Source organism: Actinomadura rupiterrae, assembly GCF_024172125.1.
GTDB classification, from domain to species: Bacteria; Actinomycetota; Actinomycetes; order Streptosporangiales; family Streptosporangiaceae; genus Spirillospora; species Spirillospora rupiterrae.
In genome coordinates this window covers 225,654-281,889 of record NZ_JAMZEA010000007.1, presented here as the reverse complement: position 1 = coordinate 281,889, position 56,236 = coordinate 225,654, and the positions used below count along the sequence as shown (strand labels likewise).

52 protein-coding genes, 3 tRNA genes and 1 riboswitch (2 of these 56 only partly in view) are annotated in these 56,236 nt (G+C 71.8%); of the genes, 39 read left to right on the top strand and 16 right to left on the bottom strand.

What is annotated here, in order from left to right:
• The 3 genes from FHU30_RS25695 to FHU30_RS25685 form a co-directional block, all read left to right on the top strand.
• Window positions 1-293: the end of a DUF3152 domain-containing protein gene (locus FHU30_RS25695; RefSeq protein ID WP_253879156.1), read on the top strand. Its footprint begins 481 nt before the window's first position; the window shows 293 of its 774 coding nt (coding positions 482-774); its start codon lies off the left edge, out of view; the stop codon is at window positions 291-293.
• A 103-nt stretch (window positions 294-396) separates the two neighbouring features.
• Window positions 397-1,476: a tRNA 2-thiouridine(34) synthase MnmA gene (mnmA, locus tag FHU30_RS25690; RefSeq protein WP_253879155.1), complete on the top strand. Its 1,080-nt coding sequence runs from the start codon at window positions 397-399 to the stop codon at window positions 1,474-1,476.
• A gap of 197 nt (window positions 1,477-1,673) precedes the next feature.
• Window positions 1,674-2,492 (top strand): LLM class F420-dependent oxidoreductase, encoded by an 819-nt coding sequence (locus FHU30_RS25685; protein WP_253879154.1) that lies wholly within the window; start codon window positions 1,674-1,676, stop codon window positions 2,490-2,492.
• 65 nt (window positions 2,493-2,557) lie between these two features.
• Here the strand turns inward: FHU30_RS25685 and FHU30_RS25680 are convergent, their stop codons facing one another.
• Window positions 2,558-4,645, bottom strand: coding sequence for a right-handed parallel beta-helix repeat-containing protein (locus tag FHU30_RS25680; protein ID WP_253879153.1), 2,088 nt, complete (start codon window positions 4,643-4,645; stop codon window positions 2,558-2,560).
• 126 nt (window positions 4,646-4,771) lie between these two features.
• Between FHU30_RS25680 and FHU30_RS25675 the strand changes: the two genes are divergently transcribed.
• The 3 genes from FHU30_RS25675 to FHU30_RS25665 all read left to right on the top strand — a co-directional run bounded on the left by FHU30_RS25675 (window position 4,772) and on the right by FHU30_RS25665 (window position 10,599).
• Entirely contained in the window at window positions 4,772-5,872 is a 1,101-nt protein-coding gene (locus FHU30_RS25675) for a methionine synthase (protein WP_253879152.1), read from the top strand.
• Between the two features lie 85 nt (window positions 5,873-5,957).
• On the top strand, window positions 5,958-8,234 hold the full coding sequence (gene ligA, locus FHU30_RS25670; protein ID WP_253879151.1) for an NAD-dependent DNA ligase LigA: 2,277 nt from the start codon (window positions 5,958-5,960) through the stop codon (window positions 8,232-8,234).
• Between the two features lie 241 nt (window positions 8,235-8,475).
• A complete protein-coding gene (locus tag FHU30_RS25665; RefSeq protein WP_253879150.1) occupies window positions 8,476-10,599 on the top strand; it encodes a putative bifunctional diguanylate cyclase/phosphodiesterase in 2,124 nt (707 codons plus the stop codon).
• A 57-nt stretch (window positions 10,600-10,656) separates the two neighbouring features.
• Here FHU30_RS25665 and FHU30_RS25660 read toward each other — a convergent pair whose 3' ends face one another.
• Window positions 10,657-10,899, bottom strand: coding sequence for a DUF6458 family protein (locus FHU30_RS25660; RefSeq protein ID WP_253879149.1), 243 nt, complete (start codon window positions 10,897-10,899; stop codon window positions 10,657-10,659).
• Window positions 10,900-11,092: 193 nt separating this feature from the next.
• On the opposite strand from FHU30_RS25660, the gene gatC reads away from it, so the two are divergent.
• The 7 genes from gatC to FHU30_RS25625 all read left to right on the top strand — a co-directional run bounded on the left by gatC (window position 11,093) and on the right by FHU30_RS25625 (window position 17,336).
• Complete coding sequence (gatC, locus tag FHU30_RS25655) at window positions 11,093-11,392, top strand: Asp-tRNA(Asn)/Glu-tRNA(Gln) amidotransferase subunit GatC (RefSeq protein WP_253879148.1); 300 nt, start codon at window positions 11,093-11,095, stop codon at window positions 11,390-11,392.
• A complete protein-coding gene (gene gatA / locus FHU30_RS25650; RefSeq protein WP_372503950.1) occupies window positions 11,389-12,900 on the top strand; it encodes an Asp-tRNA(Asn)/Glu-tRNA(Gln) amidotransferase subunit GatA in 1,512 nt (503 codons plus the stop codon). Before gatC ends, gatA begins: the two co-directional genes overlap by 4 nt.
• Before the next feature lie 14 nt (window positions 12,901-12,914).
• The gene (gene gatB, locus FHU30_RS25645; protein WP_253879146.1) at window positions 12,915-14,399 is read left to right on the top strand and encodes an Asp-tRNA(Asn)/Glu-tRNA(Gln) amidotransferase subunit GatB; all 1,485 of its coding nucleotides are present in this window, start codon (window positions 12,915-12,917) and stop codon (window positions 14,397-14,399) included.
• A gap of 81 nt (window positions 14,400-14,480) precedes the next feature.
• Window positions 14,481-15,221, top strand: a complete 741-nt coding sequence (locus FHU30_RS47230) for a DUF4253 domain-containing protein (RefSeq protein ID WP_253879145.1) — start codon at window positions 14,481-14,483, stop codon at window positions 15,219-15,221.
• Window positions 15,221-15,919 (top strand): DUF4253 domain-containing protein, encoded by a 699-nt coding sequence (locus tag FHU30_RS25635; protein ID WP_253879144.1) that lies wholly within the window; start codon window positions 15,221-15,223, stop codon window positions 15,917-15,919. Before FHU30_RS47230 ends, FHU30_RS25635 begins: the two co-directional genes overlap by 1 nt.
• Window positions 15,910-16,632, top strand: a complete 723-nt coding sequence (locus FHU30_RS25630; RefSeq protein WP_253879143.1) for a DUF4253 domain-containing protein — start codon at window positions 15,910-15,912, stop codon at window positions 16,630-16,632. Before FHU30_RS25635 ends, FHU30_RS25630 begins: the two co-directional genes overlap by 10 nt.
• Window positions 16,633-16,721: 89 nt before the next feature.
• A complete protein-coding gene (locus FHU30_RS25625) occupies window positions 16,722-17,336 on the top strand; it encodes a Uma2 family endonuclease (RefSeq protein ID WP_253879142.1) in 615 nt (204 codons plus the stop codon).
• A 9-nt stretch (window positions 17,337-17,345) separates the two neighbouring features.
• Here the strand turns inward: FHU30_RS25625 and FHU30_RS25620 are convergent, their stop codons facing one another.
• Entirely contained in the window at window positions 17,346-18,467 is a 1,122-nt protein-coding gene (locus FHU30_RS25620) for a PQQ-dependent sugar dehydrogenase (protein WP_253879141.1), read from the bottom strand.
• A 412-nt stretch (window positions 18,468-18,879) separates the two neighbouring features.
• On the opposite strand from FHU30_RS25620, the gene FHU30_RS25615 reads away from it, so the two are divergent.
• The 4 genes from FHU30_RS25615 to ilvC all read left to right on the top strand — a co-directional run bounded on the left by FHU30_RS25615 (window position 18,880) and on the right by ilvC (window position 25,514).
• A complete protein-coding gene (locus FHU30_RS25615) occupies window positions 18,880-21,879 on the top strand; it encodes a putative bifunctional diguanylate cyclase/phosphodiesterase (RefSeq protein WP_253879140.1) in 3,000 nt (999 codons plus the stop codon).
• A gap of 75 nt (window positions 21,880-21,954) precedes the next feature.
• On the top strand, window positions 21,955-23,928 hold the full coding sequence (locus FHU30_RS25610) for an acetolactate synthase large subunit (RefSeq protein WP_308211395.1): 1,974 nt from the start codon (window positions 21,955-21,957) through the stop codon (window positions 23,926-23,928).
• A gap of 5 nt (window positions 23,929-23,933) precedes the next feature.
• Complete coding sequence (gene ilvN, locus FHU30_RS25605; RefSeq protein WP_253879138.1) at window positions 23,934-24,458, top strand: acetolactate synthase small subunit; 525 nt, start codon at window positions 23,934-23,936, stop codon at window positions 24,456-24,458.
• Window positions 24,459-24,482: 24 nt separating this feature from the next.
• Window positions 24,483-25,514 (top strand): ketol-acid reductoisomerase, encoded by a 1,032-nt coding sequence (gene ilvC / locus FHU30_RS25600; RefSeq protein WP_504928370.1) that lies wholly within the window; start codon window positions 24,483-24,485, stop codon window positions 25,512-25,514.
• Between the two features lie 52 nt (window positions 25,515-25,566).
• On the opposite strand, the gene FHU30_RS25595 is transcribed toward ilvC, so the two are convergent.
• Window positions 25,567-26,352 (bottom strand): hypothetical protein, encoded by a 786-nt coding sequence (locus FHU30_RS25595; protein ID WP_253879137.1) that lies wholly within the window; start codon window positions 26,350-26,352, stop codon window positions 25,567-25,569.
• A gap of 409 nt (window positions 26,353-26,761) precedes the next feature.
• Between FHU30_RS25595 and FHU30_RS25590 the strand changes: the two genes are divergently transcribed.
• From FHU30_RS25590 to serA, 4 genes are all read left to right on the top strand, one after another.
• Window positions 26,762-28,297 carry a DUF2079 domain-containing protein gene (locus FHU30_RS25590; protein WP_253879136.1) on the top strand — a complete coding sequence of 512 codons (1,536 nt, stop codon included), beginning with the start codon at window positions 26,762-26,764 and terminating at the stop codon, window positions 28,295-28,297.
• Window positions 28,298-28,668: 371 nt separating this feature from the next.
• Window positions 28,669-29,304, top strand: a complete 636-nt coding sequence (locus tag FHU30_RS25585; RefSeq protein WP_253879135.1) for a thymidylate synthase family protein — start codon at window positions 28,669-28,671, stop codon at window positions 29,302-29,304.
• A gap of 178 nt (window positions 29,305-29,482) precedes the next feature.
• Window positions 29,483-30,910: a M1 family metallopeptidase gene (locus FHU30_RS25580; protein ID WP_253879134.1), complete on the top strand. Its 1,428-nt coding sequence runs from the start codon at window positions 29,483-29,485 to the stop codon at window positions 30,908-30,910.
• A 234-nt stretch (window positions 30,911-31,144) separates the two neighbouring features.
• On the top strand, window positions 31,145-32,734 hold the full coding sequence (gene serA, locus FHU30_RS25575) for a phosphoglycerate dehydrogenase (protein WP_253879133.1): 1,590 nt from the start codon (window positions 31,145-31,147) through the stop codon (window positions 32,732-32,734).
• 620 nt (window positions 32,735-33,354) lie between these two features.
• On the opposite strand, the gene FHU30_RS25570 is transcribed toward serA, so the two are convergent.
• Genes FHU30_RS25570 through FHU30_RS25555 form a run of 4 tightly spaced genes read right to left on the bottom strand, consistent with a single transcriptional unit; the run spans window position 33,355 to window position 37,260 of the window.
• Complete coding sequence (locus tag FHU30_RS25570) at window positions 33,355-34,266, bottom strand: ROK family protein (protein WP_253879132.1); 912 nt, start codon at window positions 34,264-34,266, stop codon at window positions 33,355-33,357.
• Window positions 34,263-35,453, bottom strand: coding sequence for a sugar ABC transporter permease (locus tag FHU30_RS25565; RefSeq protein WP_253879131.1), 1,191 nt, complete (start codon window positions 35,451-35,453; stop codon window positions 34,263-34,265). Before FHU30_RS25565 ends, FHU30_RS25570 begins: the two co-directional genes overlap by 4 nt.
• Window positions 35,450-36,187 (bottom strand): ATP-binding cassette domain-containing protein, encoded by a 738-nt coding sequence (locus tag FHU30_RS25560; protein ID WP_253879130.1) that lies wholly within the window; start codon window positions 36,185-36,187, stop codon window positions 35,450-35,452. Before FHU30_RS25560 ends, FHU30_RS25565 begins: the two co-directional genes overlap by 4 nt.
• Window positions 36,184-37,260 (bottom strand): ABC transporter substrate-binding protein, encoded by a 1,077-nt coding sequence (locus FHU30_RS25555; RefSeq protein WP_253879129.1) that lies wholly within the window; start codon window positions 37,258-37,260, stop codon window positions 36,184-36,186. Before FHU30_RS25555 ends, FHU30_RS25560 begins: the two co-directional genes overlap by 4 nt.
• 188 nt (window positions 37,261-37,448) lie before the next feature.
• On the opposite strand from FHU30_RS25555, the gene FHU30_RS25550 reads away from it, so the two are divergent.
• The 5 genes from FHU30_RS25550 (at window position 37,449) to FHU30_RS25530 (ending at window position 41,152) form a co-directional block, all read left to right on the top strand.
• On the top strand, window positions 37,449-38,612 hold the full coding sequence (locus FHU30_RS25550) for an ROK family transcriptional regulator (protein ID WP_253879128.1): 1,164 nt from the start codon (window positions 37,449-37,451) through the stop codon (window positions 38,610-38,612).
• On the top strand, window positions 38,612-39,283 hold the full coding sequence (locus FHU30_RS25545; protein ID WP_253879127.1) for a (2Fe-2S)-binding protein: 672 nt from the start codon (window positions 38,612-38,614) through the stop codon (window positions 39,281-39,283). The genes FHU30_RS25550 and FHU30_RS25545 overlap by 1 nt, the downstream gene beginning before the upstream one ends.
• A 52-nt stretch (window positions 39,284-39,335) precedes the next feature.
• Window positions 39,336-40,523: a helix-turn-helix domain-containing protein gene (locus FHU30_RS25540; RefSeq protein WP_253879126.1), complete on the top strand. Its 1,188-nt coding sequence runs from the start codon at window positions 39,336-39,338 to the stop codon at window positions 40,521-40,523.
• 81 nt (window positions 40,524-40,604) lie between these two features.
• The gene (locus tag FHU30_RS25535; RefSeq protein WP_253879125.1) at window positions 40,605-40,838 is read left to right on the top strand and encodes a hypothetical protein; all 234 of its coding nucleotides are present in this window, start codon (window positions 40,605-40,607) and stop codon (window positions 40,836-40,838) included.
• Window positions 40,835-41,152: a hypothetical protein gene (locus FHU30_RS25530; protein ID WP_253879124.1), complete on the top strand. Its 318-nt coding sequence runs from the start codon at window positions 40,835-40,837 to the stop codon at window positions 41,150-41,152. The genes FHU30_RS25535 and FHU30_RS25530 overlap by 4 nt, the downstream gene beginning before the upstream one ends.
• Here FHU30_RS25530 and FHU30_RS25525 read toward each other — a convergent pair.
• Window positions 41,097-41,510: a MerR family transcriptional regulator gene (locus tag FHU30_RS25525; protein ID WP_253879123.1), complete on the bottom strand. Its 414-nt coding sequence runs from the start codon at window positions 41,508-41,510 to the stop codon at window positions 41,097-41,099. The two genes, FHU30_RS25530 and FHU30_RS25525, sit on opposite strands and share 56 nt — an antisense overlap.
• 49 nt (window positions 41,511-41,559) lie before the next feature.
• Here FHU30_RS25525 and FHU30_RS25520 point away from each other — a divergent pair, with 49 nt between their 5' ends.
• Window positions 41,560-42,354, top strand: coding sequence for an MBL fold metallo-hydrolase (locus tag FHU30_RS25520; protein ID WP_253879122.1), 795 nt, complete (start codon window positions 41,560-41,562; stop codon window positions 42,352-42,354).
• A 39-nt stretch (window positions 42,355-42,393) separates the two neighbouring features.
• On the opposite strand, the gene FHU30_RS25515 is transcribed toward FHU30_RS25520, so the two are convergent.
• Window positions 42,394-43,131, bottom strand: coding sequence for a CbtA family protein (locus tag FHU30_RS25515; protein ID WP_253879121.1), 738 nt, complete (start codon window positions 43,129-43,131; stop codon window positions 42,394-42,396).
• Window positions 43,131-43,355, bottom strand: a complete 225-nt coding sequence (locus tag FHU30_RS25510) for a CbtB domain-containing protein (RefSeq protein ID WP_253879120.1) — start codon at window positions 43,353-43,355, stop codon at window positions 43,131-43,133. The genes FHU30_RS25515 and FHU30_RS25510 overlap by 1 nt, the downstream gene beginning before the upstream one ends.
• 51 nt (window positions 43,356-43,406) lie before the next feature.
• Window positions 43,407-43,534: riboswitch (cobalamin riboswitch) on the bottom strand.
• A 170-nt stretch (window positions 43,535-43,704) separates the two neighbouring features.
• On the opposite strand from FHU30_RS25510, the gene FHU30_RS25505 reads away from it, so the two are divergent.
• The 11 genes from FHU30_RS25505 (at window position 43,705) to FHU30_RS25455 (ending at window position 52,501) form a co-directional block, all read left to right on the top strand.
• Window positions 43,705-44,760: a 3-isopropylmalate dehydrogenase gene (locus tag FHU30_RS25505; protein ID WP_253879119.1), complete on the top strand. Its 1,056-nt coding sequence runs from the start codon at window positions 43,705-43,707 to the stop codon at window positions 44,758-44,760.
• A gap of 168 nt (window positions 44,761-44,928) precedes the next feature.
• Window positions 44,929-46,032: a branched-chain amino acid aminotransferase gene (locus FHU30_RS25500; protein ID WP_253879118.1), complete on the top strand. Its 1,104-nt coding sequence runs from the start codon at window positions 44,929-44,931 to the stop codon at window positions 46,030-46,032.
• Between the two features lie 286 nt (window positions 46,033-46,318).
• A complete protein-coding gene (cimA, locus tag FHU30_RS25495) occupies window positions 46,319-47,899 on the top strand; it encodes a citramalate synthase (RefSeq protein ID WP_253879117.1) in 1,581 nt (526 codons plus the stop codon).
• Window positions 47,900-47,949: 50 nt separating this feature from the next.
• Window positions 47,950-48,243, top strand: a complete 294-nt coding sequence (locus FHU30_RS25490) for a GNAT family N-acetyltransferase (protein ID WP_253879116.1) — start codon at window positions 47,950-47,952, stop codon at window positions 48,241-48,243.
• A gap of 160 nt (window positions 48,244-48,403) precedes the next feature.
• Window positions 48,404-48,763, top strand: a complete 360-nt coding sequence (locus FHU30_RS25485; RefSeq protein WP_253879115.1) for an SEL1-like repeat protein — start codon at window positions 48,404-48,406, stop codon at window positions 48,761-48,763.
• A 107-nt stretch (window positions 48,764-48,870) separates the two neighbouring features.
• Window positions 48,871-50,349, top strand: a complete 1,479-nt coding sequence (locus FHU30_RS47225; RefSeq protein ID WP_253879114.1) for a cellulose binding domain-containing protein — start codon at window positions 48,871-48,873, stop codon at window positions 50,347-50,349.
• A gap of 27 nt (window positions 50,350-50,376) precedes the next feature.
• Window positions 50,377-51,141, top strand: a complete 765-nt coding sequence (locus tag FHU30_RS25475; protein WP_253879113.1) for a fumarylacetoacetate hydrolase family protein — start codon at window positions 50,377-50,379, stop codon at window positions 51,139-51,141.
• Window positions 51,142-51,227: 86 nt separating this feature from the next.
• Entirely contained in the window at window positions 51,228-51,866 is a 639-nt protein-coding gene (locus FHU30_RS25470) for a DUF2461 domain-containing protein (protein WP_253879112.1), read from the top strand.
• Window positions 51,867-52,083: 217 nt separating this feature from the next.
• Window positions 52,084-52,155 (top strand) — tRNA-Gln (locus FHU30_RS25465).
• Between the two features lie 41 nt (window positions 52,156-52,196).
• Window positions 52,197-52,269: transfer RNA gene (locus tag FHU30_RS25460), tRNA-Glu, on the top strand.
• A 159-nt stretch (window positions 52,270-52,428) separates the two neighbouring features.
• A tRNA-Glu gene (locus FHU30_RS25455) sits at window positions 52,429-52,501 on the top strand.
• A gap of 108 nt (window positions 52,502-52,609) precedes the next feature.
• Here FHU30_RS25455 and FHU30_RS25450 read toward each other — a convergent pair.
• A complete protein-coding gene (locus FHU30_RS25450) occupies window positions 52,610-53,191 on the bottom strand; it encodes a hypothetical protein (protein ID WP_253879111.1) in 582 nt (193 codons plus the stop codon).
• 190 nt (window positions 53,192-53,381) lie between these two features.
• On the opposite strand from FHU30_RS25450, the gene FHU30_RS25445 reads away from it, so the two are divergent.
• Window positions 53,382-53,933: a helix-turn-helix domain-containing protein gene (locus FHU30_RS25445; protein WP_253879110.1), complete on the top strand. Its 552-nt coding sequence runs from the start codon at window positions 53,382-53,384 to the stop codon at window positions 53,931-53,933.
• 21 nt (window positions 53,934-53,954) lie between these two features.
• Here FHU30_RS25445 and FHU30_RS25440 read toward each other — a convergent pair whose 3' ends face one another.
• From FHU30_RS25440 to FHU30_RS25425, 4 genes are all read right to left on the bottom strand, one after another.
• Complete coding sequence (locus tag FHU30_RS25440) at window positions 53,955-54,347, bottom strand: NUDIX hydrolase (protein ID WP_253879109.1); 393 nt, start codon at window positions 54,345-54,347, stop codon at window positions 53,955-53,957.
• 82 nt (window positions 54,348-54,429) lie between these two features.
• Window positions 54,430-55,179 carry an amino acid ABC transporter ATP-binding protein gene (locus FHU30_RS25435; RefSeq protein WP_301323630.1) on the bottom strand — a complete coding sequence of 250 codons (750 nt, stop codon included), beginning with the start codon at window positions 55,177-55,179 and terminating at the stop codon, window positions 54,430-54,432.
• On the bottom strand, window positions 55,179-56,039 hold the full coding sequence (locus tag FHU30_RS25430; protein WP_253879108.1) for an amino acid ABC transporter permease: 861 nt from the start codon (window positions 56,037-56,039) through the stop codon (window positions 55,179-55,181). Before FHU30_RS25430 ends, FHU30_RS25435 begins: the two co-directional genes overlap by 1 nt.
• A 10-nt stretch (window positions 56,040-56,049) precedes the next feature.
• Window positions 56,050-56,236, bottom strand: partial view of an ABC transporter substrate-binding protein gene (locus FHU30_RS25425; RefSeq protein WP_253879107.1) — the end only. 689 nt of this gene lie beyond the right edge of the window; only the last 187 of its 876 coding nucleotides appear in the window; its start codon lies beyond the right edge, outside the window; it ends in the stop codon at window positions 56,050-56,052.

Here is a 56,236-nt window from a genome sequence, read left to right as displayed (position 1 = left end):
CCGACAGGCTGTGCGCGCCGCTGAACACCGGCGGGGAACTGTCCTGCCGGCAGGGCGTCCGGTCGGTGATCAACGCGCGCCGCTGGGGGACCGGCGTCCCCTGGTACAAGGGCGATCTGGCCGCGTACCGGGAGTATGTGATCAATCACGAGGTCGGGCACGCGCTCGGCCACGGCCACGAGCAGTGCCCCGGGCCGGGACGCCGCGCGCCGGTGATGGTCCAGCAGACCAAGTCGCTCTACGGCTGCCGCCCGAACCCCTGGCCGTTCCCCTCCGGATCCGGCGACACCTGATCCCGACGGGACCCTCTGACGCGGCGTGATCCGGCCCGGATCGGCGGTGGTTTCAAGATCTTGAAATAAAGAAGTGGCGGACGGCCCTTACGCTGGAGTGGTTATGACTCTGCGCGTACTGGCCGCCATGTCGGGCGGCGTCGACTCGGCCGTGGCCGCCGCCCGGGCAGCCGAGATGGGGCACGACGTCACCGGCGTCCACATGGCCCTGTCCAGCGACCCCCAGTCCTACCGGACGGGCGCGCGCGGCTGCTGCACCCTGGAGGACTCGCGGGACGCGCGCCGCGCCGCCGACGCGATCGGCATCCCCTTCTACGTCTGGGACCTCGCCGAGCGCTTCCAGAACGACGTGATCGAGGACTTCGTCAGCGAGTACGCGGCCGGCCGCACGCCGAACCCGTGCCTGCGCTGCAACGAGAAGATCAAGTTCCAGGCGCTGCTGGACCGGGCCGTCGCGCTCGGCTTCGACGCGGTCTGCACCGGCCACTACGCCCAGTGGGACGGCACGACCCTGCGCCGCGCCGTGGACGGCGGCAAGGACCAGTCCTACGTGCTGGCCGTCTGCACGCCCGAGCAGCTGTCCCGCGCGATCTTCCCGCTCGGCGACACCACCAAGGCCGACATCCGCGCGGAGGCGGAGCGGCGCGGTATCCAGATCGCCAAGAAGCCCGACAGCCACGACATCTGCTTCATCGCGGACGGCGACACCAAGTCGTTCCTCGCCGACCGGCTCGGCGCGGCCCCCGGCCCCATCGTGGACGTGGACGGCGAGCAACTGGGCGAGCACGAGGGCGCGTACGCGTACACGATCGGGCAGCGCAAGGGGCTGCGGCTGGGCCGTCCCGCCCCGGACGGCAAGCCCCGCTACGTCCTGGACATCTCGCCGGTGACCAACACCGTGACGGTCGGGCCGCGCGAGGCGCTCGACGTGCACGAGATCGTCGCCGAGCGGCCGGTCTGGCTGGGCGAGGCCCCTGCCGGGCCGGTCGGCTGCCAGGTGCAGCTGCGCGCCCACGGCGAGGTCCACGACTGCACGGTCCAGGTGGACGACGAGGACTCCGTCCGGATCCGGCTGGACCGTCCCGCGCGGGGTGTCGCGGCCGGTCAGGCGGCCGTCCTGTACGTGGGCGACCGCGTGCTCGGCTCGGCGACGATCTCCGAAGCGGCCCGCGTCCCGGCCTGACCGAAGCCCCGCCCCCCGCACGACCGGGGCGGCGTCCCCGCGTTCCTGCGCGACGGGCCGCATCTCGGCGTGACGGGAGGCGCGCACCCGGCGTGACCTGCCGCTGCCCGTGCGAACTGCCCTGCATCTTGGGGTGGATTGGCCTGGGTTGTTCCGTATGCTCCCCTCATCACCCCCCGTGTGAGAGGAACGAGTCTGTGAAGTTCGGCGTCTCGACGTTCGTCACCGATGACGGCATCGGCCCGGCCGCGCTCGGCAGGGCGCTGGAGGAGCGCGGGTTCGACGCGCTCTTCCTGGCCGAGCACACGCACATCCCGGTCAAGCGCGAAACGCCCTGGCCCGGCGGCGCCGAGCTGCCGCGCCGGTACTACCGGACCTACGACCCGTTCGTGGCGCTGACCGCCGCCGCCGTCGTCACCGAGCGGCTGACGGTCGCGACGGGCATCGCGCTGATCATCCAGCGCGACCCGATCGTGCTGGCCAAGGAGGTCGCCTCGCTCGACCACGTGTCGAACGGGCGGGCCGTCCTCGGCGTCGGCGCGGGCTGGAACCGCGAGGAGATGCGCAACCACGGCACCGACCCGCGCACGCGCACGAGGCTGCTGCGCGAGCGCGTCCTCGCGCTCAAGGAGCTGTGGACGAAGGACGAGGCGGAGTTCCACGGCGAGTTCGTCGACTTCGACCCGGTGTTCTCCTACCCCAAGCCCGTCCAGGACCCGCACCCGCCCGTCCTGCTCGGCGGTTCCGGGCCGACCACGTTCGACCGGGTCGTGGAGTTCGGCGACGGCTGGATGCCGATCTACGGCCGCGGCACCGAGGACCTGCCGAACCAGATCGCCGAGCTGCGCGAGCGCGCCGGACGGCGGCTGCCGGTGACGCTGTTCGCCGTCCCGCCGAAGCCGGAGGCCGTCGCCGAGATCCAGGCCGCCGGGGCCGACCGCATCCTCTTCGACCTGCCGACGCTGCCCGAGGACGAGACCCTCGCCGCGCTGGACAAGCTCGCCGAACTGTTCTGACCCGTTGGGAGCCCCCGAGAACGCCAGGGGCTCCCAACAAGCGGAGTCAGCGGTTTGCCATGGGATCAGCGCTTGGCCATGAAGGCGGCGGCGTGGTTGTAGAGCTTGTACAGCTTGAACGCCGTCGCATACGCGGGCGTGCACGCGTTGCCGAACACCGTGGTGGCCTGCTCGTCGGTCAGGGTGGCGCCGTCCGCGGTGTGGTCGCCTGAGCCGATGCGGGCGCCGAACACCTGGCGCATGACGTCCAGCATGTGCTGCCGCTGGTTGGGGCCGGCCGTCTTCCACCACAGGCAGTCCACGTGCGAAAGGCTGCCGTCCTCCTCGTTCTCGTTGGCGGCGGCCGTCTTGCCCGGTGCGGACGCCTTCCCGCCGCCCGGCTTGGCGGGAGTCGTGTACCAGGGGCACGGCCCACCGGGCGCGCGCGTGTTCTGCGTGATGCAGGTCAGCAGTTCGACTTCGTTGCCGAGGTTGCCGAATCCGACGCTCAGCCAGGGCGCGCGTCCGTTCAGGCAGTCCGGGAGTCCGGCAGGGGACGAGGTGACTTTCTTGCCCGGCGCGGCCTTGTTCCCCCACCAACAGTTCTGCGTGTTGCCGGGGAAGGCGTCCCACCAGAAGTCCACGCCGTTCGGGGCGGCCGTCCCGCTGGGTGAGACGCCCATGGTGTTCCCATAGAACTTGTTCCGGTAGGACGTCGAGACCGTGAACGGGTTGCAGCCGGGGATGTCGTTGCGGTCGCCGCATACGGCCGCGTCCGGGGACGAGAACAGCATCGGCCCGCGGCGCCAGTTGTCGTAGATGTGGTTCTGCCGGACGACGTTGTCATTGCCGCCCGCGATCCACAGGGCCGTCCCCACAGGGACCGGGACGGTCGGGCTGACGTCCGAGCCGGTCAGGTACGGGTTGAAGTTGTTCGCGTAGAAGTTGTTGTTCTCGACCAGGTCTCCCTGCTGCGGGAAGCCGGGGTGGCCCGCCGCCGTGAAGACGTCCGTCGTGAAGCCGAGCGCGTTGTCGTAGAAGTTGTTGTGATCGACATGCGTGGCGGACCCATCGGTGCCGGAGTAGCCACTCGTGTTGTGGTGCGAGTCGCAGTAGCGGATCTGCTGGCTGTAGCGGAACGTCGGGTACCACTTGGTGTCGCGTCCGGCGGAGGTCTTCGCGCCCGCGCCCGGGTAGAGGCCGGAATCGCCGCTGCCCGCCGCCTCGCAGTTCTGGATGAGTCCGTGGTCCTCAACGAACGTCAGCACGCCGTACTCGCCGGAGTAGAACGCCTTGAACCGGTCGAGCAGGTAGCCGTCCGTTTCAAGGACGTAGATTCCGTGCTCGTTCGCATGGCGGACGTTCACGTTCCGTAGGACGAACCCGTCCGCGCGGTCGGCGCGGATGCCGACGTCCTTGGCGGAGTCGCGCGGGCCGCCGTTGCCGGAGGCGACGCGTCCGGCGTCCACGACGACGTCGTCCGCGCTGACGCCGGAGCCTTCCAGCTGCAGGTTGCATCGCACGCACGAGCCGAGGTTGGGGATGCCGTGCCTGTCCTCAAGCGGCGGGTCCGGGTCCTTACCGGAACCGGGTGTGCGGCCCATGACGGCGATGAGGTTGGCGTCGTTCTGGCATCTGTACTCGCCGAGGTACGAGTACGCCCCGGAAAGCAGCTCGTACTGCTTGCATGCCGGATCGTGCGTGAGCGCCTTGCGGGACGTCGGTTCCGTGTAGACGCCCGGGAGGACGACAACGCGGTCATTGTTCCCGGACGCCGTCACCGCCGGCTGGATCTCGTGGTACGAGCAGCGCGTGAACAGCGCCTTGTTGGTCTTCCACAGCGCATCGGCTTCGGCCTTGCCGAACGTCCTGTGGTCGTGGGGCCGGATGTAGTAGCCGACGCGCAGCGCCTTCGCGATGGACGCGCGCAGGCGCGTGAGCGAATCGGACTGGCAGACCACATGCGTCCGGCTGCTGGGAAGCAGCGCGGACGCCAGCGTGCGCGCGGTCGGTACCTTCCCGCCCGCACACGGGCCGACCGAGCAGTCCGGTCGGGGATCGGGCCAGTAGGAGGGGCGTTCGATGTGCGCCTGGGCGGGGGCGGTCAGCCCGAGCACGACCAGGCAGGTGATCAGCGAGGCCGTCAGCAGGCGGCGCGGGACGGGTCTGCTCACCGACATTCCCTTCGTCCAGCGGCGGGGGGCTCCGAATGCGACAAAAGGGGCGTGCGAAAGTGGTGAGACGGTTTCACGTCCCTGCGGCGCGGTCAAGGGATCACGAACCCGTTAGGCTGCCGTGACATGGCGTTTCCTCCTGACCCCGACCAGGCGTTCTCCCGCGACGGCGCGTTCTCCGGCGACGGGACGTCCTCTGGCGACGGTGCGTCCTCCAGCGGCGGCGGGGCGTTCCCGTGGAAGCCCGGAAGCGCGACCGCGGTCGGCTCCTACCCGGGCGAGGACGTCGCCGCGGTGCTGCACGTCGTGGCCGACACGCTGCCCGACCTGCCGCACCTTCCGGAGCTCCCGGCGCGCGGGGTCGGCGCGGACATGATCGGCCGGACCGCCGGGATGCTGGTGGACCTGCCCGTGCGGGTCGAGCCGTCCGGCTGGCGGCTCGGCGACCGTCCCGGACGCGACAACCGGCGCGCGACCGACCACCTCAAGCGCGACCTGGCCCTCCTGGACGAGCTGTTCCAGGGCTACGAGGGCCCGTTCAAGATCCAGGTCTGCGGCCCGTGGACGCTCGCCGCCTCGATCGAGCTGCCGAACGGCCAGCGCGTGCTGCGCGACCCCGGCGCCGTCCGCGACCTGGTCGAGTCGCTGGGGGAGGGCGTCGCCAAGCACGTCGCGGACGTGCGCCGCGCCGTCCCGGGCGCCGAGATCCTGCTCCAGCTGGACGAGCCGAGCCTGCCCGCCGTCCTCGCCGGTGCCGTCCCGACCGCAAGCGGCCTCTCGCGCGTGCGCGCGGTGGAGGCCCCGCTGGCCGAACAGCGCATCCGCGACGTCTTCGAGGCCGTGGACGGCGTCTTCCCGCTCGTCCACTGCTGCGCGGCCGACGTTCCGTACACGCTGCTGCGCGGCGCGGGGGCCAAGGGCCTCTCGGTCGACATGCGGTACGTCCCCAAAAAGGACGACGACGCCATCGGCGAGGCGATCGACGCGGGCGTCGCGCTGTTCCTAGGCGTCGTCCCCGGCACGGACGCGCCGCTGCCGTCGCTGGAGAAGACCGCCGCGCCCGTCCGGGAGCTGTGGCGGAGGCTCGGATTCCCGGCCGCGCAGAGGGGCGAGCAGGTGGTCGTCACGCCCGCGTGCGGGTTCGCGGGCGCCTCGCCCCGATATGTGCGTGCCGCCCTCCAACGCTGCCAGGAAACGGCGCGTATGCTCCACGAGACCGACGACTAGGAGGCCCGCACCCCGCCCTCGGAGCAGGACGCGACACCCCGTGCGAGGCCCCGGAAATGTCGGTGGGGCGCGCAAGAATGGGGGCATGACCTTGAGCGATGGCGGTTCGGCAGGCGGCGGTTCGGCGGCCAAGGCTTCGGCGGCCAGGGGTTCGGCGGCCAGGGGTTCGGCGGCAGGCGGCTCCGGGAGTGGGTCGGAGAGCGACGTCCCGGCGGACGCGCGGCGGCGGCACGCCACGCTGAGCCAGGAGATCGACGACGCCAACTACCGGTACTACGTGCTCGACCAGCCGACGCTGACCGACGCGCAGTACGACCGGAAGATGCGCGACCTCCAGGCGCTGGAGGGCGAGCACCCCGAGCTGGTCACGCCCGCCTCGCCCACCCAGCGGGTCGGCGCGCCGTTCGTCACCGAGTTCGCGACGGTGGCGCACCTGGAGCCCATGCAGAGCCTCGACAACGCGATGAACGCCGACGAGCTGCTCGAATGGAACGACCGGGTGGTCAGGGAGGTCGGCGAGGGCAAGGCGTCCTACCTCTGCGAGCTCAAGATCGACGGCCTGGCGGTCGCGCTGACCTACCGGAACGGCGTGCTGGAGCGCGGCGCGACCCGCGGCGACGGCCGCACCGGCGAGGACATCACGCTCAACGTCCGCACCATCGGCGCCGTCCCGGACCGGCTGTCCGGCGAGGGCTGGCCCGAGCTGCTGGAGGTGCGCGGCGAGGTCTTCCTGCCGGTCGAGGGGTTCGAGAAGGTCAACGAGGTCCAGGTCGAGCAGGGCAAGGAGCCGTTCGCCAACCCGCGCAACGCCGCCGCCGGCTCGCTCCGCCAGAAGGACCCGCGCGTCACCGCGTCCCGGCCGCTGAGCATGCTCGTGCACGGCTTCGGCGCCTGGGAGGGCGCCGAGCGGCCCACCTCGCAGGCCGGCACTTACGAGCTGATGAAGTCGTGGGGCCTGCCGACCAGCGACCGGTACAAGGTCTTCGAGACGCTCGACGAGGTCCGCGACTACATAGCCCACTACGGCGAGCACCGGCACGACCCCGCCTACGAGATCGACGGCGTGGTGGTGAAGGTCGACCAGTTCGTCCTGCAGCGGCGGCTCGGCTCGACCTCGCGCGCGCCGCGCTGGGCGATCGCGTGGAAGTACCCGCCGGAGGAGGTCAACACCAAGCTCCTCGACATCAAGGTCGGCGTCGGACGCACCGGGCGGGTCACGCCGTACGGCGTGATGGAGCCGGTGAAGGTCGCCGGGTCCACGGTCGAGCGCGCCACCCTGCACAACGCGGGCGAGGTGAAGCGCAAGGGCGTCCTGATCGGCGACACCGTCGTGCTGCGCAAGGCGGGCGACGTGATCCCCGAGATCGTCGCGCCGGTCGTCGGCCTGCGGGACGGCTCGGAGCGCGAGTTCGAGATGCCGACGCACTGCCCGGACTGCGGCACCGAGCTGGCGTACGAGAAGGAGGGCGACGCCGACATCCGCTGCCCGAACGCCCAGTTCTGCCCGGCGCAGCTGCGCGAGCGCGTGTACTACCTGGCCAGCCGCAAGGCGCTCGACATCGACGCGCTCGGCTACGTCGCCGCGACCGCGCTCACCCAGCCGCTGGAGCCCAAGGAGCCGCCGGTCAAGAACGAGGGCGACCTGTTCCACCTGACCGTCGAGCAGCTGCTGCCGATCCGGAGCATGGTCCTCGACCAGGAGACCGGCACCCCCAAGATCGACCCGAAGACCGGCGAGGACAAGGTCGTCACGTTCTTCGCGAACCTGGACGGCGAGCCCAAGAAGACCGTCGAGCTGCTGTTCGACTCGCTGGAGAAGGCCAAGCAGCAGCCGCTGTGGCGCGTCCTGGTCGCGCTGTCGATCCGGCACGTCGGACCGCGCGCCGCGCAGGACCTCGCCCGCGCCCTCCGCTCGATGGACGCGATCCGCGACGCCACCGAGGAGGAGCTTGCCGAGGTCGACGGCATCGGCCCGACCATCGCCGCGGCGATCAAGGCCTGGTTCGAGGTCGACTGGCACCGCGAGATCGTCGAGAAGTGGGCCGCCGCCGGGGTGCGGATGGCCGACGAGGGCGCCGACGAGGGCCCCCGCCCGCTGGACGGCGTGACCGTCGTGATCACCGGCTCGCTGGAGCGCTACAGCCGCGACTCCGCGAAGGAGGCCGTCGAGAAGCTCGGCGGCAAGGTCTCCGGCTCGGTGTCGAAGAAAACGGGCTTCGTCGTCGTGGGCGACAGTCCGGGCTCCAAGTACGACAAAGCCGTCAAACTCGGTGTTCCCGTGCTGGACGAGGACGGATTCGGCGTCCTGCTCGCCGACGGGCCGGATGCGGCCAAGGCCGTAACCGAACGCACGGAGGACTGACCTGCGGTGACATCGGTTCAAGTGACCAGCGGGTAGTTACTTAAGGGTACTTTTCGACTACCTACTGGTAGCATGTCCGTCCGGGGAGGGCATAACGGTACGTACCCATCCGGTTCCGCGAAGTTGCCCGAAAGCCGTACCCTCCCAGCTATCACGGCGGACACCGGGGCCGATCCTCCGGCCCCCGCGCACCTCCCGCCGCGCCGCCAGGGGAAGACCTCCCGGACCCCCCGAGGAAGTGATGAAGGACCCGAACAACACGCGGAACACGTCGCCGCGCCGGGGCTCCCCGCTGTGGATCTTCTTCGCCGCGTGCATCACGCTGGGCGCCGCGGCCGGCGCGGCGGCGCTCGCCGGGCTGGGCCGCCCCGACCTGGACGCGCTGCTCGGCAACCCGGTGTTCTGGATCCTCGGCGCCTTCATCGTGGTCGGCGAGATGCGCCCGATCATCGCCCCCGGCCTCACCGAGACCAGCGGCGCGACGACCTCCACGACGTTCTCCATCGCGGCCCTGCTCTACGCGGGCCTGCCGGTCGCCGCCGTGCTCCAGGCCACCGCCGCCGTGACCTGCGGGATCTTCCGCGGCCGCAGCCCGCACCGGATCGCTTTCAACGCCGCCCAGTACACCCTCAGCCTCGGCGCGTCCTCGCTGGTGCTGAGCGCGTTCGGGATCCACCCGTCGCCGACCTCGCCCTGGGTGCCCGGCGGCCGGGACCTGCCGGTCATCGCGCTCGTCGGGATCGCCTACTTCGTCTGCAACGTCAGCCTCGTCGGGTCGGCGATCGCGCTGCACGAGCGGATCACCCTCGTCCGCGCGCTGCGCTGGGACCTGCCGTACCAGATCCTCGTCCACCTGGCCCTGCTCGGCCTCGCCCCGCTGATGGTCATCGCCATGGACCGGTCCGCGGCGTTCGTCCCGCTGATCGTGCTGCCGTTCATCGCCGTCTACCTGAACGCCTCGGTCTCGGTCCGGCGCGAGCACCAGGCCCTGCACGACGGCCTCACCGGGCTCCCGAACCGCAAGCTGCTGATCACCCGCACCGAGGAGGCGATCGCCCAGCTCGGCGGGCCGTCCGGCGGGTCGCTGCTGCGCCGGAGCCCGGACGACCCGGTGCAGCGCGTCGGCCTGTTCCTGCTGGACCTCGACCGGTTCAAGGAGGTCAACGACACCCTCGGGCACCCCACCGGCGACCGGCTGCTGCAGCTGGTCGCGCACCGCCTCACGCACAGCGTCCGGCCCGGCGACCTGGTGGCGCGGCTCGGCGGCGACGAGTTCGCGGTGCTGCTGCCGACCGTCCGGGACGAGGCCGCCGCGCGTGAGGTCGCCGCACGGCTGCGCGCCGCGCTGAGCGAGCCCGTCCGGCTGGACGGCGTCTCCTTCGACCTGGAGGGCAGCGTCGGCATCGCGCTGTTCCCCGACCACGCGCCCGACTTCGAGCTGCTGCTCCAGCGCGCGGACGTCGCGATGTACCACGCCAAGGGCAGCCGCACCGGGGTAGAGGTCTACTCGTCCGACCGGGACCGCAACTCGCCCGCCCGGCTCGGCCTGCTCGGCGACCTGCGCCGCGCGCTGGACCGCGGCGAGCTGGAGCTGCGCTACCAGCCCAAGATCGCGCTGCGGGACGGCCGGCTGGTCGGCATGGAGGCGCTGCTGCGCTGGCGGCACCCCGAGCGCGGCGTGCTCGGCCCCGAGGAGTTCCTGCCGATCGCCGCGCAGACCTACCTGATGCGCGCGATCACGCACGAGGTCGTCGACATGGCGCTCGCGCAGGCCGAGGCGTGGTGGCGGGAGGGGCTGACCGTCCAGGTCGCGATCAACGTGTCCGGCCGCGACCTGCTCGACGCCAACCTCGCCGAGACCATCGCCGAGGGGCTGGTCGCCCGCGACCTGCCCGCCGCCGCGCTGCAACTGGAGATCACCGAGCGGGTGCTGACCGGCGAGCCCGCGTCCGCCTCCGGCACCGTCGCCGCGCTCACCGACCTCGGCGTCGCGCTCAGCCTGGACGACTTCGGCACCGGCTACTCCTCGCTCGTCCGGCTCAAGCGGCTGCCGATCGAGGAGGTCAAGATCGACTCCTCGTTCGTCCGGCGGCTCACCGGCTCGCCGGACGACGCGGTGATCGTCCGCTCGGTGGTGGAGCTGGTCGGCACGCTCGGCCTGCGCTCGGTCGCCGAGGGTGTCGAGGACGCCCAGACCGCCGCGCTGCTCCGCGAGATGGGCTGCGACGCCGCGCAGGGCTGGCACTTCGCCCACCCGATGGACGCCGTCCGCGCCACCGCCTACCTGCGGCAGGGCATGCACGCCGCCGGGCTGCCCGGCGACGGCGGCGTCTTCATGGAGCCCCCGGCACCGCGCCTCGCCTGACCTCCGGCGCCGAGGCTCGCCTGACCCCCGGCGCCGGTGCCGGCCTGCTCGGACGGCTCAGTAGCGGCGCCTCACATCCGGGTCCTCGTAGTAGCGCTCCTCCCGGACCGCGGGCGGCGGCGGGGGCGGGCCGCGCCGCGCGCTGAGGATCCGGGCGATGCCGATCACCAGTCCCAGCAGGCCGCCGAGCATGAGGATGAAGCCCACGACGCGGATGTCCACGCCGCTGAACCGGTAGTCGACCGCGTAAGCCAGGATGGCGCCGATGATGATCAGGGCGATGCTGCCGCCGATGGTCACCGCGCTCTCCTTCCGTCTCGGGGATTCCCGTTTCCCGTTCCCCGAGGACGGGGTTGAAACGGCCGCCCGGGCAGGTACGCCGCCCGCCCTGGGGCGGGGCGCGGGCGGATGCGGAGGTAAACGAGTCGGGTCAGAGGGGCGCGACCCATAGGATGAGGGGAAATCCTGTCAACCCGTAGGAACGGTTTCCCACATGTCCGCGATCACCCGTGACGAGGTCGCGCACCTCGCCCGGCTGTCCCGGCTGGCGTTGGGCGAGGACGAGCTCGACCACCTCGCCGCCCAGCTCGACCAGATCATCTCCGCGGTCGCGCGGGTGCAGGAGGTCGCGGCGGAGGACATCCCGCCGACCTCGCACGCGCTGCCGCTGACCAACGTCTACCGGGCCGACCAGAACCGGCCCGGCCTGACGCCGGACCAGGCGCTCGACGCCGCCCCCGCGGCCGAGCAGCAGCGCTTCCGGGTACCGCGGATCCTGGACGAGGAGGCGTGACCGTGAGCGAGCTGAACGGGAAGGGCGCCGCCGAGCTCGGCGCGCTGATCGCGTCCGGCGAGACCTCCGCCGAGGAGGTCGCCGCCGCGCACCTGGACCGGATCCACGCGGTGGACGCCGAGGTGCACGCGTTCCTGCACGTGGACCGCGAGCACGTCCTCGCGCAGGCGCGTTCGATCGACGAGCGCCGCGCGGCGGGCGAGGACCTCGGCGCGCTGGCCGGCGTCCCGGTCGCGCACAAGGACGTCTTCGTCACCAAGGACATGCCGACCACGGCCGGGTCCAAGATCCTCGAAGGCTGGCGGCCGCCCTACGACGCGACCGTGACCGCGCGGCTGCGCGCCGCCGGGATGGTCATCCTCGGCAAGACCAACATGGACGAGTTCGCCATGGGGTCGTCCACCGAGAACAGCGCGTTCGGGCCGTCCCGCAACCCGTGGGACCTCACCCGCATCCCCGGCGGGTCGTCCGGCGGGTCGTCGGCGGCGGTCGCGGCCTACGAGGCCCCGCTGTCCACCGGCACCGACACCGGCGGCTCGATCCGGCAGCCCGCCGCGGTCACCGGCATCGTCGGCATGAAGCCGACCTACGGCGGCGCGTCCCGCTACGGGATGATCGCGTTCGCGTCGTCCCTGGACACCCCGGGCCCGTTCGCCCGGAACGTGCTGGACGCCGCGCTGCTCCAGGCCGCGTTCTCCGGCCACGACCCGATGGACTCCACCTCGGTCGACGCGCCCGTCCCGCCGGTCGTGGAGGCCGCCCGCCGCGCCGACGTCGCCGGCCTGCGCGTCGGCGTCGTGAAGGAGTTCGCCGGGGAGGGCTACCAGCAGGGTGTCCTCAACCGGTTCAACGAGACCGTCGAGCTGCTGGAGTCGCTGGGCGCGAAGGTCGTCGAGGTCTCCTGCCCGAACTTCACCTACGCGATGCCCGCGTACTACCTGATCGCGCCGTCGGAGTGCTCGTCCAACCTGGCGCGCTTCGACGCGATGCGGTTCGGCCTGCGCGTCGGCGACGACGGCACCCGCAGCGCCGAGGAGGTCATGGCGCTGACCCGCGCCGAGGGCTTCGGGCCCGAGGTCAAGCGGCGCATCATGCTCGGCACCTACGCCCTGTCGTCGGGCTACTACGACGCCTACTACGGCAAGGCGCAGCAGGTCCGGACGCTGATCAACCGCGACTTCGCGGCGGCGTTCGAGCAGGTGGACGTGCTGGTCTCGCCGACCACCCCGACCACCGCGTTCCCGATCGGCGAGCGCGCCGACGACCCGATGGCGATGTACCTGGCCGACCTGTGCACCATCCCGGCCAACCTGTCCGGCAACCCGGCCATCTCCGTCCCGTGCGGCCTCGCCGACGAGGACGGCCTGCCGGTCGGCGTCCAGATCATGGCGCCGGTGCTGGCGGACGACCGCGTCTACCGGGTGGGCGCGGCCCTGGAGAAGGCCCTCGAAGACCGCTGGGGCGGCCCGCTGCTGGCGAAGGCCCCGAAGCTGGAGGCGGGCGAGTGAGCGTGGAGACGCCGATGAAGTACGACGAGGCGCTGGCGCGCTTCGAGCCGGTGCTGGGCCTGGAGACCCACATCGAGCTGGGCACCGCGTCCAAGATGTTCTGCGGCTGCCGCACCGAGTTCGGCGCCGAGCCGAACACCCAGGTCTGCCCGGTCTGCCTCGGCCTGCCCGGGTCGCTGCCGGTGACCAACCACGCCGCGATCGAGGGCATCATCAAGATCGGCCTCGCGCTGAACTGCGACATCGTGGAGTGGTGCCGGTTCGCCCGGAAGAACTACTTCTATCCGGACATGCCGAAGAACTACCAGATCTCGCAGTACGACGAGCCGCTCTGCGTCGACGGCCACCTGGACGTCGAGGTCGACGGCGAGACGTACCGGATCGAGATCGAGCGCGTCCACATGGAGGAGGACACCGGCAAGTCGCTGCACGTCGGCGGCGAGACCGGGCGCATCCACGGCGCGGACTACTCCCTGGTCGACTACAACCGCGCGGGCATCCCGCTGGTCGAGATCGTCACCAAGCCGATCACCGCGACCGGAGAGAAGGCCCCGCTGGTGGCCCGCGCCTACGCCGCCGAGCTGCGCGACCTGGTCCGCTCGCTCGGCGTCTCGGACGTCAAGATGGAGCAGGGCTCGATGCGCTGCGACGTCAACGTGTCGCTCATGCCGCGCGGCGCGTCCGAGTGGGGCACCCGCACCGAGACCAAGAACGTCAACTCGCTGCGCTCGGTCGAGCGCTCGGTGCGCTCCGAGATCGAGCGCCAGGCGGGCGTCCTCGCCGCGGGCGGGCGGATCACCCAGGAGACCCGCCACTTCCAGGAGGCGACGGGCACCACCACGAGCGGCCGGTCCAAGGAGGAGGCGCAGGACTACCGGTACTTCCCGGAGCCCGACCTCATCCCGATGGCGCCGTCCCGCGAGTGGGTCGAGGAGCTGCGCGCGTCGCTGCCCGAGCTCCCCGCCGCGCGCCGCCGCCGCGTCCAGGGCGAGTGGGGCCTCACCGACCTGGAGCTGCGCGACGTCGTGAACGCCGGCGCGCTCGACCTGATCGAGGACACCATCAAGGCCGGCGCCGACGCGTCCGCGGCCCGCAAGTGGTGGATGAACGAGCTGTCCCGCCGCGCGACCGAGCAGTCCGTCGAGCTGGCGGACCTGCCGATCACGCCCGCGCAGGTCGCCCGCGTCCAGGCGATGGTGGACGCCAAGGAGCTGAACGACAAGCTCGCCCGCAAGGTCTTCGAGGGCGTCCTCGCCGGCGAGGGAACCCCGGACGAGGTCGTCGCCGCCCGCGGCCTCAAGGTCGTCTCCGACGACGGCGCCCTGGAGAAGATCATCGACGAGGTGATCGCCTCCAACGCCGACGCCGCCGACAAGGTCCGCTCCGGCAAGGTCGCCGCCGTAGGCGCCCTCGTCGGCGCCGTCATGAAGGCCAGCCGAGGCCAGGCCGACGCCGGCCGAGCCCGCGAACTCCTCCTCAAGAAGCTCGACCAGGCGTAACGCACCCCCCAAACGGCCGCCGCCCACCCGGGCGGCGGCCGTTTGGAGTTCTGTCACCCGGAACCGCTACCGTCGCGTGCCGTGACCGAACATCCCCCCTTCGCGTCCCTGCCCGACTACCTTCCGGCGGGGCGGCTGATCGAGCCCGATCCCGACTTCCTCGGTGAGGGGCGGAGTCCGAGCCCTGTGCTCTGGATATCTGATGAGCCGCCTGCGGACGCCTTCGAGCTGTGGGAACGCCTTCGGGACGATCATCCGGACACGGGTCTGTTTCCACTGCTGCTCGACTCGTCCGGGGACCGGCCCTGGCAGGTGGGGGAGCTGAACCCCCACTCGCCGACGGAGATCGACGCCATCGACGTCGAGAAGCTCCTGCGCGACTGGTGGGACGACTCCGAACCGTGGCAGGGCCTCGCCGCCGCGTCCGCGCCGGAATGGGACCCGGACGAGGCGAACGCCGAGTCTGTGGACATCATGCTCGACGTCAACGCGCTGCGCGTCGGGCTCGTCCCGGCCGCCAACGGGCCGGACGCTCTCACCGCCGTGGGGTGGGACGGCCCTTGCAACCATGCGTCGACTCCGGAGATCTCGGCCGTCCTGCGCTCCTGGTCCGACCGCTTCGGCGCCCGCATCGCCCGCGTGGGATTCGACACCCTCTCGCTGACGGTCGCCAACCCGCCCAGCACCCCCGAACACGCCAGAGCCGTGGCCGCCGAACACCACGCCTTCTGCCCCGACAACATCAACCAGGGCGAGCACGACTTCGACGCCTACGCCGACCACCTCCAGAACCTCACCGTCTGGCACTTCTGGTGGGACTGATGGAGAACGCGCCCTTCGCGTCCCTGCCGGACGACCTTCCGGACGGCGGCGTCGTCCCCGGCCGTCTCCTGTGGGTCACCGACGAGGAGCAAGAGGAACCCGACCTCCTCTTCACCCGGCTCTACGAGGAGCGCCACGAGACCGGCCTCTACCCGCTGCTCCTGCAACCCGCCGACGGAACTCCCTGGTACGCCTCCCCACAGCAGCCCCGCCCGATCGTCGAACTCGACGTGGAGGCGCTGCTCCGCTCCTGGTGGCCCCAAGACGACATGCCTCCCTGGCCGGGCCTTGCCGAACCGTCCGTTCCGTCCGACCCGGACATGGCGGCGGTCGAATGCGCGGAGCTGCTGTCGATCGGCCTGGACATGGCCGTCGGTCTCGTCCCGGCGTCCCGCGGCGCCGACACCGTGGCCCTCCTCGGCTGGGACGGCCCCGTCCACCAGACGCAGGCCACCGAGGAGATCTCCGCGGTCCTGCGCTCCTGGGAAGACCGCTTCGGCGCCCGCGTCGTGATGCTGGGCGGCGCCACCCTCCATCTCTCCGTCGCCGCCCCGCCCAGCACCCCCGAGCACGCCAGGGCCGTCGCGGCCGAGCACTACGCCTTCTGCCACGACAACATCGACCAGAACGCCGACAGCTTCGACTCCTACGCCGAGTCCCTGACCAACGCCACCCAATGGGAGTTCTGGTGGGATTGACCAGCCCTGCTTTCGCGTCCCTGCCCGGAGACCTCCCGGAAGGGCGGCTCGTCGCGCCCGAGGGCGAGCCGGTCCTCTGGGTGAGCGAGCAGAAGCCCGAGGACGCCGTCCGGATCTGGAGACGCCTCTACGCCGACCGTGCGCGCACCGGGCTGTACCCGCTGCTGCTCGAATCCCTCCGGGGCGACGACGAACGCCCGTGGCTCGCCGGAGAGCTGAAGCCCCGACCCACCAGCGAGATCGACGGCATCGACGTCGAGAAGCAGCTGCGCGAGTGGTGGTCGCTCCCCAGACCCGGTTGGAGCGGCCTCGCCCCGCCGAGCCTCCCGCACGCGAACCCGGACGACACGGTCGCCGAGATCGTCCTGGACACCGACTTCTACGGCGCCGTCCGCATCGGACTCGTTCCCGCCGCTCGTGGCGCCGACGCCCTCACCGCCATGGGCTGGACGGGCGCCTGCAACAACGCGGAGACACCGCCGATCTCGGCCGTCCTGCGCTCCTGGGAGGACCGCTTCGGCGCCCACCTGGTCGCGGTCGGCTTCGACACCATCACGCTCGCCATCGCGGCCCCGCCGACGACCGCCGAGCAGGCCGAGGCCCTGGCGATCGAGCACGAGGCCTTCGTCTGGGACGAGCAGCACGACATGAGCGACGAAGAGTACGCCGAGCACCTCCAGGAAGCCCGAACCTGGGAGTTCTGGTGGGACTGACCATCACGCGATGCGTTGGGCCTGTGGCGTTGGGCGTTAGGCTTTGCGCTGGTAGCGACCACTGCGATGACTGGGGGCCGCGGACGGCGATGCCGGATGACCACTGGCTGCGCGACCTGCGGCCCCAACCGAGGCGAATGACGGCCGAGGAGTACGAGGCGCTCCCGGAGGAGATCGCCAAGACCATCGAGGTCGTGGACGGTTACGTCGTCTTCTGCGAGGCACCGACGCGCGAGCACCAGCGGGTGGTGCGGCGCCTGGCCACCCTCATCGAACGGTTCGCGCGGGACGCGATGAAGCGCGGGCACCCTTGCGTGGAGGTCGACTTCGACATCGACCTGCGCATCCATGACGTGCCGCTGCAGAATCGGCGTCCGGACGTGGTGCTGTACCGGTGCCTCGAACGTGGGGACGACGTTCTCCTGCGACCCGAGGACGCTCTGCTTCTCGTCGAGGTCGTATCGCCCGGGTCCGAGACGCAGGACACCGTCGACAAGTTCGGCGAGTACGCGAAGGCGGGCATCCAGCACTACTGGATCGTGCGCACGGGCGGCACAGGCGTGTCAGTGATCGAGCGCTATCAGCTCGACCGGGCGGCGGGGCTGTACAAGCACGTGGGCACCTTCATGAAGGAGGCGGGCGGCGAGCCTCGGGTGGGCGAGCCGTTCCCGATCACGATCGACTGGTCCGGGCTGGAGTACTGAGCTGCCTCCTCACTTCAGGGGGATGACCAGGATGCGGTCGTCGTCGGGTTTGGGGGTGCCTCGGTTGTCCTTGTTGCTGGTCGTCACCCAGAGGTTGCCGTCGGGGGCTCGGACCACGGCTCTCAGGCGGCCGTAGGTGTTGGTGTAGTAGGCGATCGGGGTGCTGACCTTGCCGTTCTTCAGGGGGATCTGCCAGAGGCGGGAGCCGCGGAGGGCGGCGGCCCAGAGGGAGCCGTTGGCGTAGGCGAGGCCGGACGGGGACGCTTCGGAGACGGGCCAGGTCAGCAGGGGGTTGGTGTAGCGGGGGTTCTTGCCGAAGCCCTCAACGGCGGGCCAGCCGTAGTTCTGGCCCTTCTGGACGAGGTTGACCTCGTCGAACCGGTCCTGGCCGAACTCGGTGGCGTAGAGGCGTCCCGCGTCGTCCCAGGCGAGGCCCTGGACGTTGCGGTGGCCCAGCGTCCAGACGGGGGTGTTGGCGGGGTTGCCGGGGGCGGGCTTGCCCTCGGGGGTGACGCGGAGGATCTTGCCGCCGAGGGACGCGGGGTTCTGCGCGAGGTCGGTGTGGTAGGTCTCGCCGGTGCCGATGTAGAGCATGCCGTCGGGGCCGAAGGCGATGCGTCCGCCGTTGTGGTTCTCGCCCTTGGGCGCGCCGGTGAGGAGGGGCTGCTCGGGGCCGAGCTTGTCGTTGTCGAGGGTGAGGCGCACCAGGCGGTTGTCGGTCGCGGACGTGTAGTACAGGTAGATCAGGTGGTCGGTCGCGTAGGACGGCGAGACGGCGACGCCGAGCAGGCCGCCCTCGCCGGACGGCGCCACACCCGGGACGCGGCCGAGGTCCGTCCGCTGCCCGTCCGGGGTGATCCGGAGCAGGTGGGCGGTGTCGCGCTCGGTGACCAGCGCGTCGCGGGACGGCAGGAACGCGATCGCCCACGGGACCGACAGGCCGGTCACCAGGTCGCGGGGGGTGCCCGCGACGGCGGAGCCGGGCGGGGGCGAGTCGGGGGCGGGCGAGACCGGGGGCGGGGTCTGCGCGGTGCGGGTGGGACTCACGGAGGTGCAGCCGCCGAGCAAAGCGGCGGCGAGAGTGGCGGCGGCGAGCCCCACGCCCGTCCCGGACATGCCGATGGTGCGCATAGGCCCATTCAATCCCCGGCCGGACGGCGGTCCAACCGCGCCCGGGCGATGACTACGCAGCGTGATGCCCGGCGTGTCGCGTGAAATCCGAGTGATCTTCGTGACAGCCGGTGGGACCGGGGGTCACGCGCCGTCTTTGTCGCCGGGAGGACGCCCAGCCTCAATCGCTCCGTGACCTACGGAACGTACATTGAGCATCACGGTGATCCCGTCATGCAGCAACGTCGCTGACCCACCGCCGGCGCAGCCTGGGCGCTCGCCGCCGCACCCCACGGCCGACCGCGCGCGGGGGCACGATCCGACCGGCGCCGGGCGCCCGGCCGGCGGGTGACGGGAGACGACACGCATCGGGTGCGCGCCTCGGCGCGCCGGGGACCGCGAGGTCCCGACGGGCAGGAGGGGACACGGCGCGATGAGCGGCGAGGGAGCCAGGCGGCTGCCGCCCTGGGCGGTGCCGGTCGGCATGGTCGCGGTCATCGGTGTGCTCTACACGCTGGGCTCGATGCTCGGCTGGGGCGGCCCGGCCTATCTCGGCTGGGCCGAGACGGCCGCCGCTGCCGCCGCCGCGGCGTGCCTGCTGCCGCTGGCCCTGCGCCGCGACCGCACGCCCGGCGAACCAGCCGCGACCGGGGCCGAGGCCGAGATCGAGGACACCGGCGGCGAAGCGTCCGCGAGGATCTTCGGACGGCCGTCCTGGCGGTGGTTCGGCATCGCGGCGGCCGCGTGGGGCGTCGGGGCGCTCAGCCGGACGCTGTCGGCGATGCTGCACGGCGGCGGCACGCTCGCCCTGTCGGTCACCGACCCGTTCTACCTGGTGGCGATGTTCGCGCTGGTCACGGGCCTGGTCGTGCCGATCAGGCTGCCGCGCCGGCCGCGCCTGTGGGCGCGCTACGCCGCCGACACCTACGTCTGCGTCGCCGGGCTGTTCGTGCTCGGCTGGGTGGCGCTGTTCGGCACGCTGTACCACCGGTCCGGCGAGTCGCCGAGCGAGTTCCTGCTGGAACTGCTGTACCCGCTGGTCGGGACGGTCCTGGTCTGCGGTTCGCTGCCGTTCGTGGTGGGCGCGGACCGCGGTGACCGGCGTCCGGCGTGGCTGGCGTACGGCGCGCTGACCGCGTTCGCGGGCGCCGACATCGTGACCACCGTCGTCCGGTTGCGCGGCGGGGCCCCCGCGGACGACCCGGCCGACATCCTGCGGCTCGCGGGCCTGCTGCTGCTCGTGCTGATCCCGTGGCTGCCCGGCGACGGCGGGCCCGCGGTCGAGCCGCGCCGCGGCCGGATGATCGGCCCCGGCCTGGCCACCGCCGCCGTCGCGGCGCTCGCCGCGCTGTTCGTCGCCGGGCACAGCCTGACCGAGCAGTCCGGCTCCGACCCGGTGGTGCCGGTCGTCGCCGGGACGGCCACGCTGGTGCTGCTCGCGCGGCTGGCCGAGCTGCTGCGCGAGAACGACTCGCTGCGCCGCGCCGTCGAGACCGGCGAGGACCACTTCCGCGCGCTGTCGGAGAGCATCAACGACGCGGTGCTGATCTGCGACCTGGACGCCGTCGTGCAGTACGCGAGCGCGGGCGCGCTGCGCATCTACCGGTACGAGGCGTCCGACCTGCTGGGCCGTCCGCTGGGCGACATCATCCACCCCGAAGACCTGCCGCGCGTGCGCGAGGTGTTCGCCGCGTTCCTCGCCGGGGACGACGAGCCCGGGCTCGCCGCCCTCCGCGACCCCGCCTCCGACCTGCTGCCGGACGCGCCCGACTCGTCCGACGGCCTGGACGGCGACGGCCTGGACGGCGGCGTCGCGCCGGTGCTGACCGGACGCGATCCGGGCCAGTCGCTCCGGGTGGCGTGCCGAGTACGGGCCGCGGACGGCACGTGGCTGCCGACCGAGTCGACGGTGTCGCGGTACGCGGGCGCGGGCGGCGCGCCGTCCCGGCTGCTGGTCACCACCCGCGACCTGTCCGAGCAGGCCGCGCTGCAGCGCCAGGTGGCGCACCTCACCTTCCACGACGGCCTGACCGGCCTGCCTAACCGCGCGTACTTCGAGGAGCGCACCCGCGAGGTGCTGTCCCGGCTGGAGCACGCGGCGCGCGGGCGCGGCGAGGAGGCGGCCGAGCCGGGCACGGTCGCGGTCGTCTTCGTCGACCTGGACGGCTTCACCGACATCAACGACTCGGCCGGGCACGCCGCCGGCGACCAGGTCCTCGCGCAGGCGGCGCGGCGGCTGCGCGGCACCGTCCACGCGGACGACACGGTCGCGCGCTGGGGCGGCGACGAGTTCGCCGTCATGCTCCAGCTCCCCGGCAGCGACTCGCAGGCCGCGGTCGAGCTGGCCGAGCGGCTGCTGCGCGTCCTGTCGACCGACCCGTACCTGGTGGGCAGCAAGCACATCGCGCTCACCGCGAGCGTCGGCATCGCGTTCACCGGCGACTCCGACCCGCCCGAGGAGGTCGAGCCGGGCAGCGGCGCGGCGCTGCGCCGCAGCGCGGCCGACCTGATCCGCAACGGCGACCTGGCGATGGCGCGTGCCAAGGAGCTGGGCGGCGGACGCGTCGAGGTGTTCGCGCCGCACATGCACGCCGACGCGGTACGCCGCCTCGAACTGGGCAGCGACCTGCAGCGGGCGCTCGCCGAGGAGGAGTTCGCGGTCGAGTTCCAGCCGGTCGTGGAGCTGGGCACGTCCCGGGTGACCGGGGTGGAGGCGCTCGTCCGGTGGTGGCGGGGGAGCGAGCCGGTGCCGCCGGAGGAGTTCATCGGGCCCGCGGAGGAGTCCGGGCTGATGATCCCGCTCGGCGACTGGGTGCTGCACGAGGCGTGCCGGGAGGTGGCGCGCTGGCGCGCGGACTCCTGGGACGTCGGCCTGTCGGTGAACTTCACCGCCCGCCAGATCGCCGCGCCGCGGTTCGTGGAGTCGGTCGCGGCGGCGCTGGAGCAGACCGGCCTGCCGCCGCACGCGCTGACCCTGGAGGTCCGCGAGGAGGTGCTGGTCGAGGACGGCGGGCAGAACGTGCAGCGGCTGTCGCGGCTGCGCGACCTCGGCGTCCGGCTGGCGATCGACGACTTCGGCACCGGCTACGCCTCGCTGGCCTACCTCGGGCAGCTCCCGGTGGACATCATCAAGATCGACCCGTCCTTCGTGGCCGGGCTCGGCCGGGACGAGACGCTCACCCTGCTCACCCGGACGATCGTCCGGCTGGGCCGTGACCTCGGTCTCACCGTGGTCGCCGAGGGCATCGAGCGGCCCGAGCAGCTGGAGCTGCTGCGCGAGATGGACTGCCCGCGCGGGCAGGGCTTCCTGGTGGCGCGCCCGATGGCCGCCGGACGGGTCGAGTCGCTCGTCCGGACGAACCTGCGCGGCACCCCGGGCCAGATCGGCCTCCCGCTGGAGGGCTCCGCCCTGACCAACGCCCCGACCACCTGACACTTGCGCCGACCCGCGCCGACCCGCCTGGCGTCCACTTTCGCCGGTCACCCACATCTCACATAGTGAGACAAAGTGTCCAAGGATTTGACCGGCGGGTGGAACGTCGGCCAGAGTGGTGACCGTGCAGAGCATCCACACCCTTCTCGTAGTACTTGGTCGGCGCGCAGGCTGATCAAGCACTCCCACCTGCGCGCTTCCCTCGACCGCCATCCGGGCGGGCGGGGGTTTTTTGTTGGCCGAGCGACCCGAAGCACACCCGCCTCCGCCCGGACGCGGGCCTCTCCCCAAGGAATCGGAACCATGACGACCGAACAGATGACGGGAGCCCAGGCGCTGGTCCGCGCCCTGGAGAACGTCGGCGTCGACACCGTGTTCGGCATCCCGGGCGGGGCGATCCTCCCGGCCTACGACCCGCTCTTCGACTCCCGCAAGATCAGGCACATCCTGGTCCGGCACGAGCAGGGGGCGGGGCATGCCGCGCAGGGCTACGCGCAGGTGACCGGGAAGGTCGGGGTGTGCATGGCCACCAGCGGCCCCGGCGCCACGAACCTGGTGACGCCGATCTCCGACGCCTACATGGACTCGGTGCCGATGGTGGCGATCACCGGCCAGGTGGCCACCTCGCTGATCGGCACCGACGGCTTCCAGGAAGCCGACATCTCCGGCATCACCATGCCGATCACCAAGCACAACTTCCTCGTCACCAAGGCCGAGGACATCGGCCGGACGATCGTCGAGGCGTTCCACATCGCCTCCACCGGACGTCCCGGGCCGGTCCTGGTCGACATCGCCAAGGACGCGCTGCAGGCCACCTTCGACTTCGAGTGGCCCGTCCAGATGCGGCTGCCGGGGTACCGGCCGGTGACGCGGCCGCACTCCAAGCAGGTCCGCGAGGCGGCGAAGCTGATCGTCGAGTCGTCCCGTCCCGTCCTGTACGTCGGCGGCGGCGTGCTGAAGGCGAACGCGGCGGCCGAGCTGAAGGTGCTCGCCGAGCTGACCGGCGCGCCGGTCGTCACGACCCTGATGGCGAAGGGCGCGCTGCCCGACAGCCACCCGCTGCACATGGGTATGCCGGGCATGCACGGCGGTGTCGGCGCGGTCGGCGCGCTGCAGCGCTCGGACCTGCTGGTCGCGCTCGGCGCCCGGTTCGACGACCGGGTCACCGGCAAGCTGGACGGGTTCGCGCCGAACGCCAAGGTCGTGCACGCCGACATCGACCCGGCGGAGATCTCCAAGAACCGGCAGGCGGACGTCCCGATCGTCGGCGACGCCCGCGAGGTGATCGCGGACCTGATCGTCGCGATCCAGGCCGAGCACGACGCGGGCCGCCGCGGCGACTACACCGACTGGTGGCGGCAACTGGACGCCTGGCGCGACACCTACCCGCTCGGCTACGACCTGCCGGAGGACGGCACGCTGTCGCCGCAGTTCGTCATCGAGCGCATCGGGCAGCTCGCCGGTCCCGAGGCGTACTACGTCGCGGGCGTCGGCCAGCACCAGATGTGGGCGGCGCAGTTCATCAAGTACGAGCGTCCGGGCGCGTTCCTCAACTCGGGCGGCGCGGGCACGATGGGCTACTCCGTCCCGGCGGCGATGGGCGCCAAGGTCGGCAAGCCCGACTCGGCGGTCTGGTCGATCGACGGCGACGGCTGCTTCCAGATGACCAACCAGGAGCTGGCGACCTGCGCGATCGAGGGCATCCCGATCAAGGTCGCGGTCATCAACAACGGCAACCTCGGCATGGTCCGGCAGTGGCAGACGCTCTTCTACAACGAGCGCTACAGCAACACCAACCTGCATTCCCGCCGGATCCCCGACTTCGTGAAGCTCGCCGAGGCGTACGGTTGCATCGGGCTGCGCTGCGAGCGCCCCGAGGACGTGGACGCGGTGATCGCCAAGGCCATGGAGATCAACGACGTCCCGGTCATCATCGACTTCGTCGTCCACCAGGACGCCATGGTCTGGCCGATGGTCGCCGCCGGCACCACCAACGACGACATCAAGATCGCCCGGGACATGGCCCCCGACTGGGAGAACGGAGACTGACCCCGATGAGCCAACACACCCTCTCGGTGCTGGTGGAGAACACGCCGGGCATCCTGGCGCGGGTCGCCGCCCTGTTCTCCCGGCGCGGCTTCAACATCGAGTCGCTCGCGGTGGGCACCACCGAGCACCCCGACATCTCCCGCATGACGATCGTGGTCAACGTGGAGGACCTGCCGCTGGAGCAGGTCACCAAGCAGCTGAACAAGCTGATCAACGTGCTCAAGATCGTCGAGCTGGACCCGTCCCAGTCGGTGCAGCGCGAGCTGGTCCTGGTCAAGGTCCGCGCGGACGCCGAGACGCGCTCGCAGGTGCTGGAGACGGTGTCGCTGTTCCGCGCCAAGGTGGTGGACGTCGCGCCGGACGCGGTCACCATCGAGGTCACCGGCAACCGCGACAAGCTGGACGCCTTCATCCGCGTCCTGGAGCCGTTCGGCATCAAGGAGCTCGTCCAGTCCGGCATGGTGGCCGTCGGGCGCGGCGCGCGGTCCATCACCGACCGCTCGCTCCGCGCCATCGACCGCTCCGCCTGACTTCCCACTGACAACGACGCGCCGATGACAGGGACGCGCCGACACAACGAAAGGCACATAGCAGTGGCTGAGATGTTCTACGACGACGCCGCCGACCTGGGCGTCATCCAGAACCGGCACGTCGCCGTCATCGGTTACGGCAGCCAGGGGCACGCGCACGCGCTGTCGCTGCGGGACTCCGGCGTGGACGTCCGGGTCGGCCTGCGCGAGGGCTCGGCCAGCCGGGAGAAGGCCGAGGCCGAGGGCCTGCGCGTGCTCACCCCGCGCGAGGCGGCCGAGGAGGCCGACCTGATCATGCTGCTCGCGCCGGACCACCACCACCGCGAGATCTTCGAGAACGACATCAAGCCCGCTCTCGTCGAGGGCGACGCGCTGTTCTTCGGCCACGGCTTCTCCATCCGGTACGGCCTCGTCCAGCCGCCGGAGGGCGTGGACGTCGCCATGGTCGCGCCGAAGGGCCCCGGCCACCTCGTCCGCCGCCAGTTCACCGCCGGACGCGGCGTCCCGGTGATCGTCGCGGTCGAGAAGGACGCGTCGGGCAAGGCGTGGGACCTCGCGCTCTCCTACGCCAAGGGGATCGGCGGCCTCCGCGCGGGCGGCATCAAGACCACCTTCACGGAGGAGACCGAGACCGACCTGTTCGGCGAGCAGGCCGTGCTCTGCGGCGGCGCGTCCGAGCTGGTCAAGACCGGCTTCGAGGTGCTGACCGAGGCGGGCTACCAGCCCGAGGTCGCCTACTTCGAGGTGCTGCACGAGCTCAAGCTGATCGTCGACCTCATGTACGAGGGCGGCATCTCCAAGATGTACTGGTCGGTGTCCGACAACGCCGAGTACGGCGGCCTCACCCGCGGCCCGCGCGTGATCACGCCGGAGACCAAGAAGGCCATGGAGAAGATCCTCGGCGAGATCCAGTCCGGCGAGTACGCCAAGGAGCTGATCAACGAGTTCGAGTCGGGCCAGGCGAAGTTCGCCGAGTACCGCAAGCGGACCGCCGAGCACCCCATCGAGGAGACCGGCGCCAAGCTGCGCCCGATGATGAGCTGGCTGAACGACTGACGCCGGTTTCGTTGTGAAGGGCGGGCGCTCCGGCGTCCGCCCTTCGCCCTTCTCAGCGGCCGAGGCGGCGGCGGATCTTGGCGCGCAGCGGCTGCGGCTTCGGCGCCGTCCTGACCAGCAGCGCCAGGTGCCCGCCCCGGGTCAGGTACAGCCAGGCCTCCGCACCGTGCTCCGGGACGGCCCGGATCGCCTCGTCCAGCTTGAACCCCGGATCGCGGACGCTGCCGAACCGCGCCTCCCGCCCGATGCCGAGCGCGGTCGCGGCGACGTGCGCGTCCCAGCGCCCGACGCCGAGGACGGCCGGGTCGACGGACGCCTCGAACCCGTCGTCCCCGGACTCCGCGGCGATCCGGTGCTCGGCTCCCGTGCGCCGCTCGCGCATCACGATGTCCACGGCGGTGCGGTGCGTCTCGACGCGCTCGACGATCGCGTAGCCCGCGATGCGGACCCGGCCGTCTTTCCACCCGGCCGCGTCCAGCCGGTGCTCGACGCCGACCTCGGCGGTGATGTCGGCGTCCTGCCGGGGGACGCCGCGCAGGTACGGGTACATGGCGTAGACCCGGCCGCCGACCACGACCGCGCCCGCCGGGCTGCCCGCCACCTCGTCGCGGATCAGCCGCTCCAGCTCGTCCCGCAGGCCGTGCTGGATGCAGAACGCGCGCAGCCGGTACGACGCGGGCAGGCACGCGCGGACGTCGTCGCTCAGCCCCGCCTCGCCGAGGAACCGCCGGGTGCCGTCCACCAGGCGGTCCCGGTGGGCCCGGTCCAGGTCCAGGAAGCGGTGGTCGTACACGCGCAGGACGTCGTGCAGGACACTGATCGTGCAGTCCGAGGTCACGGGGCTCTCCAGGTCGGGCGGGTTCCACGGTTACGTTAAGGGTCGAGGCGACGCCGCGGAGCCGAATCGTCACAGCGTGTCGTCGCACTCCCGCGCCGAGCCGCGATCACCGCCCGCGCCGAGCCGCGATCGCTGTCCGGCGGCGAGGCGTGGTCGCTGTCCGGCGGTGAGGCGTGGTCGCTGTCCGGCGGTGAGGCGTGGTCGCTGTCCGGCGGTGAGGCGTGGTCGCTGTCCGGCGGTGAGGCGCGATCACCGCCCGCGTTGAGCCGTGGTCGCCGTCCGGCGCCGAGGTGTGATCGCCGCCGAGGTGTGATCGCCGTGCGCGGCGCCGTGGCCGGATCGGGCGGCGGGTCGGGCGATCGCGGGGACCGGGAGGCGGGGTGTGAGGACGGCTGGTACCGTCCCGCTGGTGGCTGCTCCGGTGACGGCGGGTGACGCGACGGGAACGTGGGGGCGCGTCCGGCCGGGTGGCCGTGCGGCCCCCCTTCTGCTTGCCGTCGCGGCCGCGTGCCTCTACGCGGCGTACGCGCTACTGCGCCTCCGCTCGTTCCGGACGAGCACGTACGACCTGGTCATCTTCGACCAGGCGGTGCGCTCGTACAGCCGCCTCAACGGGCCGATCGCGCCGGTCAAGGGCGTGCACAACGGGTTCGGGCCGCACTTCTCGATCCTCGGCGACCACTTCTCGCCGATCCTGGCGCTGATCGCGCCGTTCTACCGGCTGCACGACGGGCCCGCGACGCTGCTGGTCGCGCAGTCCGTCCTGTTCGCGCTGGCGATCGTGCCGATCTGGGCGTTCACGGCACGTCGGCTCGGCAGCACCGCGGCGCTCTGCGCGTCGCTCGCGTACGCGCTGTCGTGGCCGATCGCCGAGGCGCTCCGGTTCGACTTCCACGAGGTCGCGTTCGCGCCGCTGCTCACAGCCGTCGCGATCGAGCGGTTCGACGCGGGCCGGCGGTGGCAGGCGGCGGTCGCGGCCGTCCTCCTGCTGCTGGTCAAGGAGGACGCCGGGCTCCTCATCACCGGCTTCGGCCTCTACCTCCTCGCCCTGCGCCCGCGCACCCGGACCGACCGCGCCTGGGCGTTGCGGGGGGATCGGCCGCTGGGCATGGCGCTGGTCGTCCTCGGGCTCGTGACGACGCCGGTCGCCTCGCGCGTGCTGGTTCCGGCGTTCGGCGGGAACGGGAACTACTACTTCGCTTATGGCGCGTTCGGCCCGGACATGAAGGCCGCCGCGCTGCACCTGCTGACCCATCCGTGGGACGCGGTGAAGGCGCTCGGCACGCCTCCGGTGAAGCTCGGCACGATGACGCTGCTGGTCCTGCCGCTGCTCGCGCTGCCTCTGGTGTCACCGCTGACGCTGGTGGTCGTCCCGCCGCTGCTGGAGCGGATGCTGTCCAGCAAGTTCGACAACTGGTGGGCGCCGCACTACCACTACAACGCCTTCCTGGTCGCGACCCTCGTCCTGGCGGCGGTGGACGGCGCGACCCGCGTCCAGGAACGCGCGGGGGAGCGGGCTCGTTCGCGGGAGCGGCTCGGGGAGCGGGCGCGTTCGGAGCGGGAGCGGCTCGGGGTGCGGTTGATGGCGGGGATGCTGGCGGGGACGCTCGTGCTCGTGCCGTTCTTCGCGTTCCGCACTCTCGCCGACGGTTCGCTCTACGTCCGGGACGCGCGCGCACGAGCGGCGGCCGCGGCCGTGTCGCGGGTGCCGTCCGGTGTCGAGGTCGAGGCGGTCAACCATGCGGGACCGGCGCTGTCCGGACGGGCCCGCGTGCTGCTCTGGGACCGGACGCCGCGCTGGGCCGACTGGGTCGTCGGCGACGTGCGCTACGTGCAGTTCCCGTTCGAGTCGGTGGGGGAGCAGCGGGACCGGGTGGCGCTGCTCGAACGGTCCGGCTACCGGACGGTCTTCGCCCGGGACGGGTACGTCGTCCTGCACCGATGACCCCAGGCGTCGCGGCGGGGTCGCGGGCGCTGCGTTGGACGGACCGTCCAAAACCGGCGAGTCAGCACGGCGCGTAAAGATTTCCGGTACCGAAGGGCGAGGAGAATCTACCCTTTTGGAGCTCCCTGTCGGATACTGAAGTCAAGCCGCTACGGCCGCGGCGATTCTGCGCACCCGCGCGAACTGCGATTGTGGCCGCGCCCCGAGCGGCAGTGGGGCGAGAGTGATGGACGGCACGATCGCGTACCGGCCCCAGGGGGGCGGCCATTACGCGCGGATGGTGAACATCTGCCGACGGAGCGGCGGACGAGAAGGTAATTCTCTGCAATTCCTTGCGGTCCGTCCGGAACCGGCGCCGGCGGAGGTGTGAGGTGATCCCGGCGGCGGGGAACGACCTCCAGCACTGGGAGACGTGCGGCGACGCGTGGATCGCGCTGCTGCGGCACGTCTGGTCGGCGGGCGAGGCCGGCATGGAGGATCTCGGGCCGATCATCGAGGGCCCGCCCGTGCTCTTCGAGATCGCCTCGCTGAGCTGGCAGGACCCGGTCCTGTCCCGGTACGGGGACCGGAACCGGCTCGCGCGCTGGGCGAGCGCGCCCCGCGGCCGGGACGACCTGGCGGGCGGCCTCGGCGCCCGGCTCCGCGACCTGCACGGCGTCGACCAGCTGCACTGGGCTGCCGACCTGCTGCGCGCCCGGCCCTGGACGACCAGCGCGTGGGTCTCGCTGAACGACCCGGGCGACCCGGCCGACACTGTTCCGTGCCTGGTGGCGCTGGCCTTCAGGCTGCGCGCGTACCGGCTGGTCATGACCGCGATGTTCCGCTCGCAGAACGTGCACCGGGCGTACCTGTCGTACATCCCGCTGCGCGAGGTGCAGCTGGAGGTCGCCGACGAGCTGGGCCTCCCGGCCGGGCCGATGCGCGTCTTCGTGGACGTCCCGCACGTCGCCGTCCGGGACGCGGACAGCGTGGCGTCCATCCTCGCCGCCCAACCCGAAGCCGCCTGACCACCGCCCGGTCCGCGGCCGTCCGAGCTTCTGGCGTCTTGCCCCGATGCGGACGCGCGGGCGCGTGAGTTCCTTGTTTGCGCAAGCGTGACCAAGATCACGAGTGTCGTTACCCAGGTATTTCCTACTTTTCCAGTAGGTTAAGCGATCAATTCCCCCTTCCCACAAAGGAGTGCGAATGCGCAGCAGCGCGCGCGCCGCTATCGCGGCGGCCGGTGCCGTCGGCGTCCTGCTCGGAGGGCAGGCCGCCGTGCAGGCGGCCCCGCCGCCGGCCGGACCGGGAGCGCCGGGTATCGGTGACAGCTACTACCCGGACTATGGCAACGGAGGCTACGACGTCTCCCACTACGGGCTCAAGCTCAAGTACCAGCCCGACACGGACCGCTTGGACGGCGTCGCGACCGTCCGGGCCCGGGCGACGCAGGGTCTGACCAGGTTCAACCTGGACTTCGGGCTCACCGTCACCAAGGTCACGGTGAACGGCAGGGCGGCGAAGTTCTCCAGCCAGGCGCCGCACGAGCTGGTGATCACGCCGCCGAGGACGCTGCGCAAGGGACAGCACTTCACCACGGTCGTCACCTACGGCGGCGTCCCGTCCGCGGTGAAGATCTACGGCTTCACCAGCTGGCAGCGGACGACGACCGGCGGCGTCGCGGCGAACGAGCCGGAGAGCGCCTGGTGGTGGTACCCGAGCAACGACCACCCGCGCGACAAGGCCACCTTCGACGTCGCGGTGACCGTCCCGGACGGCCACCAGGCGATCAGCAACGGCATCGCGACCGGCACCCGCAGCAAGGGCGGCTGGACGACCTACGGCTGGCGCGAGGACCGTCCGCAGGCCACCTACCTGGCGACCCTCGCGGTCGGGAAGTTCGACATCGTCAAGGGCCGGACCCCGGGCGGGCTGCCCTACGAGTACGCGATCGGCTCGGACCTGGCCGCCGACGTCAAGGCGAACGCGCTGACCAGCCTGAAGCGCACTCCCGAGATCCTGAAGTGGGAGAGCAGCCTGTTCGGCCGCTACCCGTTCCAGGCCACCGGCGGGACGGTCCCGAACACCAAGGCCGGGTTCGCCATCGAGACCCAGACGCGGCCGTTCTACAGCCCCAAGTTCTTCGCCAAGGGCAAGCCGAACTACAGCGTCATCGTGCACGAGAACGCGCACCAGTGGTTCGGTGACAACGTGTCCGTCCACGACTGGAAGGACATCTGGCTGAACGAGGGCTTCGCCACCTACGCCGAGTGGCTGTGGAGCGAGCACACCGGCCAGGCCACCGCGCAGGCGCTGTCGGACCAGGTCTACAACGCGCACCCGGCGGGCGACGCCTGGTGGAACCTGCTGCCCGGCGACCCCGGCGCGCAGGACCCGTTCGCGGGCCAGGTCTACGACCGCGGCGCGGTCGCCGTGCACGCCATCCGGCTCCGGGTGGGCGACGCGGCGTTCTTCAAGGCGCTGCGGACCTGGCAGGCGGCCAAGGGCGGCGGGGACGCGAGCGTCGCCCAGTTCGTCCGGCACGTCGAGCGGGTGTCGGGCAAGAACATCGACGACATCATCAAGACCTGGCTGTACACGGCGGGCCGCCCGTCCACCGCGCCCGGCCACTGATCATCCGCGGCAAGACCATCTGAACCCTCCTCCTCCCCCCGGCGCCGCCGGTCCGCCCGCTCCCGCGGGCGGGCCGGCGGCGTGCCCGTGCGGTTACCGATGAGTGTCGCGGTGGCCGCCGCCCGGGCTTGGGCGTCCCTATAGACTCGGGGGGCAGGCGAGGGCACGACGGGGTGAGCTCGCGACACATCCGCACTGATCGTGCGGGCAATCCACCATTCGAAGGACTGTTCCTTGAGCAAGCCTGTCGTCCTTGTCGCAGAAGAACTCTCCCCGGCCGGCCTCGCGGTCCTCGGTAACGACTTCGAGGTCCGCCACGTGGACGGCGCCGACCGCGCCGCCCTCCTCCCGGCCGTCCAGGACGTGGACGCGCTGATCGTCCGCTCCGCCACCAAGGTCAACGCCGAGGTGTTCGAGCACGCCAAGAAGCTCCGCGTGGTCGCCCGCGCCGGCGTCGGCCTCGACAACGTCGACGTCGAGGCGGCGACCAAGGCCGGTGTCATGGTCGTGAACGCCCCGACCTCCAACATCGTCACCGCCGCCGAGCACGCGATCGCGCTGCTCCTCGCCACCGCCCGCAACGTCCCGCAGGGGCACGCGGCGCTGAAGAACGGCGAGTGGAAGCGGTCCAAGTACACCGGCGTCGAGCTCCAGGGCAAGACCGTCGGTGTGCTCGGCCTCGGCCGGATCGGCGTGCTGGTCGCGCAGCGCCTCGCCGCCTTCGACATGAACGTGATCGCCTTCGACCCGTACGTGCAGGCCGCCCGCGCCGCGCAGCTCGGCGTCAGGCTGGTCACCCTGGACGAGCTGCTCGCCGAGGCCGACTTCATCACCGTCCACCTGCCGAAGACGCCCGAGACGCTCGGCCTGGTCGGCGACCGCGAGCTGCGCATGGTCAAGCCGTCGGTGCGGATCGTGAACGCGGCCCGCGGCGGCATCGTGGACGAGGCGGCGCTCGACCTGGCGCTCAAGGAGGGCCGGGTCGCGGGCGCGGGCCTGGACGTGTTCTCCACCGAGCCCTGCACCGACAGCCCGCTGTTCGTGCACGACAACGTCGTGGCCACCCCGCACCTCGGGGCGAGCACGCACGAGGCGCAGGAGAAGGCCGGCACGCAGGTCGCCCGCTCGGTGAAGCTGGCGCTGTCCGGCGAGTTCGTGCCGGACGCGGTGAACGTCCAGGGCGGCGCGGTCGCCGAGGATGTCAAGCCCGGCCTGCCGCTCGCCGAGAAGCTCGGCCGCATCTTCACCGCGCTCGCGGGCGGCGTCCCGGTGCGGCTGGACGTGGTCGTCCGCGGCGAGATCACCGGCCACGACGTGAAGGTGCTGGAGCTGGCCGCGCTCAAGGGCGTGTTCGCCGACGTGGTCGAGGAGTCGGTCACGTTCGTGAACGCGCCGCTGCTGGCCCGCGACCGCGGCGTGGAGGTGTCGCTCACCACGTCCGAGGACAGCCCCGACTGGCGCAACGTGGTCCAGGTGCGCGGCACGATGGCCGACGGCGCGGTGGTGTCGGTGTCCGGCACCATGACCGGGCCGAAGCACCACGAGCGGATCATCGAGATCAACGGCTACGACATGGAGCTGCTGCCGACGGCGCACATGGCGTTCTTCTCCTACAGCGACCGTCCGGGCATCGTCGGCGTCGTCGGCCGCCTGCTCGGCGACGCGGACGTCAACATCGCGGGCATGCAGGTCGGCCGCGACACCAAGGGCGGCCGCGCGCTGATCGCGCTGACCGTGGACGAGACGATCCCGCCGCAGCTGGTCGACGCGATCGGCGAGGCCGTCGGCGCCGACATGGGCCGCCGCGTGGACCTGGAGGCCTGACCTCGGGGTTCTGCCGGGGCCCAGGGTTCCGCCTGGGGCCAGGGCTCCGCCGGGGCCCAGGGTTCCGCCAGGGGCCAGGGTTCCGCCGGGGTTCGGATTTCGGACGGGCGGGTGACTTCGGTCGCCCGCCCGTTTCTGTTTGCCCAGTTCACCCCATATGTCGTCTCAACATGTGGGATGAATCGCCACCGGTCAAGACAACGCGGCGATCGCGAGGTAACGTCGCGAGTGAGCCTTAGCGGCGTTCCGTGGACCATCCTCCGCTGCCGCGAGCGGGTTCCGACCGACCCGGACCGTGCGAACCACGATCCCCGGATCCGTCCCCGCGCCTCGACGAACAGCGACCTCGGAGTTCTCCCATGCAGTCCCAGACCTTCACCGCCACGCTCTCCGACGACGACGCCGAAGAGGCCAAGCGCGCTCTCCAGACGGCTCTGGACCGCCGCGGCCTCTGACCCGGGGCCGTCGTCCGGCGGCCGTCCGCGCGACGCCCGCCGGCACCGGACCTGCGGCGTGTTGCCGCTCCTAGCAGGCGCGGGACGGCAACACGCCGCACCCTGACGTTCAAGGCGAGGCGTCGAGCGCGAGGCGAGGGCCTCTTCCCGTCAGGGCACGGTGTCTCAAGGCAGGGCGTCGAGCGCAAGGGCGAGGGCTCCCCGGAGGGCCGCGTCCGTGCCGAAATGGGCGGGCTTGAGCACCGGCGGGAACGGCACCGTGCGTGCGAGCAGCCGGTCCAGGCGCGCCACCAGCTCGGGCTCCGCGGCCATGCCGCCGCCGAGGACGATCCGTTCCGGGTCGATCGAGATCGCGAGGTTGGCGATCGCCATGCCCAGGTCGTCCAGGGCGCGGTCCCGCAGCCCGCGCAGCCCCGCCGGGACGGACGGCCCGAACAGCTCGCGCGCGGTGATCTCCCGTCCTGCCAGCTCGGACGCGCGCCGCGCCAGCCCGCCGCCCGAGACCTGCTCCTCCAGCGGAGCGCGCCCCGCCGCGTGGCCGGGCTCACCGGGGGAGCGCAGCAGGTAGCCGATCTCGCCCGCCGCGCCGTTCGCGCCACGCAGCACCCGGCCGCCCGCCACCACACCCGCGCCGAGCCCGGTGCCGAGGTTCACGTACAGGCCGGTGTCGGTTCCGGCGAGCCCGCCCCAGCGCAGTTCGGCGGCCGTGGCGGCGTTGACGTCGTTGTCCAGCCGGACGACCGGCGCGCCGAGGCCCTCGCGGAGCAGCCGGGGGAGCGGCAGATCCTCCCAGCCGGGCACGTTCGGCGCCAGCAGCACGCGGTCGTCCCGGACGACGCCGAACGTGGCGACCCCGGCCGCGACAAGCCGTCCGCCCTCGGACGCATCGCAGTCAGCGGCGGTCTCGGCGGCCAGGTGGCGTGCGGCGTCCAGGGCCCTGCCGAGGACGGTCTTCGCGCCGTCCTCGGCCCGCGTCGCCAGGCGGGCCCGGCGCAGCACCTCGCCGTCCGGCCGGGCCGTCGCCATGGCGATCTTCGTGCCGCCGAAGTCGACGCCCAGCACGAACCCCGCGCTCACCGGCGTCCGCCGCGCGCGGCCGAGTCGATGGCCACGGCGAGGGCGAGCACCCCGGCCGTCACCATGAAGCGGACTGAGGAGTCCACGTTGAGCAGCAGCATCCCGTTGGCGACGGACTGGATGACCAGGATGCCGAGCAGCGCCGCGTAGGCGCGTCCCCGGCCGCCGAACAGGCTCGTCCCGCCGATGACGGCGGCGGCGATCGCGTTCAGCAGGATGTCGCTGCCGCCGGAGCTCTGGTTGACCGCCGACAGGCGGCTCGCCGCGAGGATGCCGCCCGCGCCGGCCAGCACCGAGGCCCCGGCGAACACCAGGAGCCGGACGCGTAGGACCGCGATCCCCGCGCGTCGCGCCGCCTCGGCGTTGCCGCCGACGGCGTACACCCAGCGTCCGGGGACGGTCAGCCGCAGGACGAGGTCCAGCACGACGACCAGCCCGCCGAAGATCACCAGCGTGAGCGGGACACCCCGGTCTCCGGACATCACCGCGACGGCCGCGCCGAGCAGCACGACCAGCCCGCCCGTCCGCAGCGCGAGCGGGACGGGCCCGGACACCGGCAGGTCGGAACGGATACGGGCACGCCGCACGAGCAGCGCCGCCGCGAGGTACCCGGTGCCCGCCACGACCACGATCGTCCAGCTCAGCCAGGCGGGCAGCCACGTGTCGCTGAGCTTGGCCACCGGCCCGTCGAACGGGAGGTTGATCGTTCCCTCGCGTCCGAGCAGGTAGAGCATGAGGCCCTGCCAGCCGATCAGCCCGGCGAGCGTGACGACGAATGACGGCATCCGCAGGACGGTGAACATCAGCCCGTGCGCGAGCCCGATCAGCGCCGCGACCCCCAGCGCGAGCAGCACCGCCACACCCGACGGGAAGTGCCGGTGGACGTTCAGGATCGTCATCACCACCGCGCACAGCCCGCTCACCGAGCCGACCGACAGATCGATCTCGCCGAGCAGCAGCACCAGGACGATGCCGAGCGCGATCGTCCCGGTCGCCGCCATCTGGAGCGCGAGGTTGGTCAGGTTCTCGGCGGACAGGAAGTGCCCGTTCAACGAGCCGAAGACGGCGGCGATCAGCGCGAGCCCGGCGACGACGGGCAGCGCTCCCGGCTCGCCCCCGGACGGCCTCGGGAGCCGGACGCGCCGCCCGCCGCCGGGGACGGGACGGTCGAGGAAGGCGGAGATCATGCGGCGGCCCCCGCTCCGGTGATCGCGGCGACGACGGTCTCGGTCGCGGTGTCGGAGGTCCGGAAGACGCCCGCGTCCCTGCCGAGGCGCAGCACGGCGATGCGGTCGCTCACGGCCCGGACGTCCGCGAGGTTGTGCGAGATGACCAGGACGGCCAGCCCGCGGTCCCGCAGCCGCCTGATCAGCGCGAGCACCTGTGCGGTCTGCTCGACGCCGAGCGCGGCGGTCGGCTCGTCCAGCAGGACGACCCGGGGTTCGCCGAGCAGCGCGCGGGCGATCGCGACCGACTGCCGCTGCCCGCCGGACAGGCTCGCTACGGGCGTCCGCAGATCGGGGATGCGGACGTCCAGAGATGCGAGCAGGTCGCGGGCGGTGCGTTCCATCCGGAGCGAGCGGAGCAGCGACCAGCGGTGCGGTTCCGCGCCGAGGAACAGGTTCGCGACGACGTCGAGGTTCTCGCAGAGGCCGAGGTCCTGGTGGACGGTCGCGATGCCGAGCGCGCGGGCGTCGTGCGGCCGCGCGATCCGCACCGGCTCGCCGCCGAGCAGGATGCGTCCGGCGTCCGGCGCGACGACCCCCGACAGGATCTTCACCAGCGTGGACTTGCCAGCGCCGTTGTCGCCGACCAGCGCGGTCACCTCCCCGGCGCGCAGTTCGAGCGTCACGTCGGTGAGCGCGCGGACGGCTCCGAACGTCCGCCCGATGCCGCGCGCTTCGAGGACGGCCGCGCTCATTGCAGGCCCGCGCTCTTGCAGGCGTCGGCTGCGCCGGAGCAGATCTGGGAGAGGGTGTAGAAGCCGTCCTTGAGGATCGTGTCCTTGATCTTGTCGCGGGTGACGGCGGTCGGGGCGAGCAGGAACGCCGGGATCTGGCCGGATCCGTTCGCGACGTTCCCCGGCGCCGGCGGCTTCTGCCCGCGCGCCAGCGCGACCGCCAGCTCGGCCGACTTGTACGCCTGCGCCTTGATGTTGAGGTAGACGGTCATGTACTGGTCGCCGGTCAGGATCCGCTGGACGGCCGTGACCTCGGCGTCCTGCCCGGTGATCGGGAGCAGCGGACGGTAGCCCGCGCGCCGCATCGCCGCGATCGCGCCGCCCGCCATGCCGTCGTTCGCCGACAGCACGCCGACGATCGAGTCCCGGCCGAGCGCGGTCACCGACTGCTCCATCTCCTGCTGGGCCTTGTCGGGGCTCCAGTCGGGCGTGTCGAACTCACGTCCGATCGGGACCTTGCCGTCCAGGACGTTGTGCGCGCCCTTCTTGTAATCGGCCGAGCTGGGGTCGGTGGGGGAGCCGTTGAGCATGACGATGCGGCCCTTGCCGAGGGTGTGCCGGGAGGTGAGGGCGTCCAGGAGGGCCTGGCCCTGCATCTCCCCGACGCGGACGTTGTCGAACGAGACGTAGTAGTCGTACTTCACGCCGGTGATGAGCCGGTCGTAGGCGATGACCGGGACGTGCCGCCGTCCGGCCTCGTTGACCTGCGGCGCGACGGCCTTGGCGTCCACGGCGTCGAGCGCGAGCACCTTCGCGCCCTGGGTGAGCGCGGACTCGACCTGGTTCTGCTGCTTGCCCGGGTCCTGGTCGGCGTTGAAGTAGACGACCTTGCAGTCGGCGCACAGCTGCTTCACCCGCTGCTCGAACAGCGGCCTGTCGAACGACTCGTACCGGGTCGTCTTGGACTCGGGCAGAAGCAGCGCGATCGTCGCCGCTCCGTGCGAGCCGCTCTTGCTTCCGCTCCCGCAGCCTGCGACCGCCATCAGGAGGGCCATCGCCGCAGTCGTGGTCCGCAGTCTGTTCGTGGTCCGCATGGCCCGCACCGCCTCTGGTCGGCTCGCCGTTGCGCTGAACGTAAGGGAGGCTTCCTAACAAAGCAAGGGGATGGGACCATCCGGTCTGGGACGCGATAATCCGTGGAGCGCAGGAGCGCACGTGAGGGGGACGGGTGACGTCGGGGAGCGGCAGACCGGTGGCCAGCACCACCAGTGTGCTGAGGGTGATGAACGAGCGGGCGGTCTACGAGCGGATCCGCGAGCAGGGGCCGGTGTCGCGTCCCGAGGTGGCGCGCGAGACGGGACTGTCGAAGCCGACGGTGTCGCTCGCGCTCGCCGACCTTGAGCGGGTCGGCCTCGTCCGGACGGTCGGCCACCGCACGGGCGGCGCGGGCCGTGCCGCGATGCTCTACGAGATCCATCCCGACGCGGGACGCGCCGTCGGCATCGACGTCGGACGCGAGTGGGTGCGCGCCGCCCTCTGCGGCCTGGACGGAAAGGTGCTGGTCAGGCGCGACGTCCGCTCGCGCGCCGCCGGACCCGGCGAGCTGACCGCCCAACTCGTCGCCCTGGTGGACGAACTGGCCGCCGAAGCCGGCTGCGCGCCCGCCGACCTCACCCACATCGTGATCGGCACCCCCGGCGTCCACGACACCGAGGCCCACCGGCTGCGCCTCGCGCCGAACCTCCCCGGCTGGGACGCGCCGGGTGTGACGCGCGAGCTGCTCGAACGGCTGCCCGCGCCCGTCCTCATCGAGAACGACATCGCTCTGGCCGCGCTGGGCGAGCAGGCGCACGGCCTCGGCCGCGACGTCCCCGACTTCGTGTTCCTTTCGGTCGGCACAGGACTCGGGATGGGGATCGTCCTAGACGGCCAGCTCTACCGAGGCGCCCGCGGCGCCGCAGGCGAAGTCGCGTTCCTGCCCCTAGGAGAGACCGACCCGCTCACCCGCGCCCCCGAAGCCCGCCGCCACGGAATGCTCGAAAGCGTCCTGTCGGCCGCCGGCCTAGTGGCAACGGCCCGCCGCCTAGGCATGGACGAGCACCTCACCACAGCGGACGTCTACGACGCAGCCCGCGCAGGCGACCCCCTGGCAATCGAAGCCGTCCAGTACGAAGCAGGCAACGTATGCCGCGCCCTGGCCAGCGTCATCGCCGTCTTGGACCCGCGCCTGGTAGTCATAGGCGGTGGCCTTGTTCGTCACGGCCAAGACGTGCTCCTGGACGCCGTCCGCGAACGCCTGGCAGACATGACCCCACTGGACCCACCCCCAGTCGAACCGTCCGCCCTAGGAGCAGAAGCAACGGTCCTGGGCGCACTAGCGATCGGCGTAGCAACAGCTCTCGACATCGTTTTCAACCGAGTCGTAGCCGAACCGGCGGTCGGCTGATGACCAACCCCACGCAGGCCCTAGAACGCGCCGCGCAACTGGGCCCCTACTTCGGCATCACCACCGACCCGAACGAAGAGGTAGACCCGACCTGGCGCCCCCTCCCTGAAACCGACCCACACCACCTGAACACCCTGATCGACCAGTACGCCCAACGCCTAGGCACAGACGACCGCCGCGTAGCCGCAAGCATCCTGTTCCAAGGCATCGCGTCCCGCCTATGGTCGCCGGTAGTCGCATGCGCCGCCCAAGGCGTAGTCCCCAACCTGGAGACTTTGCATTGGCGCTGGGCCCCAGGCGCCCCCATAGCCCTATGGCTGGCAGACCCAACCGGCTGGCCCGCATCCCCAGACAAAGCGTTCGAGACGGTCGTCAACGGCCACCTCAACCCCCTACGCGAAATGCTCCTCAAGGTGGTCAAACTCGCAGACGGCCTGATCTGGGGAAACGCAGCATCCGCGCTAGCCGGAACCCTCTATGCAACCCGCCTAGCCCCAGACCTGGCGCCCACCCTGACCCCCTTCGTCCAAGCCCTGCTCAAACGCCCGCCCCTCGACACCGCAGGAGACTTCGGCCCGCGAGGCTTCATCCGAAGAAGCTGCTGCCTGTACTACAAGGTCCCACCCGGCGGCGAAATGTGCGGCGACTGCGCCCTCCTCACCCGCAGATGAAGCCCCCCGCCCCGTAGCCTGAAAGGGCGACGGCTCGGGAGGTGCAGGCTCCATGGTGGCGGACGGCACGAGGGAGACGGTGGGCACGCGTATCGCACGCGCCCGCAAGCGCCGTGGTCTCACTCAGCACGGATTGGCCGAGCGGGCGAAGTATTCACGTGGCCACATTGCGCAGGTGGAGGCCGGGCAGAAGGTGGCGACGCCGGCGTTCGTGGCGGCTGCGGCGGCGGCGCTGAGTGTTGATCCGGCTGACCTGTACGGCCAGCCCTATCGGCTGCCGGGGCACGATGACCGTGTCCATGCGTTCATCCCCGAGCTGCGCCGCATCCTGGCGGACGTGGACGTCGGCCCGGCGCTCGCAGGCCCGCCGCGCAGTGTGGACGTGCTGGCCGCCGAGGTGGCGACGGGCCAGAAGCTCATGCACAACGCCCAGCTCTCCAAGCTCGGCGCGCGCTTGCCCGCCGTGTTGGAGGAACTTGCCTACTGGGCCCACGAGAACGGCGACCCGGAGGTCTGGGGGCTGCTGAGCAAGGCGCTGAGGCTGGGCGTCAGCCTCGCGCGCAGGCTCGGGTACAGCGGCGACGCGCTCGCCCTGCTGGAGCGCGCCTCGGACACCGCGCGGCGCTCGGGCGACCCGAACGTCCCGGCGCTGATCACGCTGGCCCGCGCGCTGGTGCTGCTCGGCCTCAACCAGCACCGTCCCGCGCTGATCCTGCTCGACCGGGCCGCTGCGAACCTCGATCCGGGACGTCCGGACGCCGCCGAGGTGGCCGGCGCGCTCGACCTGCGCTCGGCCATCGTCGCCGCCCGCGCCGGTGAGGCGGGCCGGGGCTGGGACTACTTCGGCCAAGCCGTGGAGCGTGTCCGTGCAGGTAGGACGGGCCCCGTCGTCCACGGGCTGGAATTCACCCCCGCGAACGTCGCCATCCACGGCGCGGCCGTGGCGTCCGAGCTGGGCGACACCGCAGAGGCCGCCCGCCGCGACCACGAGATCGGCGAGCGCACCCTCACCGCGCTGCCGCCCGAACGCCGCGCGCACCACGAGATCGACATGTCCCGCGTCCACGTGGAGGCAGGAGACCACGCGAAGGCACTGGAACGCCTGGCGAGCGCCGACCGCATCGCCCCGCAGATGGTCACGTTCCACCCCACCGCGCGCTCCGTCGTCGCGCACCTCGTGGACGTCCGTCGCGCGCTACCCGAACCGCTCAGACGCCTCCAACAGCGCATGCCCGTCTAACACCCACCACCCGCTCCCGGCAAGCCCGTCGTGCACCAACTTGGAACATTACGGAGCGTCCCCGCCGCCAACCTGAGTGTCATGACGCAGAGGGTGCGCCTCACGGCGAAGCAGCAGGAAGCGCAGGAGCACGAGCTGGGCCGGGAGTTTCCGGGGTGGTCGATTATTTGTGCTCGGGATACCGGGAGGTGGTGGGCGCTGCGGGGGCCGGGGCCTGGCGAGGTCGTGCAGCATGGGGCGTCCGCGGCGGAGGCCGATACGCCCGAGGGGCTGCGGGACCAGCTCCGCGCGTACGCGCGGGAGGAGGACCGGTGACCGACGTTCTCCGGGAGCTCGAAGAGCTTCTCGTCCGGCGCGGGTTACGTGTGAAGGCGCTGCTGGGGCCGCCGCCTCAGGAGACCACGTCCTCCCTGCTCATCACCAATCCGGTCGTTCCGCATCTGGGCGAGAGCGTCGTGGTGCGGGCCGGGCGGCTCGTCGACTCGTCCGGGCTGGGGCTGGGGGACGTCCCGCATGCGGTCGATGAACTCGTGAGCCGTCTGGACACGCCTCAGGAGATCGCGTCGCGCATTGTCAGTGTGTGCAGTGGTGGGTTGGGTTTGTGGGGACTTGGCCGATGGCGCGTTTGAAGTCGGGGCAGTCCACTACTGGGTCGTGGGTGCAGGTGGACGCGTGGTGGAGGCTGTCGCGTAGGCGGGTTAGCTGGGCTATCTGGTTGTTCAGCTCGGCGGTCTTCTCGATGATGCGGTCGCGGATGGCGGTGTCGCCGGGGCGGGCCGCTAGGAAGCCCGCGATTTCGGCGATGGTGAAGCCGGCGCTGCGGGCGCAGGTGATGAGGCCGAGGCGCTCCAATACCGCCGGGTCGTACGAGCGGCGGAGGCCGTTGCGGCCGGCGGGTTCGATCAGGCCCTTCTTCTCGTAGAAGCGCAGGGCGGACGGGGCGAGTCCGGCGCGTTGGGCGACGTCGGCGATGTCGAGCAGGTCCATGCGAACGCTCCTTGACTTGAACCGCGCTTCAAGTCGCAGCATAGCCCGCATGAAGATCCATCACGTGAACTGCGGTTCGATGACCACGCTCGAAGCGACCTACGAGGGCCCGGCCGCCAAGCCTGCCGTGAATCACTGCCTGGTCGTCGAGACCGGGGACGGGCTGGTGCTGGTCGAGACCGGGATCGGGCTCGGCGACATCCGCGACCCGGACGGCACGCTCGGCGCGGACTGGGTAGCGATGACCGCACCCGTCCTGGACGAGGCGGAGACGGCGATCCGGCAGGTCGAGGGGCTCGGGTACGACGCGTCCGATGTGCGGCACATCGTCCTGACGCACCTGGACGTCGATCATTGCGGCGGGCTTCCTGATTTCCCGGATGCGGCCGTCCACCTGCTGGCGGCTGAGCGGGACGCCGCGTTGGCTGCTGGGGCGTCCTTCCGCTACCGGCCGGCGCACTGGGCGCACGGGCCCAAGTGGGTGACGTATGACGGAACGTCCGAGGAGAGCTGGTTCGGCTTCCACTCGATCCCGCTGGACGGGTTGCCGCCCGAGATCAGGCTCGTTCCGCTCGGTGGGCACACCGACGGGCACGCGGGTGTCGCGGTCAAGGGTGACGACCGGTGGCTGCTGCACTGCGGCGACGCGTACTACTACCACCGCGAGATGCAGGACGTGAAGGAGCCGCATCCGCTGCTGGACATGGTGCAGACCAACTCGCAGGTCCATGAGGACCTGCGGCTGGGCACGCAGGCGCGGCTGCGGGAACTCGTCCGCGACCACGGGGACGAGGTGGAGGTGTTCTCCTCCCACGACCCGTGGGAGCTGGCCCGCTACCTCTGAACGGAGAAGGGGCCGACGCGCGCCGTCGGCCCCTTCCCGCTACTTGCGCAGGGAACGTTCGGTCAGCCAGCCGAACAGCAGTCCCAGCGTCGCCCACAGGACGGCCTGCATGCCCAGCGAGGCGATGCGGAAGTCCCAGAGGGTCTCGGCCGGGAAGTGCTCGGGGATCGCGTCCGGCTTCGGGGTGATCTGGAAGAGCACCGCGTTGACCAGCACGAACCCGATCGCTGACAGGGTGACCGCGTTCCATGTGCCAAGGCGCGGCGCCAGCCGGCGGCAGACGATCACCGCGGCGACGACGGTGGCGAGGCCGATCGCGATCATGCCGAAGTACAGGGCCGTCCGGCTGCCGATGGTCGACGGGTTGCCGACCGCCGGGGGAGTGGCCGGGTACTTCAGGAACGGGACGCCCTCGACCGCGACGAAGCCGAGCAGCCCGACGAGGGCGGCCGTCGCCCGCCCGTGGAGGGATCCGAGGCGTCCGTAGGCGAAGGCGAACGCGATCGCGAAGAGCCCGCCGATCGCGACGCCGTAGAACCCGACGGCGGTGATCAGCCCGGCCGACTTCTGGACCGCCCGGGACACCACCTCGGGCTCGTGCCCCGCGTGCTCGGAGTGCGCCTCCTCGAACGCGATCGCGTTGCCGACCTGCGGCTCCCCGTAGATCCACGCGACGACCAGCGCGAGCGCCGCCCCGGCCATGCCGACGAGCATCCCCCGGACGAGCAGGGAACGCATGGTCATCGGGCGCGGGGCGGCGGACACGTCCGCCGCCATCAGTGGCAGGGGAAGCCGAGCAGGTGCCGGCCGTCGTGGGTGAACTCGTGCACCCACGTCCCGGAGAGCAGGGACGTCGCGCCCTGCTCGGCGCCGACGAAGTAGATCAGCACCAGGCCGAGGACGGCGGCGAGCACCGCCCACGGGACGATGTCGCGGACGGGGATGCTCAGCGGCGCGGGCCGGTGGCCGGCCTGCTGCCCGGGAACGGCGGACTGTGCCATCAGGGTCTCCTCACGGGGTTCACTCGCCCCGGTTGCGGGAGGACGACGGGTCAGTGTCCTGACTCCCAGATCGCCGCCTCCCCCCGACCTTCCAGCCGGTGGTCCGGCCGTGGTCGCGCGCGAGGGGAGACTTCCTGGTCACAGTGGCGGGACCGTCCCGGACTCGCACCGGGTTCCTGCGCACCGTCGCCTCGTTGTTCACTTGTCAGCCGAAGCGTCCCTTTTCAGGGCCTTCCACGTCAAGCCCGGTGGGCCGTCCGGAGGGTGGCGGGCGCCCGGGACCGCGACCGATCGTCTCAACTCCTGAGACCATTGCTCATCAAGTGAGACGTTGCGGTAGAGTCCCGTCATGGCTTCCCGCAGCATCCGACTCGCGGCCATCCCCGGTGACGGGATCGGCCCGGAGGTCGTCGCCGAGGGGCTGAAGGTCCTCGACGCCGTCGCCCCCGCCCACGACCTGGTCTTCGAGCAGACCGACTACGACCTCGGCGCCGCGCGGTACCACCGCACCGGCGAGGTCCTCCCGGACTCGGTCCTGGCGGAGCTGCGCGACCAGGACGTCATCCTGCTCGGCGCGATCGGCGACCCGTCCGTGCCGTCCGGGCTGCTGGAGCGGGGCCTGCTGCTGCGCACCCGGTTCGAGTTCGACCACTACGCGAACCTGCGACCGGTCAAGCTGCTGCCCGGCGCGACGTCCCCGCTCGCGGGCGTCGGGCCGGACGACATCGACATGCTGGTCGTCCGGGAGGGCACCGAGAGCCTGTACGCGGGCACCGGCGGCGTGATCCGCAAGGGCACCCCGCACGAGATCGCCACGCAGGAGAGCGTGAACACCGCCTTCGGCGTCGAGCGGGTCGTCCGGTACGCGTTCGAGCAGGCCGCGGCCCGCCCGCGCAAGAAGCTGACCCTCGTCCACAAGGACAACGTCCTGGCCTACGCGGGTGATCTCTACCAGCGCGTCATGAGGCGCGTCGGCGAGGAGTTCCCGCAGGTCGAGACCGACTACTGCCACGTGGACGCGGCCACGATGTTCTTCGTGAACCAGCCGCAGCGGTTCGACGTGATCGTCACCGACAACCTGTTCGGCGACATCATCACCGACATCGGCGCGGCCGTCGCGGGCGGCATCGGGCTGGCCGCTTCCGGCAACGTCAACCCCGACGGCACCGCCCCGTCCATGTTCGAGCCGGTGCACGGCAGCGCGCCGGACATCGCCGGGCAGGGCAAGGCGGACCCGACTGCGACTATCCTGTCGGTCGTGATGCTGCTTGATCACCTCGGCGAGACCGCGGCCGCGCGCCGCGTCGAGTCCGCCGTCGCCGAGGACCTCGTCGAGCGCGCTGGGACGGGCACCCGCTCCACCGCGCAGATCGGCGACGCCATCGCCAAGCGAGTAGCCGGGTAGGCGCGCCTACCTGCCGGTAACAACCGGGCGCGCCGACCGCGGCGCGCCCGGTTTTTCGTCGTGCCCGCCGTGGGTGGAGTGCCTGGTCTGGACGAAGTACGACAATAGGGACTAGGGAAGGTCGGACGGCAACGGAGCCGCCTGGCGATCCGGGAGAGGACACCGACGATGAGCACGACCCTGGACTTCGAGATCACCCGCAACGAGAACCCCGCCACGGCGGAGCAGCGCGCGGGCATCCTGGCCGATCCCGGATGGGGCCAGCACTTCACCGATCACATGATCACCATCCGGTACCGCAAGGACAAGGGCTGGCACGACGCCCGGCTCCAGCCCTACGGCCCGATCAGCCTGGACCCGGCCGCCCAGGTCCTGCACTACGCGCAGGAGCTGTTCGAGGGCCTCAAGGCCTACCGGCAGGCGGACGGCTCGATCGTGACCTTCCGGCCGTACGCCAACGCCGCCCGCATGAACAACTCCGCCCGGCGGATGGCCATGCCGGAGATCCCCGAGCAGCTGTTCGTGGAGGCGCTGGAGCTGCTGGTCTCCACCGACCGCGACTGGGTCCCGACGACCGAGGGGCACAGCCTCTACCTGCGCCCGTTCATGTTCGCCACGACCCGGCTGCTCGGCGTCAACCAGCCGGCGGACGAGTACCTGTTCATGGTCATCGCGTCCCCGTCGGGCAACTACTACGCGCGCGGCATCAAGCCGGTCACCGTCTGGCTGTCGCAGGACTACACCCGCGCCGCGCCCGGCGGCACCGGCGCGGCCAAGACCGGCGGCAACTACGCCGCGTCCTTCGCCGGGCAGGCCCAGGCCGTCGCGCACGGCTGCGACCAGGTCGTCTGGCTGGACGCCGTGGAGCACCGCTGGGTCGAGGAGGTCGGCTCGATGAACCTGATGTTCGTCTACGGCGGCGGCCCGCAGCCGCGCATCCTCACCCCGGCGCTCACCGGCACCCTGCTCCCGGGCATCACCCGCGACTCGATGCTGAAGCTCGCGCCCGACCTCGGCATCCAGGTCGAGGAGGGCAAGATCAACATCGACGAGTGGCAGCACGGCTGCGAGTCCGGCGAGCTGACCGAGGTGTTCGGCTGCGGCACCGCCGCGGTCATCAGCCCGGTCGGCGCGGTCAAGGGCGCCGACCGCGAGTGGAAGATCGGCGACGGCGAGCCCGGCCCGGTCTCCATGCGGCTGCGCGAGGAGCTGATCGGCATCCAGTACGGCCACCGCCCCGACCCGTACGGCTGGGTCCACAAGATCGCCTGACCCCGGACGGCCCTGACCGCGCGGCGAGCCGATCCCGCGCGGCGGGCCCCGCGGCTCCGGCTTGGGGAAGACTTGGCCGACCGTTGTCTCGTCATGTGAGACGGCGGTTGGTCTTTTTGAGACGGCTGTGGCATGCTCAAGCCATCATGCGCCACAGCCTCGTGATTATCGGCTGGCGCGCCGGCAACTGACGGAACACCGCCGGCGCGCAGACCTCTCACGTCCGTGAGGGGTCTTTTCGTTTTCCGGCGCGGGTCCCGCTCATCCCTCGAAGGGCTGACCGCACATGCAGGGCGACGCATTCCACGTGTACGACACCACGCTGCGCGACGGCTCGCAGCAGGAGGGCCTCAACCTCTCCGTGGCCGACAAGCTCGCCGTGGCCCGCCACCTGGACGACCTGGGCGTGGGCTTCATCGAGGGCGGCTGGCCGGGCGCCAACCCCAAGGACACCGAGTTCTTCCGCCGCGCTCAGACCGAGCTCGGACTGAAGAACGCGCAGCTCACCGCGTTCGGCGCGACCCGCCGGGCCGGTGTGAGGGCCGCCGACGACCCCCAGGTGGCCGCCCTGCGCGACTCGGGGGCGCCCGTCGTGACGCTCGTGGCCAAGAGCCACGACCGGCACGTCGAGCTGGCTCTCCGCACGACCCTGGAGGAGAACCTCGCGATGATCCGCGACACGGTCTCCCACCTGCGTGCGGGGGGCCGGCGCGTCTTCCTGGACGCCGAGCACTTCTTCGACGGCTACAAGGCCAACCGCGCGTACGCGCTGGAGGTCGTCCGGACGGCGACCGAGGCCGGGGCCGACGTGGTCGCGCTCTGCGACACCAACGGCGGCATGCTGCCGGACGAGCTGGCCGACGTCGTCCACGACGTGGTCTCGGTCGGCGCGCGCGTCGGGATCCACTGCCACGACGACTCCGGATGCGCCGTCGCCAACTCCCTCGCCGCCGTCCGCGCGGGCGCCACGCACGTGCAGGGCTGCGCGAACGGCTACGGCGAGCGCAGCGGCAACGCGAACCTGTTCACGCTGGTCGGGAACCTCCAGCTCAAGCGCGGGATGCGGCTGGTCTCCGACGAGCAGCTCGCCCGGATGACCCGGATCGCGCACTCGGTCTCCGAGGTCACCAACGTCGCGCCCGCCTCGCAGCAGCCCTACGTCGGGCTGTCGGCGTTCGCGCACAAGGCCGGGCTGCACGCGTCCGCGATCAAGGTGGACCCGGACCTCTACCAGCACATCGACCCGGCCGCCGTCGGCAACGACATGCGGATGCTGGTGTCCAGCATGGCCGGGCGCGCGTCGGTCGAGCTGAAGGGCCGCGAGCTGGGCTACGACCTGTCCGGCGAGCGCGCCGGCGCCGTCGTCGCGAAGGTCAAGGAGCTGGAGTCCACCGGCTACACCTTCGAGGCCGCCGACGCGTCCTTCGAGCTGCTGCTGCGCGAGGAGCTGACCGGCGTCCGGCCGCGCCACTTCGACGTCGAGTCCTGGCGGACGATCGTGGAGCGCCGCCCGGACGGCTCGATGGTCTCCGAGGCCACCGTGAAGATCCACGCCAAGGGCGAGCGGATCATCGCGACCGGCGAGGGCAACGGCCCCGTCAACGCCCTGGACAACGCGCTGCGGCTCGCGCTCGGCCAGCTCTACCCGGAGCTGGCGCGGATGGAGCTGACCGACTACAAGGTCCGCATCCTGGAGGGCACCCACGGCACCGACGCCCGGACGCGCGTCCTCATCGAGTCCAGCGACGGCGAGCGCGAGTGGGGCACGGTCGGCGTCGAGGACAACGTCATCGCCGCGTCCTGGCAGGCGCTGGAGGAGGCCGTCACCTACTGCCTGCTGCACGCCGGCCACGAACCCACCGCCTGAAATTCGGCCGGGCAGGGGAATCCCCTCCCCGTGCGGGGCATTGACCGATCATGAGCAGAAACGTCACCGACGACCGCGACCAGAGCCGCTTCGAGATCACCGTGGACGGCGCCCTGGCCGGGTTCGCCGAGTACGAGCTGCGCGGGGACGGGAAGACGGTCGTCTTCACGCACACCGAGGTCTTCCCGGAGTTCGAGGGGCAGGGCGTCGGCGGCACGCTCGCCCGCGGCGCGCTGGACGACGTCCGCGCGGCCGGGCGCGAGGTCGTCCCGCTCTGCCCCTTCATCCGGTCGTGGATCCAGCGGCATCCGGATTACCAGAATCTTCTCCCTGACCAGGGCTGATGACGGTTCGTGTCAGGTTGAACACTGAGAAATGCCGCTGAACATGGCTAAACCGGTGGCGAAGCGTGGGTCCGGCGGCCACCATGAGTTACCCGCGATCGCGCGCCGCGAGGAACCCGGCGCGCTTTCGCGTTCCTGACAGCCGAGACCCGGAGAGCCCATGCCCGTTCGCACCTGGCGTCCCGCGCCGGCGCCGTCCGCCGGGGACGAGACGTTCGCCGGCGTCGCCTTCGGGCTGGGCGCGACCTTCGAGCAGGACGGCGACCTGGAGCAGGCCGCCGCCTGGTTCCGCCGCGCCGCCGAGGCCGGCTGCCCGGACGCCGCGCTGCGCCTCGGCGACGTCCTCGGCCGCCTCGCCGACGAGCGCCGCGCCGGCGACTCCGCCGAGGACCTGCTCGCCGAGGCCACCCGCTGGCTCAGCGGCGCCCCCGACACGACCAGCCCGGACGCGATCGGCCTGATCACCGACATGCTCAACCGGCACCAGCGCCTCGCCGCCCGCCGCGGCTCGGAGGAGTAGCCCCGGACCGTCCGCCGGATCCGCCCGGAATGACCACCTGCGGACCGAACCTGACCGCCCCGCCGACCGTCGCATCCAGAGAACCGATGCGCTGGAGAGGTGACCAGGTGAGCGGCGACACCCCGGGCTACGTCCCCCCGGACCACACGAACACCGCGGAGTTCGCGATCCCGCACCGGCCCCCCGCCGGCCCCGACGCCACGCGGACCGACACCCCGCCGGACGACACCCCGTCCCCGCCCCCGGTCGACACGATCACCGACCTCCCCGCGGACGACCTCCCGGCCGACGACACGCCGGTCCCGAACCTCCCGGCGGACGATGCGACGGTCACGGATCTCCCAGCCGACGACGCGACCATCACGGACCTCCCGGCGGACGTCGTGACGATCACCGATCTTCCGGCGGACGACGTCACCGACACCGGCCGGCCCGCCGACGAGGTCAGCGATTTGCCCGGCTCCGGCGCGACCGTGACTGACATCCCGATTCAGCGCCAGGAGGCGCGGGCCGACGAGACGCTCCAGGGCGCGCCGCCTCCGGCCACGCTGGTCGAGGCCGTCCCGACGGAGACCGGGCCCTCGGAGCCTGCCCAGGCGCCCGAGGACGAGTGGACGGCCCGCTTCGGCGCGGAGGCCGCGCTCGCCGCCTCGGAGGCGCCTGCCGCCGAAGCGTCGTCTGCCGAACACGGCGTCCAGCCTCCGGCGGAGAAGCCCGCCGAGCGGCTGGTGGCACCGCTGCCCGAGGCGCCGACACCGATGGTGGGAACCCCGTCGCCGACCCCGCCGGTACCTCCGCACACGCCCGCGGGAGCGCCCGCGGCAGCCCCGGCTCCCGCTGCGGCGGCGGGCGTGCCGGTCGGGATGGCGATGGGGGCCGCCGGAGCGAGTACGGCGCCTGGGGGAGTGGGCACGGCGCCCGGCGGGGGCGTCCCACCGCAGCCGGGCGGACGGAACAGAAGGCTGGTGGTACTGGCGGCGATCAGCCTGGGCGTCCTGCTCGTCCTGGTCGGGGTAGCAGCGGCGTTCCTGGTCGGCGGCTCGTCCGGGAAGAAGCCGGCGGCGTCGTCCACGGCAGCCCCAGCCGCCTCCGAGACGGGCAGCGCCGAGCCTTCGAGCACTCCGAGCGGATCGGCGCCGCCGACGACCGAACCGTCCGGGAACGGGCCGTCCGAGCAGCCGACCGCGCCGACCGCCACGCCGTCGCCGGCGCCGTCCGGAAGCGGGACGCCGGGGGCGCTGCCGCCCGGCGTGAGCCCGCAGCCCGGCGCGTTCGGGCCGGTCACCCGCGGCAACGGGATCAGCTTCCAGATCGTCCAGCATGACCAGGGGTACTTCGAGGGCCAGTTCGTGATCACCAACAGCGGGAGCAGGCCGCTCACCGGCTGGAAGATCACCTTCGACACGCCGCGCGCGGACGTGCACGCGATCTGGGGCGCCGCGCTCGTGCACGGCGGCACCCACGTGGAGATCGACGGGCTCGTCCCGATCCCGCCCGGCGGGTCCTGGACGGTCCGGATCGGCGCCACGGGCCAGCCCGCGCAGCCGCAGGGCTGCCTGCTGGCCGGACGGCCGTGCGGATTCTGAGGCCGCGCGGCGATTAGGCTGCTGAACATGCGAATCGCGAGGTTCTCCACCGGCGAAGGCATGTCCTTCGGGGTGGTCGAAGAGAACACCATCGCCGCCATCGCGGCTCATCCGTTCGGTGACCTGACCTTCACCGGGCACCGCTTCCCGCTGGCCGACGTGCGGCTGCTCGCGCCGATCCTGCCCAGCAAGGTCATCGCGATCGGCAAGAACTACGCCGAGCACGCCCGCGAGATGGGCGGCGAGCCGCTCGCCGAGCCGGTGGTCTTCAGCAAGCCGTCCACGGCGGTGATCGGGTCCGGCGAGGCCGTGGCCTACCCGGAGAAGCTGTCCCAGCGCGTGGACTTCGAGGGCGAGCTGGCCGTGGTCATCGGCCGGCTGTGCCGCGAGGTCCCGGCGTCCCGCGCGCAGGACGTCATCCTCGGCTACACCTGCGCGAACGACGTCACCGCCCGCGACCTGCAGAAGCAGGACGGGCAGTGGACGCGGGCCAAGGGGTTCGACACGTTCTGCCCGCTCGGCCCGTGGATCGAGACCGAGCTCGACCCGTCCGACCTCGCGATCACCACCCGGCTGAACGGCGAGGTCAAGCAGCAGGCGCGCACGTCGCAGCTGATGCACGGCATCCCGGAGCTGGTCGAGTACGTGACGCAGGTCATGACGCTGCTGCCGGGCGACGTGATCCTCACCGGCACCCCGGCAGGTGTCGGGCCGATGGAGATCGGGGACGAGGTCGGCGTCGAGATCGAGGGCATCGGCACCCTCACCAACCGCGTGGTCGCGCGCGACTGACCGCGTCCGCGCGGAGCGGTCGAAGCCGTCGCACGGCGTCCCTAGGCTCTGTCCAGGGACGCCGTGCGCGTATCCAAGGAGGATCAATGAGTTTCGACGGGTTCGGCGACGAGGCGTTCGCCTTCTACGAGGGCCTCTCCGCCGACAACAGCAGGGACTACTGGACCGCGAACAAGGACCGCTACGAACGGCACGTCCGGGAGCCGATGCTCGCCCTGGTCGCCGAGCTGGAGGACGAGTTCGGCGAGTCCAAGGTGTTCAGGCCGCACCGGGACGTCCGCTTCAGCAAGGACAAGACGCCCTACAAGGACCACCAGGGCGCGCTCGCGTCCGGCGGCTCCCTCTACGTCCAGATCGACGCGGACGGCATGATGGTCGCGGGCGGCATGTACTCCATGGACGGCGAGCGCCTGAAGCGCTACCGCGCGGCCGTGCACGCCCCCGCGTCCGGCAAGGCCCTCGAAGCCCTGGTGGACGAGCTGCGCGACGCCGGCCTGGAGGTCGCGGGCGCGACCCTCAAGACCCGCCCGCGCGGCTTCGACGCCGACCACCCGCGCATCGAGCTGCTCCGCCACACCGGCCTCTACGTCCGCCGGGGCTGGCCCTCGGACCCGTGGATGGCCACCCCCGAGGTCGTCGACCGCGTCCGCGAGTCCTGGCGCCTCATGCGCCCGCTCGGCGACTGGGCCGACACCTACGTCGGCCCGCCCGGCTTCAGCCGCTAGCCCCCGCCCGCCCCTCGCCGCCGACCCGCGACAGCGCTCCGCCCGCCGACCGAGACCGCCGGTCGGACGGGCGATTCCGGACACCGCCGGACCGCCGGAAGGTGCTGCTCGGACGCCTCCGCTATTCGTTTTGGCACTCGTCCGGCAGTCCTGTATTCTTCTCAAGGCGCGAGCGGAACGGAAGGCCCGGAAGGGCCCAAGGGAAAGCTCACGGCACTGGGGTATGGTGTAATCGGCAGCACGACTGATTCTGGTTCAGTTAGTCTAGGTTCGAGTCCTGGTACCCCAGCTGATCCCGGTCCCGCGGAAGCGGGGACCGGTGTCGCGCAGGCCCCCGTCGTCTAGTGGCCTAGGACGCCGCCCTCTCAAGGCGGTAACGGCGGTTCGAATCCGCTCGGGGGTACGCACTCAGCAGGTGAGAGCCCTGATCGCCGCACACGCGGTCGGGGCTTCGATCGTGTCAGGGGAGCGGATCGGTGCAAACCGGTCGGCGAGCCGGGCGCGATCCGCTAAGCTGGGCGAGGCCGAGCGGGAGACCGCGAAGGCACGAGGCAAGATCCAGGCCCCCGTCGTCTAGTGGCCTAGGACGCCGCCCTCTCAAGGCGGTAACGGCGGTTCGAATCCGCTCGGGGGTACGCGCGAAGAACGAGGCCCCGGTCATCACGACCGGGGCCTCGTTCGTTTTTCACTGATCATTGATCGCGCATTTTCGGCAGCGTGCCGCCGGGATTCAGCGGGGCGATTCAGAGCCAGCCGGTGCGTTCGGTGGAGGCGTGGGCGCGGAGGGCCGCGAGGGCCTCGGCGGAGGTCAGCGGGCGGACGTGCCGGGGGCCGGACGCGGTGGTGACCGTGCCGGCGGCGTCGACCGAGCAGGTGCGGCCGTGCGGCCAGACGCCGAACATGATCCCCACGGGACGGTTCGAGGAGCCGCGGCGGACCAGCGGGAGGACGACGTCGTCGTCCTGGCCGGGTGTGGAGATCCAGAAGGTGGTCGGCATGCCGCGGCCGCGGGTCGGGCTGAGGTCGGGGTTGGCGCGCTCGGCGTCGCTGAGGAGCATCTCCAGCTCCAGGTGCTCGATCGCGTCCTCCAGCAGGTCGCACACGTGCAGCTCGGGCGCGAGGGCCGAGCGCAGCGGTTCGTCGAACGCCGTGCCGAAGACTCGGGCGACCTCCGTCCGCGCGAGGACGACCCGGGCGCGCGGGCCCCGCTGGGTGAGCAGCTCGGTGATGACGGCCCGGACGAAGCCGTCCGCGCCGTCCCCGACCAGTCCCACGCCGCACGGGCGCGCCAGCTCCGCGGCCAGCGCCGTGGCGGATCTCCCCACAGGCGGTCACCTCCCCCCGGACGACCTGCTCGGCACGATGTAAGCAGCCGGACGGCGGCCGGGCGGGGAGATCGCCCGGCGGGTCGCGTTCCGTGATCATCTCGATACGCGACGCGACCGGATATGTGTCCTTGCTGACGAACGGCGCTCGGGTCAACTAAAGTCGTTGCCTGAGCGAAGGGGATGGTGCATGGAGAACACCGGGAACGAGCCGGACGCGCCGGACGGGCGGCCCCTCGGAGTGCCGCCGGTCCAGCCGGTGGACAAGCCGCCTACGCCGGGCGCGATGCTCGCCGACAAGGTCGAGTGGCTGATCCAGAACATGTGGCCGCAGGACGCGCCCGCGCCGCGCAACAACGTGGAGACCGCAAGCGCCATCGCGCACGCGACGGGCGAGGACATCTCGTCCACCACGGTCTGGAAGCTGCGCACCGGCCGCCAGGACAACCCGCAGCTGCGCACGCTGACCGCGCTGGCCACGTTCTTCGGCGTCCCGATCGGCTACTTCGGCTTCGCGTCGGAGGCCGGGCCGATCGACGACGACCTCACCTTCAAGGCGCTGCGCCGCGAGGTGGAGGAGGGCGTGGTCCGCACCGACGTGCTGCGCGCCCTGGTCGACCTGTCCCCGCAGTCCCGCTGGCTGGTGGACGAGATGATCCTCGCCGCCGCCCGCGCGGACGCCGAGCGCGCCGCCGCGGCCCGCCGCGCCGTCGCGCCCGCCCCGGCCGAAGAGTCCGCCTGACCCGGTTTCAGAACACCGCGTTCAGAGGAGGCCGTGCTCGGCTGCGAGGTCGAGCGCGGCCGCGGACGCCGGGGCGAGCAGCGCGCGCTCGTCGCGGCCGACGAAGCGGAACTCGTCCACCTCGCCCGTCGCGGCGATCTCGCCGCCGTACCCGGCGGTGAAGCAGGCCATCCGGACGTGCGAGTGGCGCGGCTGGTCGTGCGCGGGGGCGCGGACGACGCCCAGCTCGCGGAAGGACGCCGCGTCCAGGGTCAGCCCCAGCTCTTCGCGGACCTCGCGCGCGACGGCCGTCCAGTCGTCCTCGCCGGGCTCGCGCTTGCCGCCGGGAAGGTAGAGCAGGTCGCGGCCGCGCGACCGGACGGCCAGCATCCGGCCGTCCGCGATGTGCACCCAGGCGACAACGTCGAGATCCATATCCGGATTCTCCCAGCCCACGCCAGGCCCCCGATCCATGGCGGGCACCCAGCCCATGCCGGGCACCCAGTCCAAGGCGGGGTCAGAGGCGGCGGGACGCGAGGACGCGGCGGAGGAACTCGCGGGTGCGCGGCTCCTGCGGCTCGGTGAAGATCTGCTCGGCCGGGCCGCGCTCCAGCAGGACGCCGTCGCTCAGGAAGCAGACCGTGTCGGCGATGTCCCGCGCGAACCCCATCTCGTGGGTCGCCAGGACCATCGTCATGCCCTGCTCCTTGAGCTCCCGGATGATCCCCATGACCTCGGTGACCAGCTCGGGGTCGAGCGCGGAGGTCACCTCGTCCAGCAGCAGCACGCTCGGGTCGCCGGCCATCGCGCGGATGATCGCGACGCGCTGCTGCTGCCCGCCGGACAGCCGGTCGGGGTACTCGCCCGCCTTGTCCGCCAGCCCGAACCGGGTCAGCAGCTCGCGGGCCCGCTCCTCGGCCTCCCGCCTGCCCTGCTTGTGCACGCGGACGGGCGCGAGGGTGATGTTGTCCAGCACGGTCATGTGCGGGAACAGGTTGTACGACTGGAAGACCATGCCGATCTTCTTGCGCACCTCGTCCGGGTCGGTGCCGGGCGCGGTGATCTCGTCGCCGTCGAGCGTGACCGCGCCGTCGTCCACGTCCTCCAGCAGGTTCAGGCAGCGCAGCAGCGTGGACTTGCCGGACCCGGACGCCCCGATCAGGCACACCACCTCGTGCGGAGCGACGTCCAGGTCGATGCCGCGCAGCACCGGATGGCCGTGGTAGGTCTTCCAGAGGCCCTCGACCTCCAGCAGCGGACGGCTCATCACTTGCCTCCCGGGGCGCGGCGGCGCTCGGCGCGGGCCGCGAGGTGGTCGGTGAACCGGGCCATCGGCACCGTGAGCGCGACGAACAGCACCGCGGCGGCGAGGTAGGGCGTGTAGTTGAAGGTGTCCGAGGAGTGGATCTGCGCCTGCCGCAGCGCCTCGACCACGCCGAGCGTCCCGACCAGCGCGGTGTCCTTCTGCAGGGACGCGAAGTCGTTCAGCAGCGGCGGGACGACCCGCCGCACGGCCTGCGGCAGGACGACGAACCGCAGCGCCTGCGCCTGGGACAGCCCGAGCGACCGGGCCGCCGACCGCTGGCTCGGATGGATCGAGTCGATCCCGGCCCGGAACACCTCCGCGACGTACGCGCCGTAGGACAGCACGAGCGCGCCGCCGCCGAGCACGGCCGCGTCCGTCGGGACGCCCTGGAGCCCCAGCGCGGGCAGCCCGAACCCGATCATGAAGACGAGCAGGATCGTCGGGATGCCGCGGAACACGTCGGTGTAGAGCACCGCGAGCGCGCGCAGCGGGAAGAACAGCGGGTTGCGCAGCCCGCGCGCGAGCGCGACGAGCAGCCCGATCACCAGGATCACCGGCTCGGCGAGCAGGAAGATCCGGACGTTCATCCAGAAGCCGCTCAGCACGTCCGGGAACGCGGCCTTCAGCTCGCCCCAGTTGAAGAACTTGTCCTGGACGCTCGGCCAGCCGGGCGAGGCGACGACGCCGCCCACCACGACCGCCAGGAAGACGATCGTGGAGGCGGCGGCGAGCGAGCCGTTGCGGATCCCGGCGCGGCGGTGGGCGCGCTCGCGGGCGAGCTGCCGCTCGCTCTTCACCCAGGTCTCGGGGGTGGCGGTCACCGGGGCGTCCCTACTTGAGGACCGGCGCGCCCGCGGCCGAGGTCAGCCACTGCTGCTGGAGCTTGGCCAGGTCCCCGGACGACTTGAGCTGCCCGATCGCCTGGTTCAGGCAGCCGGCGAGGCTGTTGCCCTGCTGGAGCAGCAGGCCGAAGTGCTCGTTGTTGCCCGAGCTCTGCGGCAGCTGACCCGCGATCTTC

What these genes read in the sequence shown, in the direction of transcription:
- FHU30_RS25550 (WP_253879128.1), top strand. Translation starts at nt 37,449, where the DNA reads ATGAACGAGCGGGCGGTCTACGAGCGGATCCGCGAGCAGGGGCCGGTG.
- FHU30_RS25515 (WP_253879121.1), bottom strand. Translation starts at nt 43,131, where the DNA reads ATGGCGGCGGACGTGTCCGCCGCCCCGCGCCCGATGACCATGCGTTCC.
- FHU30_RS25485 (WP_253879115.1), top strand. Translation starts at nt 48,404, where the DNA reads ATGCCCGTTCGCACCTGGCGTCCCGCGCCGGCGCCGTCCGCCGGGGAC.
- FHU30_RS25445 (WP_253879110.1), top strand. Translation starts at nt 53,382, where the DNA reads ATGGAGAACACCGGGAACGAGCCGGACGCGCCGGACGGGCGGCCCCTC.
- FHU30_RS25565 (WP_253879131.1), bottom strand. Translation starts at nt 35,453, where the DNA reads ATGATCTCCGCCTTCCTCGACCGTCCCGTCCCCGGCGGCGGGCGGCGC.
- FHU30_RS25435 (WP_301323630.1), bottom strand. Translation starts at nt 55,179, where the DNA reads ATGAGCCGTCCGCTGCTGGAGGTCGAGGGCCTCTGGAAGACCTACCAC.
- FHU30_RS25635 (WP_253879144.1), top strand. Translation starts at nt 15,221, where the DNA reads ATGGAGAACGCGCCCTTCGCGTCCCTGCCGGACGACCTTCCGGACGGC.
- FHU30_RS25535 (WP_253879125.1), top strand. Translation starts at nt 40,605, where the DNA reads ATGACGCAGAGGGTGCGCCTCACGGCGAAGCAGCAGGAAGCGCAGGAG.
- FHU30_RS25545 (WP_253879127.1), top strand. Translation starts at nt 38,612, where the DNA reads ATGACCAACCCCACGCAGGCCCTAGAACGCGCCGCGCAACTGGGCCCC.
- FHU30_RS25505 (WP_253879119.1), top strand. Translation starts at nt 43,705, where the DNA reads ATGGCTTCCCGCAGCATCCGACTCGCGGCCATCCCCGGTGACGGGATC.
- FHU30_RS25560 (WP_253879130.1), bottom strand. Translation starts at nt 36,187, where the DNA reads ATGAGCGCGGCCGTCCTCGAAGCGCGCGGCATCGGGCGGACGTTCGGA.
- cimA (WP_253879117.1), top strand. Translation starts at nt 46,319, where the DNA reads ATGCAGGGCGACGCATTCCACGTGTACGACACCACGCTGCGCGACGGC.
- FHU30_RS25615 (WP_253879140.1), top strand. Translation starts at nt 18,880, where the DNA reads ATGAGCGGCGAGGGAGCCAGGCGGCTGCCGCCCTGGGCGGTGCCGGTC.
- FHU30_RS25665 (WP_253879150.1), top strand. Translation starts at nt 8,476, where the DNA reads ATGAAGGACCCGAACAACACGCGGAACACGTCGCCGCGCCGGGGCTCC.
- FHU30_RS25440 (WP_253879109.1), bottom strand. Translation starts at nt 54,347, where the DNA reads ATGGATCTCGACGTTGTCGCCTGGGTGCACATCGCGGACGGCCGGATG.
- ligA (WP_253879151.1), top strand. Translation starts at nt 5,958, where the DNA reads ATGACCTTGAGCGATGGCGGTTCGGCAGGCGGCGGTTCGGCGGCCAAG.
- FHU30_RS25620 (WP_253879141.1), bottom strand. Translation starts at nt 18,467, where the DNA reads ATGCGCACCATCGGCATGTCCGGGACGGGCGTGGGGCTCGCCGCCGCC.
- FHU30_RS25675 (WP_253879152.1), top strand. Translation starts at nt 4,772, where the DNA reads ATGGCGTTTCCTCCTGACCCCGACCAGGCGTTCTCCCGCGACGGCGCG.
- gatB (WP_253879146.1), top strand. Translation starts at nt 12,915, where the DNA reads ATGAAGTACGACGAGGCGCTGGCGCGCTTCGAGCCGGTGCTGGGCCTG.
- FHU30_RS25555 (WP_253879129.1), bottom strand. Translation starts at nt 37,260, where the DNA reads ATGCGGACCACGAACAGACTGCGGACCACGACTGCGGCGATGGCCCTC.
- FHU30_RS25510 (WP_253879120.1), bottom strand. Translation starts at nt 43,355, where the DNA reads ATGGCACAGTCCGCCGTTCCCGGGCAGCAGGCCGGCCACCGGCCCGCG.
- FHU30_RS25500 (WP_253879118.1), top strand. Translation starts at nt 44,929, where the DNA reads ATGAGCACGACCCTGGACTTCGAGATCACCCGCAACGAGAACCCCGCC.
- FHU30_RS25540 (WP_253879126.1), top strand. Translation starts at nt 39,336, where the DNA reads ATGGTGGCGGACGGCACGAGGGAGACGGTGGGCACGCGTATCGCACGC.
- ilvC (WP_504928370.1), top strand. Translation starts at nt 24,483, where the DNA reads ATGACAGGGACGCGCCGACACAACGAAAGGCACATAGCAGTGGCTGAG.
- FHU30_RS25520 (WP_253879122.1), top strand. Translation starts at nt 41,560, where the DNA reads ATGAAGATCCATCACGTGAACTGCGGTTCGATGACCACGCTCGAAGCG.
- ilvN (WP_253879138.1), top strand. Translation starts at nt 23,934, where the DNA reads ATGAGCCAACACACCCTCTCGGTGCTGGTGGAGAACACGCCGGGCATC.
- gatC (WP_253879148.1), top strand. Translation starts at nt 11,093, where the DNA reads ATGTCCGCGATCACCCGTGACGAGGTCGCGCACCTCGCCCGGCTGTCC.
- FHU30_RS25580 (WP_253879134.1), top strand. Translation starts at nt 29,483, where the DNA reads ATGCGCAGCAGCGCGCGCGCCGCTATCGCGGCGGCCGGTGCCGTCGGC.
- FHU30_RS25490 (WP_253879116.1), top strand. Translation starts at nt 47,950, where the DNA reads ATGAGCAGAAACGTCACCGACGACCGCGACCAGAGCCGCTTCGAGATC.
- FHU30_RS25470 (WP_253879112.1), top strand. Translation starts at nt 51,228, where the DNA reads ATGAGTTTCGACGGGTTCGGCGACGAGGCGTTCGCCTTCTACGAGGGC.
- FHU30_RS25625 (WP_253879142.1), top strand. Translation starts at nt 16,722, where the DNA reads ATGCCGGATGACCACTGGCTGCGCGACCTGCGGCCCCAACCGAGGCGA.
- FHU30_RS25475 (WP_253879113.1), top strand. Translation starts at nt 50,377, where the DNA reads ATGCGAATCGCGAGGTTCTCCACCGGCGAAGGCATGTCCTTCGGGGTG.
- FHU30_RS25525 (WP_253879123.1), bottom strand. Translation starts at nt 41,510, where the DNA reads ATGGACCTGCTCGACATCGCCGACGTCGCCCAACGCGCCGGACTCGCC.
- mnmA (WP_253879155.1), top strand. Translation starts at nt 397, where the DNA reads ATGACTCTGCGCGTACTGGCCGCCATGTCGGGCGGCGTCGACTCGGCC.